This is a genomic window from Dactylosporangium sp. NPDC005572, from assembly GCF_040605515.1.
Taxonomy (GTDB): Bacteria; Actinomycetota; Actinomycetes; order Mycobacteriales; family Micromonosporaceae; genus Dactylosporangium.
Genome location: NZ_JBEXCY010000055.1, coordinates 1 through 56724 on the forward strand (window position 1 = coordinate 1; position 56724 = coordinate 56724).

The 56724-nt window shown below is 70.2% G+C and carries 53 protein-coding genes and 2 pseudogenes (1 of these 55 only partly in view); 28 read left to right on the forward strand and 27 right to left on the reverse strand.

The genetic code is table 11. From position 1 onward, the window contains the following. Positions 1 to 17: 17 nt before the first annotated feature. Positions 18 to 1016: a cupin domain-containing protein gene (locus ABZS66_RS25335; RefSeq protein WP_354761650.1), complete on the reverse strand. Its 999-nt coding sequence runs from the start codon at positions 1014 to 1016 to the stop codon at positions 18 to 20. A gap of 377 nt (positions 1017 to 1393) precedes the next feature. Next, positions 1394 to 2005, reverse strand: coding sequence for a CGNR zinc finger domain-containing protein (locus tag ABZS66_RS25340; RefSeq protein ID WP_354761652.1), 612 nt, complete (start codon positions 2003 to 2005; stop codon positions 1394 to 1396). Between the two features lie 97 nt (positions 2006 to 2102). Between ABZS66_RS25340 and ABZS66_RS25345 the strand changes: the two genes are divergently transcribed. The 5 genes from ABZS66_RS25345 to ABZS66_RS25365 all read left to right on the forward strand — a co-directional run bounded on the left by ABZS66_RS25345 (position 2103) and on the right by ABZS66_RS25365 (position 8001). Continuing rightward, on the forward strand, positions 2103 to 2555 hold the full coding sequence (locus ABZS66_RS25345) for a VOC family protein (protein ID WP_354761653.1): 453 nt from the start codon (positions 2103 to 2105) through the stop codon (positions 2553 to 2555). A gap of 27 nt (positions 2556 to 2582) precedes the next feature. Continuing rightward, a complete protein-coding gene (locus ABZS66_RS25350) occupies positions 2583 to 3494 on the forward strand; it encodes a pyridoxamine 5'-phosphate oxidase family protein (RefSeq protein ID WP_354761655.1) in 912 nt (303 codons plus the stop codon). Between the two features lie 17 nt (positions 3495 to 3511). Then, positions 3512 to 3667 carry a hypothetical protein gene (locus ABZS66_RS25355; RefSeq protein WP_354761657.1) on the forward strand — a complete coding sequence of 52 codons (156 nt, stop codon included), beginning with the start codon at positions 3512 to 3514 and terminating at the stop codon, positions 3665 to 3667. A 10-nt stretch (positions 3668 to 3677) separates the two neighbouring features. Further along, entirely contained in the window at positions 3678 to 5279 is a 1602-nt protein-coding gene (locus tag ABZS66_RS25360; RefSeq protein ID WP_354761659.1) for a family 20 glycosylhydrolase, read from the forward strand. A 61-nt stretch (positions 5280 to 5340) separates the two neighbouring features. Then, positions 5341 to 8001 (forward strand): glycoside hydrolase family 2 protein, encoded by a 2661-nt coding sequence (locus ABZS66_RS25365; protein WP_354761661.1) that lies wholly within the window; start codon positions 5341 to 5343, stop codon positions 7999 to 8001. Between the two features lie 52 nt (positions 8002 to 8053). Here ABZS66_RS25365 and ABZS66_RS25370 read toward each other — a convergent pair whose 3' ends face one another. Further along, the gene (locus ABZS66_RS25370) at positions 8054 to 9253 is read right to left on the reverse strand and encodes an ROK family transcriptional regulator (RefSeq protein WP_354761663.1); all 1200 of its coding nucleotides are present in this window, start codon (positions 9251 to 9253) and stop codon (positions 8054 to 8056) included. A 120-nt stretch (positions 9254 to 9373) separates the two neighbouring features. Here ABZS66_RS25370 and ABZS66_RS25375 point away from each other — a divergent pair, with 120 nt between their 5' ends. The 5 genes from ABZS66_RS25375 (at position 9374) to ABZS66_RS25395 (ending at position 13987) form a co-directional block, all read left to right on the forward strand. Then, entirely contained in the window at positions 9374 to 10450 is a 1077-nt protein-coding gene (locus tag ABZS66_RS25375) for a sugar ABC transporter substrate-binding protein (protein ID WP_354761665.1), read from the forward strand. Further along, positions 10450 to 11169, forward strand: coding sequence for an ATP-binding cassette domain-containing protein (locus ABZS66_RS25380; RefSeq protein WP_354761667.1), 720 nt, complete (start codon positions 10450 to 10452; stop codon positions 11167 to 11169). Before ABZS66_RS25375 ends, ABZS66_RS25380 begins: the two co-directional genes overlap by 1 nt. After that, positions 11166 to 12338 carry a sugar ABC transporter permease gene (locus tag ABZS66_RS25385; RefSeq protein WP_354761669.1) on the forward strand — a complete coding sequence of 391 codons (1173 nt, stop codon included), beginning with the start codon at positions 11166 to 11168 and terminating at the stop codon, positions 12336 to 12338. Before ABZS66_RS25380 ends, ABZS66_RS25385 begins: the two co-directional genes overlap by 4 nt. Beyond that, positions 12335 to 13216 (forward strand): ROK family protein, encoded by an 882-nt coding sequence (locus ABZS66_RS25390; RefSeq protein ID WP_354761671.1) that lies wholly within the window; start codon positions 12335 to 12337, stop codon positions 13214 to 13216. Before ABZS66_RS25385 ends, ABZS66_RS25390 begins: the two co-directional genes overlap by 4 nt. 105 nt (positions 13217 to 13321) lie before the next feature. Continuing rightward, positions 13322 to 13987 carry a hemerythrin domain-containing protein gene (locus ABZS66_RS25395; protein WP_354761673.1) on the forward strand — a complete coding sequence of 222 codons (666 nt, stop codon included), beginning with the start codon at positions 13322 to 13324 and terminating at the stop codon, positions 13985 to 13987. On the opposite strand, the gene ABZS66_RS25400 is transcribed toward ABZS66_RS25395, so the two are convergent. Beyond that, positions 13953 to 16343 (reverse strand): helix-turn-helix domain-containing protein, encoded by a 2391-nt coding sequence (locus ABZS66_RS25400; protein ID WP_354761675.1) that lies wholly within the window; start codon positions 16341 to 16343, stop codon positions 13953 to 13955. The two genes, ABZS66_RS25395 and ABZS66_RS25400, sit on opposite strands and share 35 nt — an antisense overlap. A gap of 147 nt (positions 16344 to 16490) precedes the next feature. Between ABZS66_RS25400 and ABZS66_RS25405 the strand changes: the two genes are divergently transcribed. The 3 genes from ABZS66_RS25405 (at position 16491) to ABZS66_RS25415 (ending at position 19116) form a co-directional block, all read left to right on the forward strand. Beyond that, the gene (locus tag ABZS66_RS25405) at positions 16491 to 16907 is read left to right on the forward strand and encodes a hypothetical protein (RefSeq protein ID WP_354761677.1); all 417 of its coding nucleotides are present in this window, start codon (positions 16491 to 16493) and stop codon (positions 16905 to 16907) included. A gap of 9 nt (positions 16908 to 16916) precedes the next feature. Continuing rightward, the gene (locus tag ABZS66_RS25410; RefSeq protein ID WP_354761678.1) at positions 16917 to 17642 is read left to right on the forward strand and encodes a uridine kinase; all 726 of its coding nucleotides are present in this window, start codon (positions 16917 to 16919) and stop codon (positions 17640 to 17642) included. A 67-nt stretch (positions 17643 to 17709) separates the two neighbouring features. Continuing rightward, positions 17710 to 19116: an MFS transporter gene (locus ABZS66_RS25415; protein ID WP_354761680.1), complete on the forward strand. Its 1407-nt coding sequence runs from the start codon at positions 17710 to 17712 to the stop codon at positions 19114 to 19116. 55 nt (positions 19117 to 19171) lie between these two features. Here the strand turns inward: ABZS66_RS25415 and ABZS66_RS25420 are convergent, their stop codons facing one another. Next, positions 19172 to 20014: a YwqG family protein gene (locus ABZS66_RS25420; protein ID WP_354761682.1), complete on the reverse strand. Its 843-nt coding sequence runs from the start codon at positions 20012 to 20014 to the stop codon at positions 19172 to 19174. Between the two features lie 182 nt (positions 20015 to 20196). Then, the gene (locus ABZS66_RS25425; RefSeq protein WP_354761684.1) at positions 20197 to 21687 is read right to left on the reverse strand and encodes a GNAT family N-acetyltransferase; all 1491 of its coding nucleotides are present in this window, start codon (positions 21685 to 21687) and stop codon (positions 20197 to 20199) included. A 409-nt stretch (positions 21688 to 22096) separates the two neighbouring features. Here ABZS66_RS25425 and ABZS66_RS25430 point away from each other — a divergent pair, with 409 nt between their 5' ends. Further along, positions 22097 to 22666 carry a ferredoxin gene (locus ABZS66_RS25430; protein WP_354761686.1) on the forward strand — a complete coding sequence of 190 codons (570 nt, stop codon included), beginning with the start codon at positions 22097 to 22099 and terminating at the stop codon, positions 22664 to 22666. 159 nt (positions 22667 to 22825) lie between these two features. On the opposite strand, the gene ABZS66_RS25435 is transcribed toward ABZS66_RS25430, so the two are convergent. Both ABZS66_RS25435 and ABZS66_RS25440 read right to left on the reverse strand, forming a co-directional pair. Further along, on the reverse strand, positions 22826 to 23257 hold the full coding sequence (locus ABZS66_RS25435) for a hypothetical protein (protein WP_354761688.1): 432 nt from the start codon (positions 23255 to 23257) through the stop codon (positions 22826 to 22828). A 682-nt stretch (positions 23258 to 23939) separates the two neighbouring features. Further along, on the reverse strand, positions 23940 to 24425 hold the full coding sequence (locus tag ABZS66_RS25440; protein ID WP_354761689.1) for an NADAR family protein: 486 nt from the start codon (positions 24423 to 24425) through the stop codon (positions 23940 to 23942). A gap of 143 nt (positions 24426 to 24568) precedes the next feature. On the opposite strand from ABZS66_RS25440, the gene ABZS66_RS25445 reads away from it, so the two are divergent. Continuing rightward, a complete protein-coding gene (locus tag ABZS66_RS25445; protein ID WP_354761691.1) occupies positions 24569 to 24850 on the forward strand; it encodes a hypothetical protein in 282 nt (93 codons plus the stop codon). 205 nt (positions 24851 to 25055) lie between these two features. Here the strand turns inward: ABZS66_RS25445 and ABZS66_RS25450 are convergent, their stop codons facing one another. Beyond that, positions 25056 to 26057 (reverse strand): WYL domain-containing protein, encoded by a 1002-nt coding sequence (locus ABZS66_RS25450; protein ID WP_354761692.1) that lies wholly within the window; start codon positions 26055 to 26057, stop codon positions 25056 to 25058. 107 nt (positions 26058 to 26164) lie between these two features. On the opposite strand from ABZS66_RS25450, the gene ABZS66_RS25455 reads away from it, so the two are divergent. Beyond that, a complete protein-coding gene (locus ABZS66_RS25455; protein WP_354761694.1) occupies positions 26165 to 27154 on the forward strand; it encodes an alpha/beta hydrolase in 990 nt (329 codons plus the stop codon). On the opposite strand, the pseudogene ABZS66_RS25460 reads toward ABZS66_RS25455, so the two are convergent. The 4 genes and pseudogenes from ABZS66_RS25460 to ABZS66_RS25475 form a co-directional block, all read right to left on the reverse strand. After that, positions 27104 to 27214: pseudogene (locus ABZS66_RS25460) on the reverse strand (IS5/IS1182 family transposase); the annotation flags it as partial. The gene ABZS66_RS25455 and the pseudogene ABZS66_RS25460 overlap by 51 nt on opposite strands. A 91-nt stretch (positions 27215 to 27305) precedes the next feature. Next, the gene (locus ABZS66_RS25465; RefSeq protein WP_354761696.1) at positions 27306 to 27980 is read right to left on the reverse strand and encodes a DUF6518 family protein; all 675 of its coding nucleotides are present in this window, start codon (positions 27978 to 27980) and stop codon (positions 27306 to 27308) included. Positions 27981 to 28135: 155 nt separating this feature from the next. Further along, positions 28136 to 29449: a condensation domain-containing protein gene (locus tag ABZS66_RS25470; protein WP_354761698.1), complete on the reverse strand. Its 1314-nt coding sequence runs from the start codon at positions 29447 to 29449 to the stop codon at positions 28136 to 28138. A gap of 404 nt (positions 29450 to 29853) precedes the next feature. Next, entirely contained in the window at positions 29854 to 30573 is a 720-nt protein-coding gene (locus ABZS66_RS25475) for a VOC family protein (RefSeq protein WP_354761700.1), read from the reverse strand. Positions 30574 to 30790: 217 nt separating this feature from the next. On the opposite strand from ABZS66_RS25475, the gene ABZS66_RS25480 reads away from it, so the two are divergent. The 3 genes from ABZS66_RS25480 to ABZS66_RS25490 all read left to right on the forward strand — a co-directional run bounded on the left by ABZS66_RS25480 (position 30791) and on the right by ABZS66_RS25490 (position 32734). Further along, positions 30791 to 30973, forward strand: a complete 183-nt coding sequence (locus ABZS66_RS25480) for a hypothetical protein (protein ID WP_354761702.1) — start codon at positions 30791 to 30793, stop codon at positions 30971 to 30973. Positions 30974 to 31181: 208 nt separating this feature from the next. Continuing rightward, positions 31182 to 31733, forward strand: a complete 552-nt coding sequence (locus ABZS66_RS25485) for a DUF4240 domain-containing protein (RefSeq protein ID WP_354761704.1) — start codon at positions 31182 to 31184, stop codon at positions 31731 to 31733. Between the two features lie 329 nt (positions 31734 to 32062). Further along, positions 32063 to 32734 carry a hypothetical protein gene (locus tag ABZS66_RS25490; protein WP_354761706.1) on the forward strand — a complete coding sequence of 224 codons (672 nt, stop codon included), beginning with the start codon at positions 32063 to 32065 and terminating at the stop codon, positions 32732 to 32734. 231 nt (positions 32735 to 32965) lie between these two features. Here the strand turns inward: ABZS66_RS25490 and ABZS66_RS25495 are convergent, their stop codons facing one another. Beyond that, positions 32966 to 33529: an ankyrin repeat domain-containing protein gene (locus ABZS66_RS25495; RefSeq protein WP_354761708.1), complete on the reverse strand. Its 564-nt coding sequence runs from the start codon at positions 33527 to 33529 to the stop codon at positions 32966 to 32968. 248 nt (positions 33530 to 33777) lie between these two features. Here ABZS66_RS25495 and ABZS66_RS25500 point away from each other — a divergent pair, with 248 nt between their 5' ends. Then, positions 33778 to 34224: a hypothetical protein gene (locus ABZS66_RS25500; protein WP_354761710.1), complete on the forward strand. Its 447-nt coding sequence runs from the start codon at positions 33778 to 33780 to the stop codon at positions 34222 to 34224. 93 nt (positions 34225 to 34317) lie between these two features. Next, a protein-coding gene (locus ABZS66_RS25505; RefSeq protein ID WP_354761750.1) for an IS5 family transposase occupies positions 34318 to 35114 on the forward strand; the annotation gives its coding sequence in 2 pieces (ribosomal slippage) (positions 34318 to 34660 and positions 34660 to 35114; 798 coding nt in all). A 70-nt stretch (positions 35115 to 35184) separates the two neighbouring features. Here the strand turns inward: ABZS66_RS25505 and ABZS66_RS25510 are convergent. The 3 genes and pseudogenes from ABZS66_RS25510 to ABZS66_RS25520 all read right to left on the reverse strand — a co-directional run. Next, on the reverse strand, positions 35185 to 35484 hold the full coding sequence (locus ABZS66_RS25510) for a hypothetical protein (protein ID WP_354761712.1): 300 nt from the start codon (positions 35482 to 35484) through the stop codon (positions 35185 to 35187). Positions 35485 to 35620: 136 nt separating this feature from the next. Further along, complete coding sequence (locus ABZS66_RS25515; RefSeq protein WP_354761714.1) at positions 35621 to 36535, reverse strand: hypothetical protein; 915 nt, start codon at positions 36533 to 36535, stop codon at positions 35621 to 35623. Positions 36536 to 36653: 118 nt separating this feature from the next. Continuing rightward, positions 36654 to 36827, reverse strand: a pseudogene (locus ABZS66_RS25520) (pentapeptide repeat-containing protein); the annotation flags it as partial. 274 nt (positions 36828 to 37101) lie between these two features. On the opposite strand from ABZS66_RS25520, the gene ABZS66_RS25525 reads away from it, so the two are divergent. Further along, positions 37102 to 37485 (forward strand): hypothetical protein, encoded by a 384-nt coding sequence (locus ABZS66_RS25525; RefSeq protein WP_354761716.1) that lies wholly within the window; start codon positions 37102 to 37104, stop codon positions 37483 to 37485. A 19-nt stretch (positions 37486 to 37504) separates the two neighbouring features. Here ABZS66_RS25525 and ABZS66_RS25530 read toward each other — a convergent pair whose 3' ends face one another. After that, positions 37505 to 38158, reverse strand: a complete 654-nt coding sequence (locus tag ABZS66_RS25530; protein ID WP_354761717.1) for a GNAT family N-acetyltransferase — start codon at positions 38156 to 38158, stop codon at positions 37505 to 37507. Between the two features lie 225 nt (positions 38159 to 38383). Between ABZS66_RS25530 and ABZS66_RS25535 the strand changes: the two genes are divergently transcribed. Together ABZS66_RS25535 and ABZS66_RS25540 are read left to right on the forward strand one after the other, a co-directional pair. Continuing rightward, positions 38384 to 39049: a Type 1 glutamine amidotransferase-like domain-containing protein gene (locus tag ABZS66_RS25535; protein WP_354761719.1), complete on the forward strand. Its 666-nt coding sequence runs from the start codon at positions 38384 to 38386 to the stop codon at positions 39047 to 39049. Between the two features lie 182 nt (positions 39050 to 39231). Further along, a complete protein-coding gene (locus ABZS66_RS25540) occupies positions 39232 to 39801 on the forward strand; it encodes a DUF1349 domain-containing protein (RefSeq protein ID WP_354761721.1) in 570 nt (189 codons plus the stop codon). Positions 39802 to 39862: 61 nt separating this feature from the next. Here ABZS66_RS25540 and ABZS66_RS25545 read toward each other — a convergent pair whose 3' ends face one another. Further along, positions 39863 to 40702 carry an aldo/keto reductase gene (locus ABZS66_RS25545; RefSeq protein WP_354761723.1) on the reverse strand — a complete coding sequence of 280 codons (840 nt, stop codon included), beginning with the start codon at positions 40700 to 40702 and terminating at the stop codon, positions 39863 to 39865. A gap of 285 nt (positions 40703 to 40987) precedes the next feature. On the opposite strand from ABZS66_RS25545, the gene ABZS66_RS25550 reads away from it, so the two are divergent. Continuing rightward, positions 40988 to 42004, forward strand: coding sequence for an endonuclease/exonuclease/phosphatase family protein (locus tag ABZS66_RS25550; protein WP_354761725.1), 1017 nt, complete (start codon positions 40988 to 40990; stop codon positions 42002 to 42004). Between the two features lie 90 nt (positions 42005 to 42094). Here the strand turns inward: ABZS66_RS25550 and ABZS66_RS25555 are convergent, their stop codons facing one another. The 3 genes from ABZS66_RS25555 to ABZS66_RS25565 all read right to left on the reverse strand — a co-directional run bounded on the left by ABZS66_RS25555 (position 42095) and on the right by ABZS66_RS25565 (position 45450). Next, on the reverse strand, positions 42095 to 42658 hold the full coding sequence (locus tag ABZS66_RS25555) for an aspartyl/asparaginyl beta-hydroxylase domain-containing protein (protein ID WP_354761727.1): 564 nt from the start codon (positions 42656 to 42658) through the stop codon (positions 42095 to 42097). A gap of 90 nt (positions 42659 to 42748) precedes the next feature. Continuing rightward, positions 42749 to 43174, reverse strand: a complete 426-nt coding sequence (locus ABZS66_RS25560) for an NUDIX hydrolase (protein WP_354761729.1) — start codon at positions 43172 to 43174, stop codon at positions 42749 to 42751. A 41-nt stretch (positions 43175 to 43215) separates the two neighbouring features. Then, on the reverse strand, positions 43216 to 45450 hold the full coding sequence (locus tag ABZS66_RS25565) for an Hsp70 family protein (RefSeq protein WP_354761731.1): 2235 nt from the start codon (positions 45448 to 45450) through the stop codon (positions 43216 to 43218). 232 nt (positions 45451 to 45682) lie between these two features. Between ABZS66_RS25565 and ABZS66_RS25570 the strand changes: the two genes are divergently transcribed. Continuing rightward, positions 45683 to 47215, forward strand: a complete 1533-nt coding sequence (locus tag ABZS66_RS25570) for a protein kinase (protein WP_354761733.1) — start codon at positions 45683 to 45685, stop codon at positions 47213 to 47215. Positions 47216 to 47227: 12 nt separating this feature from the next. Here the strand turns inward: ABZS66_RS25570 and ABZS66_RS25575 are convergent, their stop codons facing one another. Continuing rightward, positions 47228 to 47992, reverse strand: a complete 765-nt coding sequence (locus tag ABZS66_RS25575) for an FHA domain-containing protein (protein WP_354761734.1) — start codon at positions 47990 to 47992, stop codon at positions 47228 to 47230. Between the two features lie 143 nt (positions 47993 to 48135). After that, positions 48136 to 49134, reverse strand: a complete 999-nt coding sequence (locus ABZS66_RS25580) for a M23 family metallopeptidase (protein ID WP_354761736.1) — start codon at positions 49132 to 49134, stop codon at positions 48136 to 48138. Between the two features lie 353 nt (positions 49135 to 49487). On the opposite strand from ABZS66_RS25580, the gene ABZS66_RS25585 reads away from it, so the two are divergent. Together ABZS66_RS25585 and ABZS66_RS25590 are read left to right on the forward strand one after the other, a co-directional pair. Beyond that, complete coding sequence (locus tag ABZS66_RS25585; protein ID WP_354761738.1) at positions 49488 to 51962, forward strand: hypothetical protein; 2475 nt, start codon at positions 49488 to 49490, stop codon at positions 51960 to 51962. After that, positions 51959 to 54238, forward strand: coding sequence for a hypothetical protein (locus tag ABZS66_RS25590; protein WP_354761740.1), 2280 nt, complete (start codon positions 51959 to 51961; stop codon positions 54236 to 54238). The genes ABZS66_RS25585 and ABZS66_RS25590 overlap by 4 nt, the downstream gene beginning before the upstream one ends. 63 nt (positions 54239 to 54301) lie before the next feature. Here the strand turns inward: ABZS66_RS25590 and ABZS66_RS25595 are convergent, their stop codons facing one another. The 3 genes in view from ABZS66_RS25595 to ABZS66_RS25605 are tightly spaced (at most 22 nt apart) and all read right to left on the reverse strand, a layout consistent with a single transcriptional unit that may run on beyond the window. Then, positions 54302 to 55123 carry a carbohydrate ABC transporter permease gene (locus ABZS66_RS25595; protein ID WP_354761742.1) on the reverse strand — a complete coding sequence of 274 codons (822 nt, stop codon included), beginning with the start codon at positions 55121 to 55123 and terminating at the stop codon, positions 54302 to 54304. Further along, complete coding sequence (locus tag ABZS66_RS25600) at positions 55120 to 56019, reverse strand: sugar ABC transporter permease (protein ID WP_354761744.1); 900 nt, start codon at positions 56017 to 56019, stop codon at positions 55120 to 55122. Before ABZS66_RS25600 ends, ABZS66_RS25595 begins: the two co-directional genes overlap by 4 nt. A 22-nt stretch (positions 56020 to 56041) precedes the next feature. After that, a protein-coding gene (locus ABZS66_RS25605; protein ID WP_354761746.1) for an ABC transporter substrate-binding protein crosses the window boundary here: on the reverse strand, positions 56042 to 56724 show its final stretch. Its footprint extends 742 nt past the window's final position; 683 of the gene's 1425 nt are visible here — the last part of the coding sequence; the start codon falls outside the window, past its right edge; its stop codon occupies positions 56042 to 56044.

Sequence of the window (56724 nt, forward strand, 5' to 3'; positions counted from 1 at the left end):
GCGGCGCCGCGGGCCGCTCAGGCGGTCGGCGCCGAGGCCGGCTCGAAGTAGTGGACCGTGTCGTAGCCGAGGTGCTTGAAGACCCGGTTCTGCGCGTTGAACAGGCGCAGCGGGGTGCCGTCGGCGGCGAAGAGCTGGCAGACGTGGTTCTGCGGCACGTACAGGGTGTCGCCGCGGCGCACCTCGTACCGCGTGGGCTCCACGGCGATGCGCGCGTAGTACTTCTCGGCGATCTCCGCCTCGACCTCCCACTGCAACGCGTAGCCCCCGCCGTCGAGGACGTAGTAGACCTCGTCGGCCATCTTCCAGTACTTGCCGCTGTGCCCGCCGGCCGGAATGTCGAGCTCGAAGGCGTCGACGCTGAAGATGCGCGCGTCGACGCGGTCCGGTGCGGACATGACCCGGACCCGGCCCAGGGGAGTGTCCTGCCAGACGGTGTCCGCCGGCGAGATCACCTTCTTGCGGTCCAGGACGCCCGGCGTCCAGATCCGCGACCAGTCCTCCCGCGGGCCGAAGCGCTCCTCGCCCTCGACCGGGCCGGAGCGGCCCTGCTGGATCAGGCCCATGAACATCCAGGTGCACTTCGCCTTTACCACCAGGGCGACCGCGCGTTCCTGGTACGGGTTGAAGTGCCGGTGCACGGAGTCGGTGTGCACGAAGACGAGGTCGTCGGTGTTCCAGTCGTACCGCTGGTCGTCGTGGATCTCGTAGCCCCGGCCCTCGAGGATGTAGAAGGCGGCCTCGTTCTGGTGGCCGTGGCCGTGGTTGGACGACTCCGGGGGCAGCTCGACGAAGTGCACCTGGATCGTCTGGGTGAGGAAGTCCTCGTCGCCGGGGCCGATCCGCCACCACGTCCGGCTCTTCGCGCTGTCGCCGGAGTGCGCGACCTTGGCGTCGTCGACCACGACGCTGTCGTCGCGTACGCGATCGACCGCCAGTTGCTGGCGCCGGAACTCGCCGAGTCCGTATGTCTGCGACGTCAGTCCACGCACGAAGACGCGTCCGCTCTTGCCCATGGGTCCTCCGGGGTCAATCACACGTTTGGCAAATGGTATAACGTTTCTACCGATGGGGGCAAGTGTGGTCACGGCGTCGACCGGACCCGGCACGACCGGTGCCAGCGGGTGCTGACCTGGCGTTGACGTGGGGCGATGGTCAGCTCGGTTGTGCCGCCCGACCGCGCTTGGGTGATGGCGGTGTAACGCTGCGGACATCGATGACGCCCATAGGAATGGGTCTTGACAGTCGGCCTGCCGGGCCCGGCGGCTGCGCGACCCCCGGCGCCCCCGCGCACTCCCCAGTGTGTGCGGGGAGCGCCGGCCCATCGAGACCCATGGCGGTCTACATGCGATGGTCATCACGGGCGTCACGACCGGCGTCGGTACGGCTCAGGTCAGTGCGGCCGGCGGGTCTTGCTGTAGTGCCGTGCGGCCCGCGCCCGGTTGCCGCAGTCCGGTGTGCACCACTCGCGCCGGGTGCTGCCGCGCAGGAAGTACAGCACGCAGTTCGGGCCGGGGCAGATGCGCAGTTCGGGCCGGGCCGGGCCGGCGAACAGCTCGGCGGCCTCCTCGGCCAGCGTGGACAGCGCCGCGGCGACGGGCCGCGCGTGACTACGGATCTCAGTTCGCGGCGCACCGGTTCGTGGCTCGGCGTCGAAGCGCAACTCGCGCCAGCGCGGCGCCCGGCGCGCGTGGCCGTTGAGCGCGGCGACGGCGTCCGCGTCGGGTGCCCGCCCGTGCACGATGGCGTCGGCGACGGCCCGGATGGTGGTGCGCAGGTCGTGCGCCACGGCGAGGTCGTCGCCGGTGAGGCCGTCCAGATCCTCGTCGGTGAGCGCGACCGCCAGGCGGTGGTGCATGTCCCGCAGCCAGGCGGCGAGGTGGCCGGTCGTGTCCAGCCCTTCGCGCAACCGGCCGCGGATGGCGAAGGTGGTGTTGGCGAACTCGATGGGCGGCGGCTCGCCCAGCAGCGGCGCCCCGCCCGCGCTGAGGTGGATCGACTGCATGGTGCCCATAGTGACCCATTGACGGTACGCGATGAGCCATGTCATCGTATCTAACGGATATCGGAGCCATAACCATTAGATCCGGCGGAGGCAGCGCATGGCAACGCCCACCCTCGACACCGGTCACGTCGGGCTGAACGTCACCGACCTGGCCCGCTCGACCGCCTTCTACACCAGGGTCTTCGAGCTCGACGTCATCGCGGAGCCGGCGGCGGGCGAGCGGCGGTTCGCCTTCCTCGGTCGCGAGGGCCGGCCGGTGGTGACGCTGTGGCAGCAGAGCACGGGCGAGTTCCCGGCGGCGCTGCCGGGCCTGCACCACCTGGCGTTCCAGGCGCCGGACATCGAGGCGGTCCGGCGTGCCGAGGCCACGCTGCGGGAACTGGGCGCGACGCTGGTCTACGAGGGTGTGGTGCCGCACGGCGAGGGCGCCTCGTCCGGCGGCGTGTTCTTCACCGACCCCGACGGCATCCGGCTGGAGATCTATGCGCTGACCGGCGCCGACGGCACGGCGGCGCCGACCCCGGCCGCACCGACCTGCGGGTTCTTCTAACCCGCGCCGCGGGCGCCGGGAGGGACGATGGAGCACGCGGGTGAGCGCGCGGTTCGACTGCGGGCCGGCGCGGCCGTCGAGGCCCGCGAGGTCAGCGCGGCCGTCCCGGCGGTGGCCGCCCGGTTCCTCGCCGAGCAGCGGCTGGTCGTGATCGGCGCCGCGGACGGCGACGGCGCGGTCTGGGCCGGCCCGCTCACCGGCCCGCCCGGTTTCGTCGCCGCGGACGGCGAGCGCACCATCGTCGTCGGCCGGCTGCCCGGCGCCGGTGACCCGCTCGCCGGTCGGTTCGGCGCCGAGCGCGACATCGGCCTGCTCGTCATCGACCCGGCCACCCGCCGGCGGATGCGAGCCAACGGCCGGGCCCGCCGGACCGCCGACCGGCTGGTGATCGACACGGACCAGGTGTACGCCAACTGCCTCAAGTACCTGCAGACCAGGTACCCGCAAGGCGCGCCACCGGCCCCGACGGCCCGCGCAGCCCGGCGCACGGGGTCGCTCTCCGCCGCGCAGCAGCGCTGGATCGCCGCGGCCGACACGTTCTTCATCGCCAGCGCCGCCCCGGGCCTGGGCGCCGACGCGTCACACCGCGGCGGCAACCCCGGCTTCGTCACCGTCGCCGACGCGCGCCACCTGAGCTGGCCCGACTACGCCGGCAACGCGATGTTCTCGACGCTGGGCAACCTTGAGCTCGACGGGCGCTGCGGGCTGCTCTTCCTGGACTGGGAGCACGGCCACACCCTCCACCTGACCGGCCGGGCCCGCGTCGACTGGGACCCCGCCCGCGCCGCGACGACCCCCGGCGCCCAACGCTTCGTCGACTTCGGGGTCGAGCACGTCGTCGAGGTCACGGCCGGCCTCGGCCTGCGCTGGTCGTTCGGCGGGTACTCCCGGTTCAACCCGCCCCCGCGCGACTCCCCGGCCAATGACGTAGCAGGCTGACCGGCTGCAACGACCGCATGGTGGCGGCGGGTGATGCGTCGACGGGCGATGCATTTCTGTCAGGAAAGTTGCCATTCAATCCGGACGATGCGATCCTGACGGGACTGGGGATCGTCAACTTCAAATGCCTGACGGCGGGCACGGGCCCGCCGACGGGCTGGTGCGTTCTGTGAGAGGACCGCCATGATCGTCCCCCGCTGGCCCAGGCGACTCGGTGCGGCCCTCGCCGGCCTCGCCGTCGCCGCCGCCCTCCTGTCCGGCACCGCCGCTCCCGCCGCCGCCGCGACCGCGGTCGCGTTCACCTCCGTGGTGCCGGTCCCGGTCACCGCCGCCGCCACCCCCGGCGTCAGCTACGCCATCACCGCGGGCACCGCCATCTACGCCGCACCGGGTTCCGCGCCGGCGGCTGCGGTCGCCAACCAGCTCGCGACCCGGATGCGGGTCTCGACCGGGCTGCCGCTGCCGGTCGTCACCACCGTCGCAAGCCCGACCGACGGGATCGCCCTGCTGCTCACCGGTGCGCCGCCCGGCGTCGGTGCCGAGGGCTACCAGCTCGACATCACCGCGAGCGCGATCACCATCCGGGCGAACCAGCCCGCCGGGCTGTTCCGCGGCGTGCAGACGCTGCGGCAGCTGCTGCCCGTGACCGCGGACGCGGCGACACCGCAGTCCGGACCGTGGCCGGTGCCGGGCGGGCAGATCGTCGACCACCCGCGGTTCGCGCACCGCGGTGCGATGCTCGACGTGGCGCGGCACTTCTTCACCGTGGCCCAGGTCCAGCGGTACCTCGACCAGCTCGCGTTGTACAAGATCAACGTGCTGCACCTGCACCTGTCCGACGACCAGGGCTGGCGCATCGCCATCAACTCCTGGCCGAACCTGGCGACCTACGGCGGCGGCACGCAGGTGGGCGGGGGACCGGGCGGCTACTACACCCAGGCGGACTACACCGCGATCGTGAACTACGCGGCCGACCGGTACATCACGGTCATCCCCGAGATCGACATGCCCGGGCACACCAACGCCGCGCTCGCCTCGTACGCGCAGCTCAACTGCAACGGCGTGGCGCCGGCCCGGTACACGGGCACGCAGGTCGGCTTCAGCTCGCTGTGCGTGCCGCTGGAGCTGACGTACACGTTCATCGACCAGGTGATCGGGGAGATCGCCGCGCTGACCCCGGGGCCGTACGTGCACATCGGCGGCGACGAGGCCAGCTCCACCACCGCGGCCGACTACTCGTACTTCATCAACCGGGCACAGCAGATCGTCGCCGCGCACGGCAAGACCGTCGTCGGATGGCACGACGTGGCCAACGCGCCCCTGCAGTCCTCGACGGTGGCCCAGTTCTGGGGCACCACCACCAGCAACGCGCCGCTGGCCGCGGCGGCGGCGAACGGCACCAAGGTCGTCATGTCCCCGGCCAACAAGACCTACCTGGACATGAAGTACCGCAACAACACCAGGCTCGGGCAGAAGTGGGCCGGTCTCATCGACGTGAACACGGCGTACGAGTGGAACCCGGGCGCCTACCTCACCGGCGTCGGCGAGACCGCCGTGCTCGGCGTCGAGGCACCACTGTGGACGGAAACGCTCGTGACCACGGCCGACATCGACTACATGGCCTTCCCGCGGCTGCCCGCGATCGCCGAACTGGGCTGGTCGCCGTGGAGCACGCACAACCTCACCGCGTTCAAGCAGCGCCTCGGTGCGCAGGGACCGCGCTGGCGCGTCATGGGCATCAACTACTACCACTCGACCCAGGTCACCTGGCCGAGCGGCTCGTAACCCGCCGGCGGAGCCGCGACGCCACGGGCGTGCGGCTCCGCACACCCGTCGGAGGTGCAAAATGTCACGAAATCGGATGATGTATCGGCGGGCGCTGGCCGCGCTCCTGCTCACTGTGACCTCGGTGCTGACCATCGGTGCGCTCGGCCCCGGCGACGCCTCGGCCGCCACCGTGGGCTCCACCGAGCTGACGTCGGGCTGGGCCCTGCGCTCCGCCACCGGCCTGGCCGCCACCGGCGCCACGATCTCCCAGGTCGGCTACCCGACCGCCGGCTGGAGCCCGGTCACCCTGCCCTCCACCGTGCTGGCCGGGCTGGTGGCGAACAACGTCTACACCAACATCTACGCCGGCACGAACCTGCAGTCGGTGCCGGACCTGACCGGCCAGGACTGGTGGTACCGCGGCCAGTTCACCGCCGCGGCCGCGAGCCCCGGGCAGGTCTACTGGCTGCGGCTGCAGGGCCTGAGCTACCGCGCCCAGGTCTGGCTCAACGGCACGCAGCTCGACGCGAACGCGGTCGGCACGTTCGTCGCGCACGAGTACAACGTCACCGGCGCCATCGTGCCCGGCGCGTCGAACGCCGTCGCGATCCGGGTGACCCCGCCCCGGCACGGCTGCGCCGACCTGTCGGTGTGCACCGTCGACTGGAACCCCGAGGCGCCCGACATGAACGCCGGTATCTGGGGCCGCACCTTCGTCGACACGACGGGTCCGGTCGCCGTCCGTGACCCGTACGTCAGGACCGTCCTGCCGCTGCCCGCCACCAACACGGCCGACCTCACCGTCTACGCCGACGCGATCAACGCGACGGCGGCGCCGGTCACCACGACCGTCACCGCCACTATCAGCAAGCCGGGCCAGCCGACGATCACGGCCAGCCAGACCGTGACGCTGGCGGCGGGGGAGCGCCGCGAGCTCGTCTTCGACCCCGCCGGCTACCCGCAGCTGCACGTCGTCAACCCCGTGCTGTGGTGGCCGTACCAGTTCGGCAGCCCCGAGCTGTACCAGGTCACGACGGCGGCCAGCGTGTCCGGGGCGGCGTCGGACAGCAAGACGGTCAACTTCGGTGTCCGGCAGTTCACCGACTACCGCACGACGGTGCAGGGCACCTCCTTCGTGGGGTACAAGGTCAACGGCCAGCCGATCCTGTTCCGCGGCGGCGGGTACGTCTGGGACCTGCTGCAACGGTGGGACACCAGGACGAACAGGGCACACGTCGACTACGTGAAGGGCATGGGCCTCAACACGATCCGCCTCGAAGGGACGCTGGGCAACCAGGAGCTCTATGACCTCGCCGACGCGGCCGGCATCATGATCATGCCGGGATTCGTCTGCTGCAGCGCCTGGGAGAACGACAGCGGCTGGACGGCGGAGCAGACCACCGTCGCCCAGGCGTCGCTCAACACCCAGATGCGGGCCCTGCGGGCGCACGCCAGCACGTTCATGTGGAACTACGGCAGCGACATGCCGCCGACGGCGGCGCACCTGAGCGCGTACAAGAGCATCGCCGCCGCCCTGCACTGGCAGAACCCGACGGTGGACAACGTCGCGACCTGGTCCAACGCGAACGCGGGCATGAAGATGGACGGTCCCTACAAGTGGGAGCCGCCGGTGCTGTGGTGGGATCTCAGCCGCCAGGGCTCGGCGTTCGGCACCACGGGTGAGGAGGGTACCGAGGCGCCGCCGCCGCTGGAGAGCCTCTCGCGGTTCCTCACCCCGGCGCAGACCTGGCCGGTCGGCAACGCGGCCTGGAACTACCACGTCGGCCGGGGCGGCAGCGTCTTCGACAACACCGACGTCTACACCAACGCGCTCAACAAGCGCTACGGGACCACGACGAGCGCCGCCGACTACTCGAAGAAGTCCGAGGTGATGAACTACGAGAACACCCGGTCGTTCTTCGAGGCGTGGAGCGCCCGGCAGCACACCCAGTCGTTCGGCAGCATCTGGTGGATGCAGAACAACGCCTGGCCGGCGCTGCACTGGAACCTCTACGACTACTACTTCAAGCCGGGCGGATCGTTCTACGGCACCAGGAAGGCGACCGAGCCGGTCCACATCGCCTACGACCACTTCAGCCGCAACGCCTACGTGGTGAACTCCACCCTCACCGCCCGGGCCGGGCTGACGGCCACCGCCACGGTGTACAACATCCCCGACCTGACCCAGAAGTACAGCACCAGCGTCCCGGTCACCGCGCCCGCGAACGCGTCCGCGCCGATCCTGACCCTGCCGGCGGTCACGGGCCTGACGTCGACGTACTTCGTCCGCCTCCAGTTGAAGGACTCCAGCGGCACGACCGTCAGCAACAACCTCTACTGGTACTCCACGACGCCCGACGCGCTGGGCAACAAGAAGAACTGGTACTCCACCAGCGTCAAGACCTACGCCAACCTCACCGGGCTGAACAGTCTCGCCACCAACACCGGCGTCACCGCGGGTGTGTCCCGATCGGTCGCCGGCGGGCAGGAGACGGTCACGATCACGGTGACCAACACGAGCCCGACCAACATCGCGTTCTTCGTACGCCCGGAGGTGACCGCCGGCAACGGCGGCAACGAGGTCGTGCCGGTCGCCTACACCGACAACTACGTCTCGCTCTTCCCGGGCGAGTCGACCCAGGTCACGGCGACCTACGCCACCGCCGACCTGGGCGGGTTGCCCGCCCATCTGCGGGTGCGCGGGTACAACGTCCCGGCCGTCTCGGTGCCGGTGCCCTGATCCGCAGCCCGGGGCGGTGGGTCAGCGGGCCCGCCGCCCCCGGGCGTCGTCGTCAGCGGGTGGGTGCCGTCCGGTCGAGGACCAGGTCGCGTGCGTCGGTCAGGCCGACGGCGAGCGCGCCGAGCAGGACGGCGTCCGTACCGAGCGTGGAGACCTCGATGCGCGGCGGGCGCAGCGCGACGAGATCGCGCAGCCGCTCGGCGACCGGACCGGTGAGCAGGTCGCCGGGCTGACTGCCGACGCCGCCGCCGAGGACGACGAGTTCCGGGTCGAGCACCGCCGTGATCCCGGCGAGGGCGTGGCTGACGTGGTCGACCACGCGCGACACGGCCAGCCGGGCGGTCTCGTCGCCGGCGCGGGCGCGGTCGAAGACGTCCTTCGCCGTCGCCGCGTCGTGCAGGCCCAGCCGCTGCGCCAGCGCGACCACGCCGTCGGCCGAGGCCACCGACTCGAACATGCCGCGGCGCCGCGCGGCGGGCTGCTCCAGCAGGGGGTCGCCCTCGCCGACCGGCAGGTAGCCGATCTCGCCGGCCGCGCCGCGGAACCCGCGGTACAGCTTGCCGTCGATCATGATGCCCATGCCGGTGCCGGTGCCGATGGACACGTACACGAAATGCCGCACACCGCGGCCGAGTCCGTAGGTGGCCTCCCCGACGGCTGCGAGGTCGACGTCGTTCTCCACCACGTACGTCGAGCCGGCGATGCCCGCCAGCCGTTCGACGCTGCCGCGCCGGTCCCAGCCGGGCAGGTTCGGTGCCAGGTGCAGGGCGCCGGTCGCCTTGTCGTGGATGCCGGGGGTACCGAACACGGCGAGCGTGATGTCGTCGCGCGTGATGCCGGCCGTGGCGGCCAGTTCCTCGGCGATGCGGGTGAGCTGCGCGACGAGGTCGCGGGCGCGGGTGCCGCGGGAGGGTTCGTCCTTGCGCGCGACGATCGTGCCGACCAGGTCGGCCAGCCCGACGCGGACGTACGAGCGGCCGACGTCGACCGCGAAGACCCAGCCCGCCTCCGGGCGCACCTCGTACAGCACCGCGGACCGTCCGGCGGCGCCCGCGCGCGTCCCGACCTGGCGCAGGAGCCCGGCGCGTTCGAGGTTGGTGAGCGCGACGGCCACCGTGGGCTTGGACAGCCCGGTCTGCTGGGCCAGCTCAGGGCGAGACACCGTCCCCAGCCGGAAGGTCTCGGCGAAGACGGCCCGCTCGTTCATCACCCGCAGCACGCTGGTCGTGCTGGCGGTACCGGTGGTCTGCACGGGAACAGGGTCCCACACGCATTAGGAAAGGTCATTTATCAATTTTGTAAAGGACCTTGCCATGAGCCCGCCGGGTGGCCCAACATGCTCGCAGAACCCTCCGAGGAAAGGTGTCCCTCCGTGAGAGCCAGATGGTTCGTCGCAGTCGTGGCCGTCGCGGCCACCGTCGTCAGCGGGTGTGGCGGCAGCACCGGGGACAAGCAGGCCGGCGGGGATGCGCCGACGATCGCGTTGTTCCTGCCGGAGTCCAAGACGACCCGCTACGAGGCGTTCGACCGGCCGCTGTTCGAGGCCAAGGTGAAGGCGCTGTGCGCCGACTGCAAGCTGCTCTACGCCAACGCCGACCAGGACGCCGCCAAGCAACAGCAGCAGGTGGAGGCCGCCCTCGCCCAGGGCGCCGACGTGCTGGTCCTCGACGCCGTCGACGCCAGCGCGGTCGCGTCGCTGGTGAACCAGGCCAAACAGAAGAAGGTCCCGGTCATCGCCTACGACCGGCTCATCTCCGAGATCACCTACGAGTACTACGTCTCCTTCAACAACGTCCGGGTCGGCGAGATGCAGGGCCAGGCCCTGCTGGACGCGCTCACCAAGGCCGGGACGGCCGACAAGGGCAAGATCGTCATGATCAACGGCGCGCCGACCGACCCCAGCTCGGCCGACTACAAGACCGGCGCGCACAAGGTCCTCGACGGCAAGGTCCAGATCGGCCGCGAGTTCGACACGCCCGACTGGAGCCCGGACAAGGCCCAGCAGGAGATGGAGCAGGCCATCACCGCGCTCGGCCGGGACACCATCGTCGGCGTGCTGTCCGCCAACGACGGCATGGCCGGCGGTGCGATCGCGGCGATGAAGCGCGCCGGCTACCCGACCCTGCCGCCGATCACCGGGCAGGACGCGGAGCTCGCGGCGGTACAACGGATCCTGACCGGAGAGCAGTACATGACCATCTACCTCGACATCCGTCAGGAGGCGGAGAAGTCGGCCGAACTGGCCGTCGCGCTCGCCAAGGGCGAGAAGCCGGCCGCGCCGACGAAGGTCGCCAACGGCACCGGGGACATCCCCGCGTTCCTGCTCGACCCGATCGCGGTCACCGCGGACCGGATCAAGGACACCATCGTCAAGGACGGCTTCTACAAGGCATCCGACATCTGCACCGGCCCGGTCGTCCCGGCGTGCACCAAGGCGGGAATCCAGTAGTGCTCGCCGCCTCCAACATCAGCAAACGCTACGGTGCGGTCCAGGCTCTCGACGGGGTGAGCCTGGACCTGCCGGACGGCGAGGTGGTCGCCCTGGTGGGCGACAACGGCGCCGGCAAGTCGACCCTCGTCAAGGTCCTGTCCGGCGTCGTCACCGCGGACGACGGGATGATCGAGCAGGACGGCCGCCCGGTCCGGATCGCGAGCCCGCACGAGGCGCAGCAGCTCGGCGTGTCGACCGTCCACCAGGACCTCGCGCTCTGCGAGAACCTCGACGTCGTCGGCAACCTGTTCCTCGGCGCCGAACGCCGCCGCTGGACGGTGCTCAACCACATCCGGATGGAGCGCTCGGCCCGGGACCTGCTGTCCTCGCTGGACGTGCGAATCCGTGACATCCGGGTGCCCGTCGCGATGCTGTCCGGCGGCCAGCGGCAGTCCGTGGCCATCGCCCGGGCGCTCATCGGCGAGCCGCGGGTCGTGATCCTCGACGAGCCGACCGCCGCGCTCGGCGTCGAACAGACCGCCCAGGTGCTCGACCTGATCCGCCGCCTGCGCGACCGGGGGCTGGCGGTGCTCGTCATCTCCCACAACCTGGCCGACGTGCGAGCGGTGAGCGACCGGATCGTGGTGCTCCGACTGGGCCGCAACGCCGGCGAGTTCAGTACCGCGGAATCCACCCCGGAGGCCGTCGTCGCCGCCATCACCGGAGGCGCCGCATGACCACGACGCTCGTCAAGCCGCTGCAACCGTTGCGTGCGGCGACGCGTACCGACCTCGGCGCGTGGCCGGTCGTCGGCGGGCTGATCCTGATCGCGGTCGTGTTCGGATCCCTCAACGAGCACTTCCTGTCGGCGGAGAACCTCACCAACCTGGCCCTGCAGATGGCGGCCACCGGCACCATCTCACTCGGCATCATCATGGTGATCCTGCTGGGCGAGATCGACCTGTCGGCCGGCTCGGTCAGCGGCCTGTGCGCGGTGGTCATGACGATCCTGTACGTGCGCCACGACTGGAACCCGCTCGTCGCGGTCGCTGCGGCGCTCGGCTGCGCCGTACTGGTCGGCCTGCTGCACGGCTGGATGTTCACCAAGCTGCGGATGCCCTCGTTCGTCGTCACGCTCGCCGGGCTGATCGGCTGGCAGGGCCTGATGCTGTACCTGCTGGGCCGCGGCGGGACCATCAACCTGCCGTTCGAGGGGCTCCTCGCCCGGCTGAGCGACACCTGGCTGCCCGCGTGGGCCGGCTGGCTGGTGGCCGCGCTCATCGTCGCCGGCTGGAGCGCCGGCACGCTGGTCAACCGGCGGTTGCGCCGCGCGGCCGACCTGCCGGTCACCTCCGGCCTCTGGCTGGCCCTGCGGCTGGCCGGCCTCGCCGGCGTCCTCGCGGTGGTGGTGCTGGTGCTGTCGGCCGACCGCGGGGTACCGATGCTGCTCGTCATCTTCGGCACCCTGGTCGTGTGCCTCGACCTGACGCTGCGGCACACCGTCTTCGGCCGCCACATGTACGCGGTCGGCGGCAACGCCGAGGCGGCCCGCCGGGCCGGTATCAACATCACCCGGATCCGGGTCCTCGCGTTCGTCGCCGGGTCCACCCTGGCCGCGTTCGGCGGGATCCTCGCGGCCAGCCGGCTCGCCGCGGTCAACCAGAGCTCCGGCGGCAGCGACACCCTGCTCATGGCGATCGCCGCGGCGGTCATCGGCGGCACGTCGCTGTTCGGCGGCCGGGGCCGGGCCTACGCCGCGCTGCTGGGGATCCTGGTGATCCAGTCGATCACCAACGGCATGCTGCTGCTCAACGTCGACTCCTCGGTGCGGTACATGGTCACCGCCGCGGTCCTCGCCGTCGCCGTGGCGATCGACTCGCTCGCCCGGCGGGGACAGCCCAGGTGACGCGGCACGTACTGGCGATCGACTTCGGTGGCACCAAGGTCGCGCTGGGAACGGCGGCCGTCGACGCGCTCGACGGCCGCCCGCACACCATGATGCGCCTGCGCACCCTGGGCGCCGGGGGAGCGCTGCAGGTCGTCGAGCGCACCCTGACAGCCGCGCGGGAACTGCTCAGCACCCCGGCGGCGGTGGGGGTCTCGACCTTCGGCGTGGTCCGCGACGACGTGATCCGCCTGGCCCCGAACGTGCCCGGCTGGGACGGCATGGCACTGCCCCGGCTCCTGCGGGCCGAGTTCGGCGACACCCCCGTCGCGATCGACAACGACGTCAACGCCGGCGCCGCCGCCGAGCTGCGCTGGGGAGCCCTCCGCGGCGTCGACACCGGCCTGTACGTCAACCTGGGTACCGGTCTGGCCGCCGCGCTGGTGGCCGGCGGCAGGGTCCTGCCCGGTGCCCACGGCGCCGCGGGCGAGATCGGCTACCTGCGCGACTCCGCCTCCGCCTCGGCCTTCGCCGACGGCCACGCCCCGCTGGAGGAGGCGGTCTCCGGCAGCGCCCTGGCCCGCCGCGGCTCGGCCCTGCTCGGCCGGGAGGTGACCGCCGCCGAACTGTTCGACCTGCACGCCGAACCCGGCGTCGGCGAACTGCTGGACGAGGCACTGGACACCCTGTCCCGCACGATCGCCAACCTCTGCATCACCCTGGACCCGCAACGCGTCGTCATCGGCGGCGGCCTGATGGGTGCCGCCCCGCACATCCTCCCGCGGGTGGCGACAGCCATCACCCGCTCGGTGCCCTTCCCGCCACAGCTGACGACCGCCACCTTCGTCGACGACGCCCCGCTCGTCGGCGCCCTGGCCCTGGCCCTGGCGCTGGCGTGATCCGATCGGAGGTGTGGGGCGAGTGTGTGGGCGCTGTGGGTGGGGTGGGACGGCATCGGTCAGGAGGCTGGACGTACCAGTTCCGTCCAGCCACGAGGAGTCATCGTGACCGCCCTGACCCGCACCGACCGGCGTCCCGACGTCCACGAGATGGTGGTCGTCCACCGCGCCTTCCGGCGAGAGTTCGGCGCCGCCGCCGACCTTGTCCGCCGCACCCCCGCAGGCGACACCCGCCGCGCGACGATCGTCGCGAACCACCTGCGCCTCTGTACTGCCGGCCTCGAGATGCACCACACCGGCGAGGACATCGTGCTCTGGCCGCTGCTGCTCGAGCGGTCCGCGCCGTCGACCGGGCTCGTCGAGACGATGCAGGCCCAGCATCACAGCATCGACGGGTACGTCGAGGCCATCACCCCCGCGCTCGCCGCCTGGGAGGCCGCCCCGACCGAAGCCGCAGGCGAGCACCTTGCGACGCTCTGTGAGCGCTTCACGGCAGCCCTGCTCGAGCACCTCGACCTGGAGGAGCGCGAGGTACTGCCGCTGGCCGCGCGCCACGTCACCGCCGCCGAGTGGAACCAGATGGGAGCGCACGGCAAGGACACGATGACCCCCAGCCAGCTGCCGATCATGTTCGGCCTCGTACTCCAGGACGCCGACGACGAAGAACGCACCCGCATGCTCGGCAACCTCCCGCTACCGATCCGGTTCCTGCTGAAGACCGTCGGCGCCTGGCAGTTCAAGCGCTACGTCCGCCGCCTGCGCGCGTCGTGACCACCGCGGCACGGGCCTGGATCTCGGTATCGCTCGCGGCGCGCCCGGCGTCCCACTCGCGGGTGAACGCCAGTTCCCCTAGGGCGGCTCGGGTGGCGTCGAGCCCGCGGTCGGACAGCGCCCGCGAGACCGGGAAGGTGGGGTCGACGGCATCGGCCGCCGAGATCGAGGCGCCCGCCCCGAAGAGCCAGGCCGCGGACACCGGGTCACCCACCCGTTGCGCAAGGCTCGCCAGGGCGGGCAGCGCGTAGCCGAGGGTCCAGCTCATCCGGACGGCGAGCGACAGGGCCACCGCTTCACCGAGCAGCGCGGCGGTCGCCGGCTCGTCGCCGAGCAGCTCGGTGAGCGTGGCGTGCACGTTGAGCGCGGTGGCCAGGGTGAAGGCGTTGCCGACCTCGCGGGCCGCCCGCACCGCCTCCGGCAGGATCAGCCCGGCCGTCGCGAGATCGTCTGCGACGAGGGCGAGCTGGCCCTGCGCGAGCCGGGTGTGCACGGCCACCCAACGACGACCGGCGGCCTCCGCCTGCACCAGCGCGCGGGCCAGCAGCTCCTCGGCGTCGTCGAGGGCACCCGCGAAGACCGCCGCCTGGCCGGCCAAGGTAAGGATCTCGCACGTCACGGCCGGCTCGGCCACCCGACCGGCCAACGCCACCGCGACGTCGGCGTCCCTGAGCATCGAGACGTTGTCGCCGGCCAGCAACTGCAGCCCGAGCCGGCCGGCGAGGGCGCGGCAGCGCGCGACGTCGGAGGCCCCGGGTCCGATCCGCTCCAGCCACGCGAGTCCCTCGCGGGCGTGACCGCGCAGCGCGAGGTACAGCCAGATACTCCCGGCGAGCTCGGCGGCATCCCCGTCCCGATCGAGCTCGAGCAGACGCAGGTAGGCCGAGCGCAGGTTGGCGTGGTCGGCATCGAGCCGGTCGAGCACGGCTACGAGGTCCGGCCCCTCGAGCAGTGCGGCGGACGCCGTGGCCCGCGCGTGGAAGTGCGCGGCGTGCCGGTCCGCGGTCGCGGTGGCCCGCCCCGACGCGTGAAGCCGCTGCATGGCGAACTGCCGCACCGGTTCGAGCAGCCGGAAGCGTGGCTGCCGGTCGGGCGATGGCACACGAAGTACCAGAGACTGGTCGACGAGGGCACCGAGGGCAGGCAGCACGTCGGCACCCGCTGCGGTGACGGCCTCGACCGAGTCGAGGGAGAACCCGCCGCTGACGACCGCCAGACGCTCGAAGAGGGCGATCTCCTCGGGCTCGAGGAGATCCATGCTCCACTCGAGTACCGCAGCCATCGTGCGGTGCCGCTCGGGCAGGTCGCGCAGGCCCGCACCGAGGCCCGGCTGCTCCAGCCGGGTGAGGAGGGCCCACGGGGAGAGCAGCCGCAGGCCGGGCGCCGCAAGCTCGACCGCGAGGGGGAGCCCGTCGAGCCGCCGGACGATCGCGGCCAGGGCGGGAGCGTCGGCGTCGGTGACGACCGTGGGGGACCCGGCCGCCGCGGCCCGGTCGAGCAGCAGGGCAACGGCGGGCGAGCAGGACACCGCGTCCACGTCGTCGTCGGCGGGTGTGGTGAGCGGCGCCAGCACGAACTCGTGCTCGGCGCGTACCCGCAGTGGCGCACGACTGGTCGCCACCACGACGAGATCAGGGCAGCGCGCCACGAGACCGGCGAGCACCGGCGCCGCCTTGGTCAGCTGCTCCAGGTTGTCGAGCACCAGCAACACCCGCAGACCGACCAGGTGGGGGACGAGCGCGTCGAGGGGCTCGACGCCGACCGCGTCGGGCAGCCCGAGCGCCGCGGCGATCGTCGGCACGACGAGCTTCGGCTCCCGCACCGCCGAGAGGTCGACGCCCTGGGCGCCGCCGGGGAAGTCCGGCGCCGCGAGCTGCAGCACCTCCATCGCGAGTCGTGTCTTGCCCACCCCGCCGGGGCCGGTGATCGTCACCAGCCGGCGGGTGCCCGAACTGACGAGGGCCAGCAGTTCGGCAAGCTCGCCGTCGCGGCCGATGAGTGGTGTCATCGGGCCTGCCGGGGCGTGGCGGGATGCGGTGCCCTGGGTGGCTGACGGCGGGGCCGGGCCGCTCAACGTGGGTGCGGCGGGTGGGGTCGGCCCGACCCGCGGCGCGGCGTCCCGGCCGGGGACCGCGGCGACGAGGGCCGCCCGGTCGTCGTCGCCGAGGGCGAGTGCGTCGGCGAGCGAGCGCACCGTGTGCGGGTAGGGCCGGCGCCGTTCGCCGCGCTCGAGGGCGCCGATCGCCTTCGCCGTGAGGCCGGCCCGCTCGGCGAGCTCCTCCTGGGTCAGCGACCGCGACTCGCGCAGGCGGCGCAGCACGACGGCGAAGTCGCCGGATGCCGCTCCCGCCTCCACGGGTCAGATGCTAGCCCGGGCGGTTCCCTGCGCAGCAGCTGTGGTGCCGGTGTGGACCTGCTGTGGGTGGGATGGCGCCCGCCGCGGCCCGAGGCTGGGCATCGACGGCATCCCGCCGTCACGACGAGAGGACAGACCATGACCACCATGACCACCCCCCACGTCACCACCAGTGACAGGCGCACGGCGTCGTACGGCCGGCACATGTCGAACGTGCTCATCGCCGCCTTCACCCTGTCGGCGGGACATACCGTCTACGCGAGGGTCGAGGGCATCGAGGACCCGACGTTCACCGTGACCACCCCGCTCGCGTGGGCGTTCTACGCCGTGGGGTTCGGGTCGGCGGTGCTGGCCAGGCGGAGCGGGCGCGTGGCGCAGGTGTCGGTGCTCGCCTACCTCGCGACGCTGTTGGTGATCTCCATCTTCTACTACCCGACGACGTTCGGGCCGCAGCAGCAGACGACGTTCGGCTGGTTCGAGAACGACGTCTACGTCGGGCTGCTCGTCACGGCGACGTACCTCGGGGTACAGCGACTGCGGCGCACGACGCTCACACCGCAGTGACGTCGCGGGTTGTGGTACCCCACGCGTCGTCCGTCGGTCTGCAATGCTCACTTCGTGATCCCCTCGGCAGAGCGGCGCCAGGTCATTGAGCGGGTAGCGGGCTGCATACCCGCGCCGGACGGCGGTACCTGCGTCCGCGTCGCGATCGACGGCCCGGACGCATCCGGCAAGACAACATTCGCCGATGAGCTGGCCGAGGACGTTCGCGCGCTCGGTCGCCCCGTCGCGCGGGTCTCCCTCGACGACTTCCACAACCTGCGAGCGGTCCGATACCAGCAGGGACGTGAGTCGCCCGAAGGTTTCTGGCGACACGCCTTCAACTACGCGCGGTTCCGCAGCGACGTGCTGGACCCGTTCGGCCCCGGCGGCACCCGGCAGTACCGGCCGGCTGCGCACGACCTGGCCACCGACACGGAGCTCGACCCGGAGCCGCTGACCGCTCCCGCCGGCGCCGTCCTCGTCGTCGACGGGCTCTTCCTGCATCGGGATGAGCTCGTCGGCGTCTGGAACCTGTCGGTGTTCCTGGACGTTCCCTTCACCGAGACAGCGAAGCGCATGGCGGTCCGCGACGGAACGGATCCCGACCCCGAGCACCCGTCGGTCCGCCGCTACATGGACGCCCAACGCATCTACTTCAATGCCTGCGCTCCGCACCAGCGCGCCGACATCCACATCGACAATCGGGACGTGAGCGCACCACGCATCATCCGGGCGCCACACGCGCAACCGCTGTGAGCGCCGGTCTGGCCGTGTCGAATGTGGCGGCGAAGGGACGAGTCGGAGGTGGAAGGTGCCGTTGCGGGTGACGAACAAATGGGCAGGACTGGCTGCGCTGCTCGCAGGGTTCTTCGTCATTCTCCTTGACACGACGATCGTCGCGGTCGCGAGCCCGCGTATCCAGCAGGACCTGCACGCTGGCATCTCGGGGCTGTTCTGGGTGACAGCCGGGTATCTGTTGGCGTTCTCGGTTCCGTTGCTCGTCGCCGGGCGGCTCGGCGACCGCTACGACCCCAAACGGGTGTTCCTGGCCGGGATCGGGAGTTTCGCAGTGGCGTCGGCGCTGTGTGGCCTGGCACCGTCGGTGGGCTGGCTCGTGCTGTTCCGGGTGGTCCAGGGGCTGGCGGCGGCCGCGATGGCACCCCAGGCACTCACCCTCATTCGCCGGCTGTTCGTCGCCGACGAGCGCGGGCGCGCGCTCGGTTTGTGGGGCACGGTCGCGTCGGCGGGCGCGCTGCTGGGTCCGCTCCTCGGGGGCCTGCTGACCGCGGCACTCGACTGGCGATGGATCTTCCTGGTCAACGTTCCGATCTGCTTCGCCGCGCTCCTGATGGGGCTGCGCTGGATTCCCGGCAGCCGGGGCCACACCGCAGGCCTTGACCTGCTGGGAGCGTTGCTCAGCACGGCGGGTCTCGGGGTTCTTGTCTGGGCGCTGCTCGCGTGGCGCGACACCCCGGCGTCCGCGATCGCCGCCGCTGGGGCGATCGCCGTCGCGCTGTTGGCCGGTTTCGTCGTCCGGCAGCGCCGGATCGGTGCAGCAGCGCTGGCCCCTCCGACCGTCTTCGGCTCGGCCGGGTTCCTCGCGGCGAGCGCCGCGGTGGCGGCCCTGGGTACGGTCGTCATCGCGATGGCGTTGCCGACGATGCTGTACCTGCAGGATGTGCGGGGCCTGGGACCGCTGGAGGCCGCTCTGGTGATGACCCCGGACGCCGTCGTTGCGGCCCTGTTGTCACCTGCGGCCGGCCGATGGGTCGACCGCGTGGGACCACGCCGTCCGGCGATACTGGGGATGGTCCTCCTCGCCGCGAGCCTGATGCTCATCGGGCTCGTCGTCGTGCTGGGCATTGATCCTTGGTGGGCAGCGCCCGGAGCCGTGGTGCTCGGCCTCGCGAACGCCGTGGCTTGGTCGCCGCTGTCGGTCGCCGCCATGGCGTCGGTGAACGCCGCGGACGCCGGTGCGGCCTCAGGAGTGTTCAGCACGATCCGGCAGGTCGCGGCTGTCACCGGCGTGGCGGTCACCGGCGCGATTCTGGCCGGATTGCGGTCGTCTCCGACCTTGGCATTCAGCGTCGTGTTCGCGCTCATGACACTGATCGCGATCGCCGGCGTCGTCGCCGCGATCCGGTTGCCGAGGCCGTCGCCAGACGGCGGTCGTGGAAGCGAGGATGCAGTGGTAGCGCAAAGCCACCACGAATCACCAGAACCAGCGTGAACCTGCGGGTTTGGCGTTGCCGCTCGAAACCAGGAGTTGACCAAGACGTTCTGTCTCAGCCTTGCAGGATGACCGAGACCCGGTCGAAGCGGCCGACGGCAAGATCCTCACTGCGGATCCAGAAGTACAGCATGCCCATGTCGCCCCACATCCACCCAAGCCCGCGCTCGTCGGTGTCCACCTGCCACAGCAACTGCCAGCCCGCAGCGTCGGCCTGCAGGCCCGGGACGCGCGGGTCGCTGTAGCCGCCTGGCGCCATGAGATCGACGCCGTTGGAGACCAGTTGGCAGTCCAGGTGCATCGGTGACTGCTGCGGTTCGGGCCATCCGAAGATGCGGTGAACGGGACCGGGTGCATCGTCGAGCCGGAGGCGTTGGTAGGCCCAGGCCTCCGCGCTGTGTTCGGCCCAGACAGCCGTGATCACTGGCTCCCACACGTCCGGCATGGTCAGTACCCGGCGTCCCGCTGTCGATCTGGCGGGGAAGGTGACCGCGCGGTCGGGGGGCTGTGCAGAGGTGGCGGTGGCCGCGTCGGTGGTGGTGACCCGCCAGAGCGGCGCGTCGTGCGGAGTGAGGCCCCAGCCGGCCTGCTCGTCGACGTCGAAGAAGAAGCACAGCAGGGTCCCGTCGGGCAGGACTGTCTCACCGATCCACTGGTTCACCTCGTCGCAGAGCCACTGCCCGACCAGGCAGAGCGGCTGCCCGTCCTCCGTATGCGGCCAGGCGAAGTCCGCACCAACGAGGGGCACGCCCCCGAACCGCGTCACCGCAGCGTCCGGCTCGCACTCGTGGGTCGCTTGCAGCCGCACCGATGGCAACTCGAAGCCCGCCACGGTCGCCGCGACGTCTGCATCGAGCGTGGCGTACAGCTTCGCCAACCCGGCCGCGTCAAGCTCCACAAATCCGTCCTTTCGGCGCGGTGAGCACAGATCTCCAGTGGCCGTTCCGTACGCCTGACATGGCGGCGAGAGGAGCGCCGTCCATCACCCGAGCATAGATCCACTGTGAGTCCACGGATATGCCACGCGGGGTTCTGGAAGAAGGGCGTCTCAACCGTCCGGTCAACAGCGTCATGGGCGCCTCATGTGCGCTGGCGCTGGATGGAGACGATCTCGACGCCGCAGGGATAGCCGTCGTGGTGGATGAGGACGTAGTCGCAATCGTGTTCGAGCGTGAGTCCATCTGCCATGGTGATGCGGTCGCCAGCTTGCCAGCCAACGTACTTCGCTCCCTGCAACCGCCAACCTTCGTCGGTGTCTCGCAGCCGGTACCGGTAACCGGGGACAAGGCGGATGGGCCTCCCGTGTTCACTCACCAACTGGTGGGCGACATGGGCGTGATCGGGTCCTGACCCCTGGGCCGGCCGTACGTCGTCCGCGTTGACCTCAACCGACTGGGTGGGCAGCAGGACCGGGGGCGGTTCCTCAGTGATCCGCACGACGGTGTCGTTCGGCGCTGCGTGGCGTAGGAACAGGGTGCGCGAGGTGGCAGGCGGGCCGGCCACCGTCCACAGCTCGCGGAAGCCGTGCCGGCGCAGGTAGGCGTGCAGGCGCGGCATGCGCGGCCAGGCGACAAAACGCAGGAAGAAGCTGCCGTGGCGGTAAGCGTGTACGCACGCCCAGTCCAGCAGCTTGGCGCCGACCCCCTGATCATGGAGGTCGGGTCGCACCGCGAGCCGGGACAGGTAGGTCGCGGCGACCTCACGATCATCTTCGTTCCACAGCCCAGGACCTGGGTCACCGGTGCTGAGGGTGGCGGTGGCGGCGACGTCTCCAGCTGCGGTGCGGAGCAGCCACACCTCCCCACGGCCAATCGACGAAGCGATCGTGTCCCGAATGTCCGGCCAGGTCAGCCAGTCGGGCACACCCTGGTTGTGCAGCCATGTGGCGGTCGTGTCGAGCAGTTCGAGCACGCTGCGAAGATCAGCGGGTCCGGCCCGGCACACGGTCAGGGGACCCGCGACAGCGGTGATCAGCGTGCCGGCCACAGCGCGGCGTTCATCAAGCGACCTGTTCGCGGCCGCCCGATCGTTACGGGCGTTATCCGGGTCGGTAGGCGCCTTGCCTTCAGCTTCGCGTGCCACTCGGTCGAGGAATCTCAGGAGCACACGGATGTTCGCCAGGCGATCGCGCGGGTCGTCATAGTCCGCCGCGCCATCCGCGATGCTTTCAGCCGAGTCGTACCGGTGTGCCTCATCCGTCAGCTCCCACAGGGCATCGCCGCAGGCCTTGAACAACTCCAGAGCCAGCGGCCCGGCGTAGGGCTGAACAGCGTCGCCGTCCTCAAGGCCGGGATACGTCAGTTCCGTGAACTCCCGGTCGAGGAGCTTGGCCGCATCCTGCGGCTGCCCTCCCGCCGCCGCTTCGGCGGTCATCGCGACAATGCCGTCCACGATCCGGTCGTACGCCTCGGGTAGGCCGTCTTCGTGGTACAGGCGCCTGTACTCCGCCATGAAGTACGCGAGGCAGCGCAGATACGCGTCAGGCGGCAGCGCCAACAGCCGCGAGCCGAGCTGCGTCCATAGCTCGTCTGGGTCGAGCTTCGCCAGCTCGGCGTCCGGCCGTTCGGCCATCCAAGATCCTTCCAATCCTGCATCGCGGTGGTAACGGTGTCAGTCTTCGTCATCGGGTTCCTGCACCCGTGGGACACCTGCGTCGTCGACATCATCGCGGCTCTGAACCTTGATCAGGCTCCGCCCGGTCGGTGCCTACACCGACTGAGCGTCCCGTGACATTGTGGCGTGATGACGATGGTTGCGGGAGCGGTCGAGTTGTCCGCCCCCGTCGCCACACCGGACGTAGGCGCCGATGGCACCGGAGGAGCAGGAGACGATCAGGCCGAACGGCATGTGCTAAGCGGTGCCGGTTCCACAGAGGCGCTGCCCGAAGCAGGTCCAGCCCGCTGAGCTCTCGTGCCGATGAGCGGATATCCGGCAAACGCGGGCTGGTCAGTTAGCGTGTGGGGTCGTGTACTGGGATCCAATGCCGACGGTCGCCGCTTCCGCCGTCCTGCAGGTGGCGAACTATCCCGAGGGAGGACGATGGCTAGGGCCGCCGGAGGCGTATCTCCGTGGCCAATGGGGTGACCGCGATTGGCGGAACGTGCCGGGTCCGTTCTACGGTGCGCGGACCGATTCGTGCTGGATGGGCCGCGAGATTGCGCCCCACCATGTGGTCTACGAGGACGAGTTTGGCAGCGAGATCGTGTACCGGCAGCCAAAGAACGCAGGTGAGGTTCATCTCGTGCTGACGGCAGCTTGGAACGACCCGTTCGGCGGCTACGCCGCCGACGGTTACGAGCATTGGACGCTCGAGCTTGTGCGAGAGTGGTGGGCCGACCGCGGCCGGTTGACCGCCTGGATTGCCGGCGTGCAGCGCCGGTGGTCTTCCAGCGAACGGGCTGACGAGCAGGACAACGCGGTCGGGCTACGGGATTTCGCCCACTACCTGGACAACGGGCTCGAAGCGGATCTCCGCGACTATGGATTCTGGCTGGACAACCGACGGCCACCCCAGGCACACGAGACGCTTCCTCGCCTGGACCGGCCTTAGGAACCACCCCGGCCAGCGTCCGTACACGCCGCAATCCGATCGCTACGCCGGCGTGGCAGCCGGTAGTGATGGCCCCGGCGCGGGGACATGCCGATGAGTGAGCACGTGGTCTTCATCGGGTCGGCCAGGTACGCGAGGACACTCCAGGTGCTACCGCTATCAGAGGGTCAGACCGAACTGCGTTGGGCCGCCACTGGAGGGATCGATGGTCAAGTCCACGTCCTTCCAGGCGGGGAGGGTCTTCATGTAGGCCAGGGCCGTCTCGCACAGGTCCGCTGCCTCGTGATGGCCGCCGCGGTCCGCGCTGATCAGGGCGAGGAGCACACCGAACACCACGTCGTCGGCGTCCACGTGCTCGCCGGGAAGCGGTTCAGGGCGGCCGTGCAGCAACGACCAGAAACAGTGCTGCATGACGTCGGCGTACCACAGCTCCGGTGGGGTGTGCGGCCAGTTGGCGGCTGTGGCGGCGAGGTCGTGCAGGAACTCGCGCACGTTGATCTGCCGGCCGTCGCCGATGTCGCAGTCGGTGTTCGACACCTTGTCCAGTGCGTGCTCGGCCGCCCGCATGAATTCGAGCGCTGAGTCCAGCATGGGCTCAGTCTGACAGCTCAGAGAACGACCGACCGCTTCACCACGGCGGCTGGCTCCTGAACGTCCGCTGCTGCCGCCGCGAGCGCTCTGGTGTTCAGCTTCGCTGGTGACGCACGGTGATGCATGGCCGCCTTTCCTGTCTCCGGCGCCGACGTTGCGCCCCCTGTGGGCTGGTGCTGCGCGCGGCGATGGCCGACCACCGCGTGCTACGGGTCCGTGGCAAGGGCGGCAAAGTCGTCCTCGTCCCGCTGCCACCCGCCGTCGCCCGAGCAATCGAACGCGCTGTCGACGGCCGCACCGCCGGACCGATCCTGCGCAGCACCCTCGGTGCCCGCATGGACTGCGACGCCGCAAGCCGCCGACTCAAGCACCTGGCGGCCGGCGTCCGGATGCCGAGGATGTACCCGCACACGCCGCGACACACCTCGTCACCACCATGCTCGACGTCGGCGTTAGCCTCCGCGACGTCCAGATCGTCGCCCGCTACGCCGACCCACGCACGACGATGCGCTGCGACCGCGCCCGCAACAACCTCGACCGGCACTCCAACTACATCCTGCCGCGTACATGGATCCGGCACGTAGCCACACAGCTCACGACATCCGCTGGAGAGGGCGCCCCGCCCTCGAGACCGTGGCCTGAGCCGTCCTACACATGCGGCACATCGCACACATGTCCCGGATCACCGCCTCGGGCGGTGGCCATCGCTGTCGAGAGCTTCGGCGAGTTCGGCGCGCAACTGGCTACGGGTGCGCATCAGAATCCGCCCGAGCATGTTCTTGCCGTTCCCGGTCCTGCCCCGACCCCAGTAGTGATCGGTGGTGGTGGTGTCCTCGACGATCTCTTCGTCACCGGTGGACAACAGAATGTCACGGATATCGGCATGTGCGCGGAACTTGGTTGCCACCGCATGGCGCATCACGTCGTCCTTGACCCGTTCCCAGTCCCTCCGCAGAGGTCTTGACGAGTCACGGCCCAGCTCCGCTGCCCGCAGCGGTGTGCGAGCACGCCGGACGAGATCCGCGTGACGAGTGCCCTTGAATTTCTGCGCCTGGAAGTAGTGCTCCGAGGTCGGCCACCAGACCCCGTCGAGGTCGAAGCCGTGATCGGAGAAGTTCGAGAAGCATCCATAAGGGACTTCCCCGGCGCCATAGAAGTAAATCGTCACGGCAACCTCACGGGTGTTACGGAAACCCGCACCGTCTCAGGCATGCCCCAGCCCCCGCAACCAGTCTTTCTTCGCCAGGCCCGGCCTTTCAACGCGCCAACGACCCGGTGAACCTTCCCGGTCAGAGCACTAGAGTCACGGGCGTGCTCATCGAGGTCATCGGCAATCGCTCGTTGCCCGACGACGTTGATCGCGACGACGTCGAGGATCTGCTCACGTCTGTGCTCGGACGGGACGGTGAGGTGACCGGCGCTGGAGTCGGCATGGGCGGGTGGCATCTCGATGTCGAGGTGTCGGCCGACCCGGAGCAGATCGAGCGGCTGATTCAGGGGCTGGCGATCGCCTTGGTCGGTCAAGACCTTGGCTGGGTGGTGCTCCGGCCGGAATACGAGGAAACCGGCGAACCGGCGCAGGATCTGGTCTGAACCCTAACGATCCGCCCAACTCCCCAGCGTGCGGGCTCACAGCGTCAGGGATCGGATGCGCGCTCATGGTTCCCCTCTATGGCGTGTTTGGGAAGTGGGGTCAGCGCCATTTGTTGATCGCTGCCGTTCGGCGGACCGGGGTCCGCTGTTCTCCCGTGCTTCTCGAGCTCGCGGGCGAACCCGTCGGTGAGCACTCGTGCCGGTCTCAGCCGTATCGCTCGACGAGCGCGTTGCCGATCGAGGCCAGGTGGTCTCGCACACCCGGAGGGCCGGTCACCTCGACCCATTCGATCAGCCCGGCAAGCTCGCCGGCGAGCGCGTACTCGTTGTAGCCGCGGATCACGACCTCGATGCGGCCGTCGGTCGTGGAACCTCCCACCTCGAGCCGACTGCCGAACCCCATCCGGAGCACGCCTATCCCCTGGGGCGCGCACGCCGCCTGGGCCTCGAGGGGTGTTCGCTTGCGTTCGACCTCGTCGGCGATCTCCCGCCAGCTCTCGGCGAGGTCGAAGTCGTCGGGTCGGTGCACGGGATCGTCGGTCGGGTCGGCGGACGACACGCGGTCGATCCGGAAGGTCCGCCGGCCGGCCTCGGTGTTGGAGACGAGGTACCACGACGGGCCTTTGGCGACGATGCCCAGCGGGTGGACGGTTCTCTCGGTTTCGGCACCGTTGCCGTCGACGTAGCCGAGCCGCACCTGGACGCCGCGGATCACCGCGTCCTGGAGTTCGTCGAGGAAGCGCGGTGGTCGGGGCTCGACCCGACTCGACCCCCATCGTTGCGGGTCCATGACCAACGACGACGCTGCCGCCTCGGCCTGCGCCCGGAAGGGCTCCGGCAGGGCATGGACGAGCTTGCGCAGAGCTGCTTTCACGGCCGGCGTCGCAGCCGAGGCCGGGCCGGCGACCAGGAACAGGGCGCGGGCCTCACTCGCGGTCAACCCGGACAGGTCGGTGCGGGCGCCGCCGACGAGGCGCCAGCCGCCGCCTCGGCCCTGCATGGAATACACGGGTACCCCGGCCATGGCCAGGGCGTCGAGGTCGCGGCGGGCGGTGCGCTCGGAGACCTCCAGCTCTCGGGCGACCTCTGTTGCGGTCACCTGCTCGCGTTGTTGCAGCAGGAGGAGGATGGCCACCAGCCGGTCGGTTCGCATGCCGGCAACATTTTCAGATAAACCGGTCACGGGGTGACCGGTTTTGGTCGGCAAGATGGCGACATGACCTCACCGACGAGCCCCACTATCCACGACCGTATCGGCCCTCGGCCGGGCACCTTCGTCGCCTGATCACCCCGAAATAGCTGAAGAGGAAGACGATGTTTGATCCAGCCGATTTTCCCGAGCCCACCATCATTTCCGTCAACGGCGTGGAGCTCGAAGTCTTCGAAGCAGGCCGGCAAAATGCAGGAAAACCCATCGTGCTCTGTCACGGCTGGCCGGAGCATGCATTTTCCTGGCGCCATCAGATGCCCGCCCTCGCCGCAGCGGGATACCATGTCATCGTCCCGAACCAGCGGGGTTATGGCAACTCGTCCCGGCCGGCCGAAGTGACCGAGTACGACATCGAACACTTGTCGGGCGATCTCGTCGCACTGCTCGATCACTACGGATACGAAGATGCCACCTTCGTCGGTCACGATTGGGGTGCAATGGTCGTCTGGGGACTGACCTTGCTGCATCCACACCGTGTGAATGCAGTGATCAACCTGAGCCTGCCGTACCAGGAGCGCGGAGAAAGGCCCTGGATCGAGTTCATGGAAGAGGTACTCGGCGGCGACTTCTATTTCGTCCACTTCAATCGGCAGCCGGGCGTCGCGGACGCCGTGTTGGAGGAGAATACGTTCCGGTTCCTTCGCAACATGTACCGAAAGAACGTGCCGCTCGGCGAGCCGCCGCCGGGGATGGTGATGATCAATCTCGCCAACGCCGAAACACCACTGGGTGAGCCCTTGATGAGCGACAGCGAACTGGCTGTTTTCGTCTCCGCCTTTGAGGCATCAGGGTTCACGGGCAGTATCAACTGGTACCGGAACCTCGACCGCAACTGGCGCTTGCTGGCGGACGTGAACCCGATCATCCAACAGCCCGCACTCATGATCTACGGCGACCGGGATGCGGTCCAGAGGTCTGCAAGACTGACCGAGTTCGTGCCCAATGTGGAAGTGGTCACCCTGGATTGCGGTCATTGGATCCAGCAGGAAAAGCCGGAAGAAACCAACCAGGCGATTCTCAAGTGGCTGGACCAGCGGGATGCCACCGCGGTGGCGTTTGAGGCGGGCGATGCCGTTCTCGACGGCGTGTCGTAGCCGGTAGAGCTGCGGGTCGAACTTCGGGGGACGCCCACCGTGGGAGCCTTTGGCCTTGCGGTGGGCGTCCTGGTCGCTCTTGCTGGGATACACGCTTTGATCCCGTTGCGACGCGGGCGGCCTGCTTATCGTGGACGCCCGGAGCTGACGATCAGAGGCTCATCCGTACGGTCAGGAGCACGTACCAGAGGATCACGTTGACGACGACGGACGCGGCGGCGGCGAGTACGACGAGCCACCATATGGTCGGCCGGTCGCGTATGCGGGTCAGGACGGCGACCGTGGCGACGGTGAGGATCAGTTGTGTCAGCGACGGGACGAGCCTGGTCGGGCTGAACGTGTTCCAGGCGTTGTAGACGAGCGGGATGCTGATCGCTTCCCCGGACAGCAGGCCGAGGGTCGTGCCGATCGCGGCCGAGCCCGGTGATGCCGGCGCGTGGCGGACGAGGTGGCCCAGCCATCCCAGCGTGCCGCCACCGATGAGCGCACCGGCGGTCCAGAACACGACCGACCGGCCGACCGATCGCAGCCCGGCCATCGACGCCATCCCGTCCGCGCTGCTCAACGCGTCGACGTACCAGCGTTGACCGGCGACGATGAGCAAGTAGTAGACGAACACGGCGACCGTGAGCGCTGCCGCACCGGCCACGATCGAGGACCTCGGCCGCCGCCTCGCGTACCCGGCGACGAGGGCGACGAGCCCCCAGGCGAATCCCGAGCTGAACAGCGGGTTGGCGTAGGGCGCTACCGAGTCGTCCAGCAGATCGGGGAGGTACGCGGCGACGCCGAGGCATGCGCCGAGCGCCACGGGCAGCCGGGCGTTCACGCAGCGCCCTCAGCGTTCTTTGCCCCGGGCGTGACCGGCCGGCGCCGCGGCGCGTCGCGCAACTCCACGCCGTGGACCCTACCGACACCTGACACGGGCCAGGCTCGGGCAGCCAAGATCCGTTCCGACCCGGACGGCCAAGCGACTTACGATAATTAGGGGGCGGTTGCCTCGTTGATCGCCGTCTCCTCCATGCCGTACAGCAGGGCCTCCGCGGCCGAAGGCGGGACGAAGTGGGTGTCGATCTCGATGTGCAGGAGGATCTCGCCGGTTGAGCCGAACGCCGTGCCGTCGTCGATGTTGAGGAACATCCGGGGGTACACCTCGTCGCGCTTGATCGGCCAGCGCATCTCCGTGCGCGACAGCGCGGCTTGGATCTCGGCGGGGTCGACGGCCTCGGGGCGGGTCGGGCCGCGGCGGTCGTTGTAGAAGCAGTCGAGGTCGAACTCGGGCCCCCGGTCGCGGATCACCTCGGCGACGACCTCCTCCAGCCGGGCGCGGTCGTAGTACCCGTACTTGTGCGCGGTCATCGCGGCCCGCCGCACACGGTCCAGCGCCTCGGCGAACGGTACCCCGGCCACGTCCATGCTGCACAGGCTGGTCTGCGACACCGGCCCGACGACCTCGGCGAGCCCGGGGCGGAACCGGTTGCTGGTGATGAGCCGGGTCGCGACCGGGTTCACGCCGCCGACGCGGGCCATCGTCACCGCGTAGATGGTCTGCATGATCGCGGCCGCGTCTACCTGGGTGCGGGCGGTGAGCGCGCGCAGGGCGAGCTCAAGGGCGGCGGAGGTGAGCTCGCCACGCCAGTACCGCGGCTTCTGTGGGTCGCCGTCGCCCGCGAACCGGCGCAGCGGGATGGCCCGCATCGTGGCCTCCCAGTGCCGGATCGCGGACCCGCTCGTCCGCTGCCCGGCCGGGGAGCGCTGCCACCGCACCTGCTCCAGGGCCTGCATGGCGCTGACGGGGGCGGCCTCGTTGCGCTCGCTCTCGGCCAGCATCACCGCCGAGCCGCCGCCATCCATGACGAGGTGGGTCATGATGGCGACCAGGTGCGTCAGTGTGCCGCCCCGCTCGATGACTGCCATCCGCACCGGCCACTCGGCGGCGAAATCGAGCTCGGTCTCCTCGTAGCGGCGCTGGACGGCCCGCCCGACCTCGTAAGGGTCGGCGTCACCGGCGTCGACGATCTCCAGCCCGATCGTGCCGGCGGCGTGCACCATCTGGCGGGGCGTGCCGTCGGCCGCGAACGTCAGCCGGGTGCGCATCGATTGATAGCGGGACATGAGGTACCGCAGCCGCTCGATGGCGTCGTCCAGCGTGTGCCCATCGGGCAGCGGCAGCGTCCCGCCGATCGGCATCCAGGTCTTCTGCTCGACGAAGGCCTGCCAGATCTCCCGCTGCCCCCAGGACAGCTCGTCCTCGCCGGAACCCGTTCCCGCGAAATCGACGGGAATCACACGCCTCATCGACCGATGGTAAGGCCCCTTTCAGAGGTCGCGTAATAGTGCCTCTCGCTTCCGCCCTATCGGGCGATGACCTTCCCGCGATCAGCCCATGGACTTCCGGCCGTCGATCGACTCGCCGATGATGTCCGCACGGCTGGCGTGCTCGGCACTGTCGGCGATGCAATGCCAAAACGCCCCGCGAGCAGCTCCACTGGGCGCCCGGACGCAACCACGGCGCCGACGGCAGTTCGTGCCCGTCGTCCGACCTTGGCCAGGTCCGGACGAGTTGGTCAGTGTGGGGGCGGGGGTCGCGGCTGGGCTGTGCCTCGGTCATGACGACCCGCACCGCCCTCACCCAAGATCCTCAGCAAGGGCGTCAATCGGCATCCGCTCATAGCCGAGATGAGAGAGGCGTTCGTGGTGAGTCACCGCAGTGCTGCTGCGATGTCGGCGGCGTTGTCGAACGCGGGTGCCGCCCTTTCGGATTCGTCTTCCGTGAGCGTGACGGACTGGGCGCGGGCCAGCATCTCGGCCGCAGTCTTTGGATCGTGCAGCACCATCGCGAGTTCGGCGCGGTAGACCAGGATCTCTACCTGCTCGACCGGGTCGTCGTCGGCGTGCGGGCGGGCCAACGCGCTGTCGAGGATCCGAACGGCCTGTCCGACGCTTCCCCTGGAATCGGCCTGCACGACAGCATTCGCCAGGGCCTTGGCCAGCCGCCCGGTAGGGGTGGTGGCCGGCATGGGCGCGGTGGCGGCGTTCCGAAAGACGCGGATCCAGTTGCCGCCCGGGTCGATGACGCTGAATCCGCCCACCCCGTCGGCGTTCTTCCGCGCCCTGGGCCGGGTCATCCGCGGCGTTCCGGATACCAGTACCTTGCCGTACGCGGCGCGCATGCCGGCTGCGAATGCCCGGTGTAGTCCCTCGATGTCCGCGGTGAGTACGAGACAGGAGCCATAGGACTGCTCCGGGTCAAATCCGGCGATCTCGAAGAACTGTAGATGCAGGTCTTCCCGCTGCACCCCCACACACGCGTTGGGCTTGCGTTGCTTGTACGTGGTGCGGAAACCGAGAACTCCGTAGAAGGCTTCGATGTCGTCAATGGATGCGCACGGCAGCAGAGGAACGGTCACCTCGTTGGTCATGCCTCCTTCCTAAGCGTCGCAGGGTGTCCGTCGCACATGGAAATAGCCGATCATCGCCTTCGGTCATCCGATCGGCTGATGATCCTGAACGCAACGCCGCCGAACCGAGCCATCGGCGGTGCCTTCCTGCCTGCCATACGGATCGCCAAGATCAGGCGCCCGGATCTGCCGCGATCCGATCGCTACGTGGCGTGACAGCCGCACCGGCGGCGCTCACTTGGACGAGGTCAAGGAACTTCTCGGCGAGCTCTGTCAGATCTCGGGTGAGCGGGGTGTCTCCTTCGTCGTCGAGTTCGCGGCGGAGGTGATCGGAGCGGTCGATGAGGGGCGCTTGGACCAGTCACTCGCAGTCGGCTTGATCGGCGAGTGGGAGCGCGTCTTGGACGAGCGAGACCGGTAGGTTCCACCCTGTACGACCTTCGGATCCGCAATTGCCGCGCTGCGCCGGTGATTCATCGCGACTGGTGACGCACTGTGATCCTGAGCCGCCTTCCCTGCCCGGCTCCCGTGCCTCGACAGCGACGGCCTCCTGAAACTAACCAACGCCTGGACTCGACCTCTCCGTGCATCGAGCTGTCGGAACGCGGGCGTGTGCCATGATCAGGCATATGGCGATCATGGATCGGGACGAGTTCTGGGCGATCGTCGAGCGCGCCCGAGCCGGCGTCGACACGCGGACGGGCGAAGGGGCCGCGGCGGTAGCGGAGCGGATCGCGTCGCACCTGGTCGAGCTGGGCCGGGACGCGGCCGTAGCGTTCGACCTCCGCTACGACCTGCTCGCCGCGGAGTCCTACGACTGGGACCTGTGGGGTGCTGCCTACCTGATGAAGGGCGGTTGCTCCGACGACGCGTTCGACTACTTCCGCGCCTGGCTCGTGACACAGGGCCGCAACGCTTGGGAGCGGGCGTTGCGGGATCCGGACACGCTCGCCGAACTTGGCGTCGATCCCGACGATGACTTCCTCGAGTGCGAGGACCTGCTGAGCGTCGGCGCAGCAGCCTTCGACAGCCACGACGACTTCTTCGCCGCGACAATGGCGGCAAGGGCCGAACTGCCCGCCGACACGTTCGCCATCGCATTGCGCGGAGACGACTTCGATCACGAGGACGACGACGAGGTCCGCGCCCACTATCCGCGGCTCGCCGCGATCTACGACTGACAGACGGACCACCCGATCGCCCCGAGACATCGCGGTGGCGTAGCAGCCCGCGTTCCATGATCGGCCGAGCGCTCATGCCGCTGTCCGATGCTTGGCGAGCGACTCCCCGTCCGGCTGCCTGCTCGTCGTGGTTGCTCCATGGATGCTCGGATGCTCATCAAGTGGTATGGACAGATCAGCACGACGGTGCTCGATCTTGCAGATCGCGGCCCCCGTGACCGGCCCGGCGCGGGGAGCGGCAGCCGAGCGATCGGGACGGCGCGCCGGAGCTCGGGTGGCGGTGCGACAGTGTTCCTGGGCGGCGCGGCCGGACCGTAGGATGCGGCGCTGTGCAGTTCTACGTCACCGTCTTTCTGCCGCCGACGCCCCCGGCAGACGTCGCGGCTGCCGTCGCTGCGGCTCTCGCCCCGTACGACCGCGACGACTACACCCACGGCCCGTTCGACCCGTCGGCCACCTGGGACCGCTGGGAGCCGGCCCGCGCCGCCGCCGCATTCCCGCTGCTGCCGCGTGGCCTCGACCGCTTGCGCCTCGGCCGGCGGCGGGTCGCCTTCGCGGTCCCCAAGGCAGCGATCGACTTCGCGGCGGTGCGGGACCGCGCGGTGCGGCACGCGGCCGGCGAATTCGACGCGTGGGCGAAACTGACCGCGGCCCACCCCGGCACCCGACCCCTGTCGGACTTCGACGGCCAGGGTGACTGGCTGGCCCAGCCCGCGGTCCAGGCGGTCGCCATCGCAGCAGCGACCCAGCGCCACCCGTACTTCACCTTCTCGTTCCTGCTCGCCGACCCGGTCGCCGCCCTCGCCGAGGGCCGTGACGCCTATCTGGCCCGTGCCGCCGCCCAGGCCCTGTCCACCTACGTCTACATCACCCTCACCGGCGACTGGCTCAGCGAGGAGACCGGCAACCGCGGCGCCGACGAGCACGCACTGGCACTGAGCTCCTACCTCGAATCGGTCCCACCCGACACAATCCTGGCCCGGGTGCGCTGTCGTGCCTGAGCGGCAAAGACGCACCCGGGGCAACCAACCGGCCACGTTCGTGAAGACCTCGGCGGCAGACGCTCGGCCGCGCCCCGCTTGATCACCTACGCACACATGCCGCTTTCCGTGCGTGCTGGCCGCTGGGCAAGCGTGTCACGCGGTGTAGCCGGAGCGCCTGCGCCGCCACCGTCCCGATGCCGGTGAATGCGCATCGAGTGGCTGCGTTCCACCGGTCTGAAACCGAGCCGTCTACTGGCCGTGTTGCTCCAGCAGTACCACCCCCTCAGCCCACTCGATCCGGTACTTCTTCATTTGATGTAGTCCCCGGGCGGCGTCGATCGGCCGGCCTTGCTTGCCGCGCGCCGCGATGCTGGGATCAGCGCCTCGATCCAGCAGGTGCTGCAGGACGCGGAAGCGAGTGATCTGCTGCTCAGGCGTCCACGGCGTGGTGCCGGTTCCCGCTGCGTACCACAGCGCGGTGCGTCCGGCGGTGTCGACCGCGTTGAGCGGACAGCCGGCATCGAGGAGCCTGTCGATAATCTCCAGTCGAGCGTCGGCAGCGCCGACGAGACCATGGGCCACCCGATGCAGTGGCGTGTCTTGGAACACCGTCAAGGCCCCGGCGTCCGCGCCCGCGTCCAGCAGCATCGCAACGACCTCCGCGGCCGCCATACCGGCGGCGATGTGCAACGGCGTGTACATACGGAAGTCGCCTGCGTCTACCACGACACCCTCGGCGATCAACCGAGCTACCTGCTGCGCATCGCCCGCCTGGGCAGCGTTGTGCAGCGGGCCCTCTCGCGGCTTGTCCATCCCCGCACACTAGCTTGATCGACACTCGTGGGATCTGAGGTCGGGCGGTCGACGGCACTCCCGGCGTAGCGGTGCGCCGCTATCGTTGCGTTCGTCCTCGACGCCCGTCGACCTGCGATTCGCGCGCAACGTAGCGTGATGGCCGGTACCGGTGACTCGGCGCGCGGACAAGAAGCCGATGACCGTGCGGTGGACAGGCCTCGCCGTACCGTCTAGGTTCCCTGGAAGATCAAATCGGGGAGGCGGTCATGGGCGCATCGGGATGGGACTACTACGTCCCGTATCAACCGGACCTTCAGGCGGCTCTGCATGAGCTGCGGCAGCGCGTCTTCGAGACCGGCGACTACTGGTGGGCCGTGCCCTACGAGTTCGGCAAGTCGGCAGCCGACTTCCCGGACCGGCCGCGGACCGAGGCTGAGCTGTGGGCCGAGGAGATCGTGCAGGAGTCCGGCACGCACTCGATTCTCGACATGTCGCGGGTGGTGGCCGAGGGTGCGGCGCCTGACTTCGGGACGGTCCAGCTGGTCACCGAGGTCGAGGCAGTTGAGCGGCTGGGCGTTGCCAAGCTGACCCGCGCCCACGTCGACGCGCTCCAGCCGCTGGCCACGCAGCGCTGGTTCGGCCGTTGCGCAGTCCTGCACGACGCCATCGGCGAACCCATCGAGATCTACTTCTGGGGCTTCTCCGGCGACTAAGAGTTCCTAACAAAGATGGTCTATGGGCTGGCGTCCTTTGTGGACGTTGATCTAGCATGTTGAGCTGTGCGGCGAGGCGAGCAGCCGCCATGGATCGTGCCCGACGGGTTGTGGCAACGCATTGAACCGTTGCTGCCCAAGCCCGTGCCACGCGATCCACGGCGCCCGGGGCGGAACCGGATCCCGGATCGGCAGGTGTTGTCCGGGATCCTGTTCGTGCTGCACACCGGCATCCAATGGGAGTTCCTGCCGCAGGAACTCGGGTTCGGGTCCGGAATGACCTGCTGGCGGCGCCTCGAGGAGTGGAACGCCGCCGGGCTCTGGCAGCAGTTGCACGAACTCCTCCTGGCCGAACTGCATGCCGCCGGGAAACTGGACTGGTCCCGGGCGGTTATCGACTCCTCCCACGTCCGCGCCGCCCGCCGCGGCCCAAAAGCGGACCGAGCCCGGTCGACCGCGCCCGAGCGGGCTCGAAGCACCACGTCCTGACCGAGGGCGCCGGCATCCCCCTGTGCGCCTCGCTGACCGGCGGCAACCGCAACGACATCACCCAGCTGCTGCCACTCATCGACAAGATCCCGCCCGTGCGGGGCCGTCGTGGCCGCCCACGACAACGACCCGACCAGGTGTTCGCCGACCGTGCCTACGACCACGACAAGTACCGCCGCGCCGTGCGCGCCAAAGGCATCCGCCCACGCATCGCCCGCCGCGGCACACCCCACGGCTCCGGCCTCGGCGTCTACCGCTGGGTCGTGGAACGCACCATCGCCTGGTACCACGGCATGAAACGACTCCGCATCCGCTGGGAACGCCGCGACGACATCCACGAGGCCTTCCTCAGCCTCGCCACCTGCATCATCACGTACCGACACGCTGTCCGACTTTGTTAGGAACTCTAAGAAGACCTGGTTGTCGCGGCCGGATGGTGGACCTGGAGGACATCGCTACCGCGCTTGTGGCTCAGTCGTCCTCGATGTACCCGGTGGTGGGGTCAACAAGGGCCAGGAAGTTGCGGATGTTCTCCATGTGCTCGTCGAGCGACAGGTTCGGGGTCGGGCTCACGCCGAATCCATAGCCGGGGTTCGGCCCGCTCAGCCACGCGTAGTCGGTACCGCCGAACTCGTTCGGGCTGACGGCGAACCTCTCTCCATCGACTTCGAGCATCAGTGACCTGGCGTCGGCCACACCTTCGGTTTCGGGGCGCACACCGGGCACGGCCTCCGGGTCGCCATCGCCGCTGTCTGGGTAGATCGCTCTCACACAACCATCTTCGTCGGTTTGCCCGCTGGCGTCGTTGGCGTGCGAGGGCCGGACGCAGTTCGTCACCTGCCGTCTGTTCCCGGTGGGCTGGCGGCGGCCGCTCAGTTCGGCAGTGAGCAGCCGCCGCGCACCCCGGTCACTGCGGGAAGTCGCCGGGGTCGACCGAGTCGGTGTCGGCGTTGCCGCCGACGCTGGCCTTGAGGGTGATCTCCCAGGTCGTGTACTGATTGTTCGTGGTCTTGAAGTCGAAGGTGTCGTCGAACTTCTCGAACTGGCAGGAACGGGTGAAGCCGGCGACGCCCGGGTCCCAGTCGACGCCGGTGGCCAGGTACACCTGATAGGTGCCGTCCTTGACCCGCTTGACCTTGTACGTCTTGCCGGCCGAGACGTAGACCGTCCAGGCCGCGACCTTGGCGCCGTTCGGGACGAGGCTCACGACGACGTCGGTCTCGCTGCCACTGTTGTTGACCGTGAACTCGCCCGAGCCGTTGAGGGTCCCCTTCTTCACCATCGTGCCGTTCGCCAGCGTGCGGCTCTGCTGAGCGACCGGTGCCGGCAGCCACGCACCGAACGTGAAGGCGGACCCGAAGGCCTTGACCGCCTCCCGCAGATACGTCGCCGACTGCGACCCGCTCACCTGGGCGACCACCGAGGAACCGGCGCAGACCTTGCCCGACTTCACCGACCCGGCCAGCGCGCTGAAGTCGCTGCTCAACGACTCGAACGCCCGCTTGATCTGCTCGTGGCCGGCCGCCGCCTCCTTCGGCGGGGTGACGTCCGCGAACCTGGGCCCGCTCGTCTTGACCGCCTCGGCCAACGCCTGCGCGGCCTCGGCCGTTGACGTCTGGTTCTTCGCCGCGGCGACCTTCTGCCACGCCGGCCCCATCAGCCCGTCGACCTCGGTCAGCAGCGTCTGATACGCGGTGGCGGTCAACGGCTCCGGCGCCTTGCCCGGCGATGAGCCGCCGGGCGCACCCTGGGAAGTCGGGTTCTGCTCGTCACCGCCGACGAAGGCCGCGACCCCACCGACACCGCACAGCAGCAGGAGCACGACGGCGACGACACCGACGACCAGCTTGCCCCTCGACCGCTTGGGTGTGACCTGGTCACCGGTCGGCCACCCTGGGCCCGGGCCGCCGAGGACAGCACCGGTGGCTGGCGCGCTCCAGCTAGGAGGGGTGGCGGGCGGCGGCCCGTACGCGGGCATGCCGGAGGTCGGTGGCCCGTATGCGGGCGTGCCCGAGGTCGGCGGCCCGTATGCGGGCATTCCCGAGGTCGGTGGCCCGTATGCGGGCATGCCGGAGGTCGGCGGCCCGTACGCAGGGATGCCGGAGGTCGGCGGCCCGGAGGTAGGCATGCCGGGGGACGGCGGGTTCGGTCCAGGGACGTCAGGCCTGCTCCACGCAGGAAAGTCCGGATTCGGGCCGGCGGGGGAGGGCGGCGTTGTCACGCGAGCACGGTACAGGTCGAAATGCATGTGCATGAGCCCGTGACCGGTATCTGGTCCGGAAAGTGGCCGCCGCCACGAATGCGAACTCGATCGGTCGCACGCTCATGCCGCGTTCCGGGCACTACAAATCGTGACGGCCCAGCTGGCGGCTGGCGACACTGAAGCCAATGTATACGCGGCATATCACGGCGTGGTGGCCGGGAATCGCCGCCGTGTGCGGGTGGCAGCAGGACGCCTCAGGTGGCTGGTCGGATTATCGGATGGCGATGCTGGATGTCTGGTTGAAGCTGCCGGAGTTCGGCCAGGAAGTTGTCAAAGTAATGTTCGCCGGCTTGCTCGTTCTCGACACGGGCGGCGAGAAACTCCACGAGCCTGGTATCTGCGCAGGCAGCGGCCGCGAACGCCGCCGCCTCCAACGGCCCCGTGCCCTGTGGCAACACCGGCCGGAACCGGCCCCACCATTCAGGGTGCCCATGGCCGAGGTGGATGTCGCGATCCGCGCGCTACGCGGCGTGACGACTGCCACGGACCTTGGCGAACTGAGCCGATGAGCGGACACCGGGAGGGTGCCTAAGTCCTCGCCAGGCGTTCGGACAGGTGCGCCTTCGCCGCGGGCCATTCGGTTCGGAGCATGGTGTAGACCAGCAGGCTCGGCTCGCCGATGACCTGCGGTTCGCGGCCGTCGAGGTTGGCGCCGATGCGGGTGATCGCTTCTTGGGAGCGGACGTTCTGCGGGCTGATGCGCCATACGACGGCTGCGTAGCCAAGCGTGTCGAAGGCATAGGTCATCGTCAGGAGCTTCGTTTCGGTATTCGCTGCGGTACGCCACCATTTCCTGCCGAACCACGTGCCGCCGATCTCGATGCGCCCGTCGGCGCGATGCCAGCTGTGCAGATTCGTGGCGCCGATCGCTGTTCCCTCGTCACGAGCCAGCACGGCGAACGCGACTCGCTTCCCGTCGTCCACGTCCTTGATGCGTCTGGACACGATCTGCCGAAGTTCCGCTTCGGTACCCGGAGTAGGTGCGCTCAGCCAGCGCCACACTTCGTCGTCCCGGCCGCCTGCGCCGAACAGGGCGGGCACGTGGGACTCGGCAAGCGGCTCAAGACGTACATAGCGGCCTTCAAGGACTGTCGAACTGGGCGCTACAGGCATGGCGGGGACGCTACCCAGCATCCCGCTCATGCCGCCGACCGCGAGCGCAAGGTCGGCAAGCTCCGTCACGCCGCGTGACGAACGTTCGGCGCCGGCCGGGAGCGGTCGTCGCGACAGGAGCATCCGGCGCGTCTCGGTCAGGTTGCATGTGCTGTTCGAGATAGAACCGGATGCGGCATTCGCCGCGGCGGTCTCGTGGACCTCCGGAGGGCAGGCGCCCGTCTTACGATGGGTCCGGGTTCGGTCCCTGCCCGTTGGGCGCAGCTACCTTCCGCTCACGATCTTGGAGATGCCTTGAATCTTTTGCTTACGTCCGGCGGTGTGACGAACCCGAGCATCCACTCGGCGCTCTTGCAGCTTCTCGGTAAGCCGGTCTCCGAATGCCACGCTCTTTGCGTCCCGACAGCACAATGGGGTCACCCGATGTGCGGACCGGCATCGGTGCGTGGCTTCGTGGCCGCCGACCCCGCGCCCGATTGGCAGTACCTGTCCGGCCTGGGCTGGGCTTCGCTCGGTGTCCTCGAGCTCACGGCGCTACCCAGCATCGGCGCAGAGCGATGGGTTCCGTGGGTCCGGGAGACCGATGTGCTGCTGGTCGACGGCGGCGACGCGACGTACCTGTGTCACTGGATGCGAGAGTCCGGGCTGGCCGATCTGCTGCCCTCGCTGCCCGACACCGTCTGGGTGGGGGTGAGCGCGGGAAGCATGGTGATGACGCCCCGGATCGGTGCGCACTTCGTCGAATGGCCGTCGGCGCCCGACGACCGAGCTTTGGGAGTTGTCGACTTCTCGATCTTCCCGCACCTGAACCTCTTCCCCACGAACACCTTGGCCGACGCCGAGCGGTGGGCGGCCGACATCGGCGTCCCGGCTTACGCCATCGACGAACAGACGGCCATCAAGGTCGTCGACGGCTCCGTCGAAGTGGTTTCTGAAGGGCAGTGGACGAAGTTCGGGTGACTGTCACGTCGGCGGCCATCTGGATCCGCCGCGAAGCGCTCGCCACCCATCGTCACGGCGATCCACGCCTGCCGGCGCGCGACTCCGGCCGATGACCGGATGTGCCGTGCTGAGCGTCCTTCGAGATCGGACGGCGTCGTAAGGGTCTGCGCGGGGGCCGCCCGGCGATTACGCTCTGCGCCGTGCTGAAGAACATGTCGTGGTTGAACGAGCCGCGTGACTGGTCGCTGGAGGACGGCGTCCTGCGCGCAGTCACGGAACTGAGGACCGACTTTTGGCGCGAGACGTTCTACGGCTGGACCACCGACAACGGGCACTTCTTCTACCAGCCGACGACTGGTGACTTCACTGCCGAGGTCATCGTGTCTGCCACGCATACGACACGGTTCGACCAGGCCGGCATGATGATCCGAGCCGACGAGCGCAACTGGCTGAAGACCGGCCTGGAGGTCACGTCGGGCGCTGTGCAGATCAGCACAGTCTTCACACGTCAGTTCTCAGACGTGTCGATGGCGCCGATCGCGGGGGTTCCCAGCGAGGTCTCGATGCGAGTCACCCGCTTCGGCGCCGCAGTGACCGTGCACTGCCGCAGCGGCGACGGTCCCTGGCAGTTGTTGCGCCTTGGTTATCTCGACCTTCCCGCCACTGTGGACGTCGGCATCATGTGCTGCTCGCCAGAGCGTGCCGGTCTGCAAGCTACATTCCGGGATCTTCGCATCGGGCCGCCGATCTCCCGGGAAAACCTCGAGTAATTCGCCACGCGCGTGACGTCAGAAGCGAGATGGGCGTCGTCCTGGAACCGGGACAAGAGCCCTACGCCGACTTGTGCAACTGCTCCAAGCGGGCGCAGTGGGCTCGGGTCAGATGGAAACGTTCCGCAGCGAGATTCTCCTCCAGGTGACTCACCCGGGCAGTGCCGGGGATCGGGAGCATGACCGGCGATCGACTCAGGAGCCAGGCGAGCGCAACCTGTGTGGGAGTGGCACCGAGCTCAGCCGCCACGGCGGCGATTTCGGCCTTCGCCCCCGACGCTCCTGCCGCGACAGGACGCCATGGCAGAAACGCGATCCCCGCCCGCTCGCAGGCCGTGAGGACGGGTTCATGCTCGCGGTCAAGCACGTTGTAACGGTTCTGCACGCTCGCCACGTCAACGATCTTTCGTGCCTGGTCGAGTTCGGCGACGGTGATCTCGGACAGCCCGATCCGACCGACTTTGCCCTCGGTCCGGAGGTCCCGCAGCGCGCCGAGCTGGTCGGCGAGCGGCGTCTCCGGATCGACACGGTGCAGCTGAAGCAACTCGATCCGCTCGACGCGCAGTCGGCGCAGCGCCTGCTCGACTTGCGCGCGCAGGACAGCTGGCCGCCCGTCGAGCCTCCACTCGCCTGACGGGCCTGATCGCGCAACGCCGACCTTGGTGGTGATGAGCAGCCCATCCGGGTAGGGGTACAGGGCCTCGGCGAGGAGTTCCTCATTGGTTCCCCCGCCATACAAGTAGGCGGTGTCGATCAGCGTGACGCCCAGCTCGACGGCTCGCCGGACCAGCGCGAGAGAGGACTCGCGGGCCGGGACCGGCTCGGTGGGCAAGTGCATGGCCCCGAACCCGAGCCGCCGTACCTCCAGATCCCCGCCGATACGAAACGCGGTCGATGTCATCCGCTCTCCCCCCGCTGAAGGGACAACGCTAACAGCGCAGTCTGGCCACGTCTGTCCGGAGTTGGAACCGGAGCCCCGCCATGAGCCGACAAGTAACGGCCAGTTCCCCGGTTCCGTCCGCACTGCACGTGGTGAGTGCTGCGGCGCACTCTTCTGCCGCTGACTGCGCGTTCTGGCCGGTACCGAGGAATCGTACGACAGGCCCCGCTGACCGCTGCAGGGCTGGCAACTGAGCGGGTGGCGGGTCGTCGCGGCCGATTTGCCCATTCCCCTACCCTTGACGGGATGATCAGCACCGAGGAATCCCTGCCGCTCGCGTCGCCTGCCGTCGACCCCCGGCGGCGCCGGTGGCTGACCGTGCTGCTGTGGGTGCTCATCGCGCCGTTCGCGGTGTGGGCGGCGGCGCGGGTGTTCGGCCTGGAGCGCGGCTACCCGACCATCCAGCTCATCGCCTTCACCCCGTATGTCGCGGTGGTCTCGGTGGTGCCGCTGGCGCTCGCGGTGCTGACGAAACGGATCTGGCCGGCGGTCGCGGCGGCGGTGGTGGCGGTCGCGTTCGCCGCGTGCATCCTGCCGCGCTGGGTCGCCGATACCGACGCCGGGGGTCCGGCAGGGCCGACGCTGCGGGTGATGACCGTCAACATGCTCTACGGCCAGGCCGACCCCGGCCAGATCGTGCGCCTCGTCCGCGACGGCGCCGTCGACCTGCTCGCCGTCCAGGAGTACACCGAGGAAGGGCGCACCGCACTGCGCGCGGCCGGGCTGGAGGAGACACTGCCCGACGCGGTCACCTATCCGCGGGCCGATGCGGGCGGCTCGGCCGTCTACAGCCGCTTCCCGCTCGCGGACAAGGGATACCGGCAGCTCGCCGGCGGCTTCGTGCAGGCACACGCCAGAGTGCAGGTGCCAGGAGCCCAGGAGGTGTACGTCGAGTCGGCGCACCCGTGCGCCCCGATGGGCCGCGCGTCGGACGCCTGTTGGCTGGCCGATCTCGCGGCGCAGCCGGCGGCCACCCCGAGCGGGCCGGTCAACCTGCTCATGGGCGACTTCAACTCGAGCCTCGACCACAAGGCGTTCCGCCGGGTGCTGGCGAAGGGGTACCACGACGCCGCCGACGTCGCCGGTGCCGGACTCTCCCCGTCGTGGCCGTACGACAACCGGTGGTACTTCCCGAGCGTGACGCTCGACCACATCCTCGCCGACGAGCGCGTCGGGGTGCGGAAGGTCGTGCTCCATCGGGTCGCGGGGAGCGACCACAGAGCCGTGTTCGCCGAACTGGTGCTCCCGAAGGCCGTCGGCTGAACCGTCCGGAAGACTGCGGGGTGACGTCTCGATCTCGCTCGGCCCCGACGAGGTACTCGAGAACGTTCGCGTTGCCTTGGGCTTGGGCTGCTAATTCTGGTCTCGGGTTCGGCGCCGCACAGCGGCTGCCACCTCCGGCGGCAGTTCGTCGACTTCGTCCATGGTCCGCCCGGGTCGGAGGAAATCGAACAGCAGCACCGTGCGCGTGCTCGCGGAGTAGTTCCACGCCTCATGATCGACGGTGTCGTCGAAGACGAACAGGCCTCCTTCGCGCCAGGGCCGGGTCTGCGAGCCGACCCGCAATGCGCAGTCGCCGTCCGGCACCACCAAGCCCAGGTGAGCGCGGTAGACAGTCGTGACCCAGCCCTGATGGGGCTTGATGTGCGTCCCGGCAACCATGCGGGAGAAGCCCGCGGTCGTGAGGCCCGGGATCTGACTCAACGCGTCTGCGGTGCGCGGGCAGTTCGCCAGCGCCGCGTCGATGCGGGTGCCGAACGCGACGAGTCCGTAGACGCTCCAGCCGGTTCCGTACATCTCGCGTTGTACCCAGGGCTCGAACGATTCGTCGCCCAGCGTCAAACACTCCGCCCGGATGTCTCGCCATGCTCGGCGAAGATCGGCCAGGAACGGGAACTGGTCACCGTCAATGAACACGCCGAACCTCCACCGACCGGTGTCAGACGCCACCACTCATGCGCTGGACAGTACCGCACCGTACAGACGTTTCTGGGCCATGAGTCGCGGTCAGGCCCGGTGCTCGGCAAGGACCCTGCGGAACATCGCAAGGTAGCTGTCATGGGCCAAGGACAAATCTCCGAGTGCGTCTTCCGTGAACCACGCGATGGCATCGTGTTCGTCTGGCGCGACGTTGACCGGAGACCCCGTCCACGCTTCGATCAGCCAGATCTGCATGTCGAACGTGTCGCCATGAACTTCTTGCACGGGCGGACCCAACGGCGCCGCGATGTCGATGCCCAATTCCTCTCGGAGCTCTCGAGCAAGTGCCAAGCCAGGAAGTTCCCCGGGCTCCACGTGGCCACCGGGCAGATCCCAGACGTCGGGATACCAACGGCGCTGGGGAGATCGGTGACACAGCAGTACTCGGTCGCCGTCCCGCAGCAACGCCGTGACGATGCGAGCCTTGGGAGCGTCTTCCACGGAGATCGACACGGGTGCATTGTGCCGTGCCGAACGGCGGCCGTGCTCGGGGGCTAGCTCGCGATCCGCCAGATCCGGCCGGTTACCGCGCCGACCGCCAGCAGGGACCCGTCGGGCGAGAACGAGACCGACGTGACGCGCTCCCGCGTCGTGATCGACATGAGGCGCTCGCCCGTCGCCGGGTCCCAGACGGTGGCCACGCCGTCGTCGGTCGCGATGGCGAGCCACCGTCCGTCCGGGCTGAACGCCCCGCGCTCGACGATCCCGCGCCGGTCGGCGGCGTCGCGGTGCCGTAGTTCGACGACCGGCTCGCCGGAGTGGGCGTCGAGCACCACCGATCCGAAGTGCGGCCAGTGCAGCGAGACGATCCGGTCGCCGGCGGGGCTGAACAGCAGCCGGCGGGCCAGGTACCGCTTGAACCGCCGCAGCAGGTGGCCGGTCTGCAGGTCCCACACGGACACCCCGTCGATGTCGGCGGTGGCGAGCTCACGCCCGTCCGGGCCGAACGCGACCGACCGGACCTGGCCGCGGTGGCGCAGCGTGTGCCGCTTCCGGCCCGTCGCCGCGTCCCAGACGACCGCCCGGTCGTCCCCGCCGGCGGTCGCCATCCACCGCTCGTCGGGGCTGATGGCGGCGTCGAAGACGATGCCCTTGTGCGGCAGCGTCAGCAGGCGCTGCCCGGTGGCGACGTCCCACAGGCGGGCCGTCGTGCCGCCCGCCGTGACCAGCCGGTGCCCGTCGGCGGTGAACCGCGCCTCCATGAGGAACGTGGTGTGCCCGGCCAGCTCCCGCAGGGCCCGGCCGGTCCCCGCCTCGCGCAGGACCACGCCGGTCGCCGTGGCCGTGACCAGGTGGGTGCCGGCCGGGGTGAACGCCGCCAGGTAAGCACCGCCGAGCCCGGGGAGCTCGGTGACCAGCTGCGGCTCGTCGAGCAGGTAGCGCACGCCGGGGGCCGGCCCGGTCGCGGCCAGCCACTGCCCGGCGGCGACGGGCCGGTCCGGGCCGGTCGCCCAGCCGGTGAGTACCCCGTCGTACGGCGGTGCCAGCAGACGCCACCGGGTGCCGGTGCCGTCGCGGGCCACGGCCAGCGAGGCCGCCGGCGCGAACCGCTGGCCCGCGGCGGCGAGGGTCCGGACCAGCCGGCCCCCGCCGGGCAGGGCCCACCGCAGCTCGTCCCGTCCGGGGACCTTGACCTCCGGGTCGAGGCCGGCGGGTGCGTCCCGGCCGGCCAGGACGGCGGCGCCCTCGACGACGGCCAGGTCCGGGTCCTCGGGCCGGCGGACCGGCCGCCCGAACGCCGCCCCGACGGCGTCGGCGACCGCCGGCATTCGAGAGGTACCGCCGACGACGAGCACGGCGGTCAGCTCGGCCGGCCGCACTCCGCAGCGCCCCAGCAGCTCCCGGCAGCAGTCGACCGTACGGGCCAGCACGCCGGCGGTCAGCGACTCCAGCTCGGCCCGCCGCAGCAGCAGCGCAGGAGCGACCGCGGTCACGTGGTCCTCGACCTCGGTGTCGTCGGTGAGCTGGTGCTTGGCGGCGCGGACGAAGTCGCCGAGCTGCATCGCCAGCCGCATCCGGGTGAGCCGGTCGCCTTCGGCCGGCACCAGGCTGGCCGACAGGTCCGGCCCGCCGATGGCGAGCACGTGGGCGGACAGCAGCGCGTCGATGTCCCGGCCGCCGGCGTCGTCGAGGGCGGCGTGCCCGGCGACGGCGAAGCCCTGCGCGCCGAACCGGACGAGGGCGGTGTCGAACGTACCGCCGCCGAAGTCGTACACGAGCACCAGGTCGCCGGGGCCGAAGCCGGCGCCGGCGACGGGGGCGAGGCTCGCGGCGACCGGCTCGGCGAGCAGCTCGACCTCCTCGAACCCGGCCAGCGCCCCGGCCTCGAGCATCACCGCCCGGCGCGGGTCGCCGTCGCCGTAGGACGCCGGCACGGTGAGCAGCAGCCGGTCGACCGGCCCGCCGTGCAGGTCGGCGGCGTGCCGGGCGAAGGCCGCCAACATGGCGGCGACGAGGTCCCGCACGGCGAACAGCTGCTCGCCCAGCGGTACCGGCGCGCTCTGCCCGAGGTCACGCTTGAACTCCGCCCGGTAGCCGGGCGGGTCGGCCCGCTTGCGGCGCTCGGCGGCGGTGCCGACGAGCAGTTGCCCGTCGCGGAGGCTGACCGCCGACGGCCAGGAGTAGGAGCCGCTGCCGGACTCCTTCAGCAGCCGCACGCCGCGGTCGGACACCAGCGCTGCCGCCGACGTCGAGGTGCCGAAGTCCACCACCAGGATCGGGCCGTCCACCATGCCAGGTTAGAGCGGCACCGGTCCGCGAAAAGTTCCGGGCCGCGGGGAGCGCCGGTGGCCGAAGCGGGACGTGCCGAGTCCTCCTGGCCGATGGACATCAACGACGAACGATCACCGAATCCGCGCCAGAGCGGACGAAAGATCCCACCCATTGACCCGGCGCGCCGGCATCGTGTAAAGGTCCCATCGATGAACGGCATTCTCCCGATGTCCTTGGGGCGGAGGACCGATGACCGAAGCGCGTTGGACGGTGCGGGTGCCGGATGGTTACCGCGTCGGTTCGTGGCGGGTGACCCGGGGGCTGGCCAGCGGCAGCTGGAGCGCCGTGTACGCCGCCGTGCGCGACACCGGTGAGCAGGCGGCGCTCAAGTTCATCCCGACCGGGACGCTCACCTCACGCCAGCTGTCCCACCTGGCCGACATGGCTGGTCGCGAACTGGCCGTGCACCGCCGGCTCAGCCATCCGAACCTCGTCAAGCTCCTCGACAGCCTGGTCGTCGACGACCCGGCGGAGCCCGAGCTCGACGGCGCGACCGTGATTGTGCTGGAGCTCGCGGAGCGCACTGCGGCCACGGCGCTCGCCGCGACCGGCGGCGGGCTGCCGGCGGCGAGCCGGTTGATCACCGAGGTGTGCGCCGGCCTCGCCTGCCTGCACAAGGCCGGCTGGGTGCACGGTGACCTCAAGCCGAGCAACATCCTGCTGATGGCCGATGGCTCCGTCCGGCTTGCCGACTTCGGCCTTGCCGCGGAGCTGGACGGTACGCACGCCTACCTGCCGCCCGGCGGTACCGCGGACTACGTTCCGCCGGAGCGTTGGGCCGAGGGGCTCCGGCCGGGTGGTGTCGCGGTCCGGCAGACCGCCGACATCTGGGCTCTCGGGGTCACCGCGTGCCAGCTGCTCACCGGGCAGCTGCCGTTCGCCGGCGTCACGTCCCGGGCCCGTACTGCGGCCGCCCGCCAGTTCGCCGAGGGTCGCGCCGCGCTCGCACTGCCGGACGGCCTGACGCCGCAGTGGCGGGCGTTCATCGTCGACTGCCTTGCGCCGGATCACCGCACACGGCTGCGGCACACGGCCGAGAGCCTGCGGCGCCGCGCGGGTGACGCGGTGGCGAAGGCCGGCGTGCCGGCGCGCCGGCCCTGGCAACCCGCCCGCCCCCTGGCGCTGGCCGGCATCGCCGCGGTGATGGTTGCGGGCGGCGCGACGTACGCCAGCCGCGACCAGGCGGCCGGCGCGCCGGACCGGGTGGCCGGGTCGGCCGGTCCGACCGCGATCGGTTACGAGCGGTACTTCCGCACCGACGCGGACATCCCGCGGCAGTACTACGACCTGATCATCGAGGCGGGCACGAAGTGCCCGAACGAGCCGGCGGTCACGCCCTATCTCGTCGCCGCGATCCTCAAGGCGGAGAGCAACTTCGACCCGGACCTGAGCGACCCGGTGCAGAACGAGTACGGCATTGCGCGTTGGACGCCGAATGTCCTGCAGTACTACCTGCCGCCCGCGCAGCGGGAGACCGAGCCGAAGCCGCCGTTCCCGCCGGAGATGTCCATCCCGCCGATGGGCGACTACCTCTGCCGCTTTGCGCCGCTCCTGCACGACGTGCCCGGCGACCCGATGATCAATCTGGTCGCGGCGTGGCGGACCTCGGAAGCCAAGGTGCACGAAGCGGGTGGTGTGCCGGATCGGCCGGCCCTGCGCGAGTACATGCCCCGCCTGCAGGCGGCCCTCGACACGTACCGCCCGGTACCCCGGCCGTCCTGACCAGCCTGCCAGTCAGGACGGCGGCAGCAGCGTGAGGTGCTCCTCGCGCACCAGGTCGAACTGCAGCGCGAGCGACACGAGTGCCGCGCGCTGCCAGTCGGCCTTGTCCGGCTCGTTGGCGGCCACCGCCTCGGCGGCGGACGCCCTGACCCGCAGCTTGGTGCGGGCCAGGTAGTCGATGTGGAAGTTGACCGCCGATCGGGACAGCCCGGCCCCGCCGAGCCGCTTGAGGATCTCCGGTACCGTGCGGATCACCGGCGAGGACGGGTCACGCAGCCGCGGTTCGCACAGCGCGACGAGCACCTTGAAGTACTTCGCGGTCTCGTCCAGCGGGAAGGCCATGCGGGTCGAGTCGGCCGGACCGTCGGGCTGCGCCTGGTGGTCGGCGTAGAGGTGCTGCGGGGCGAACACGTAGAAGGCGGACGGCCGGCCGGTGCTGGGCACGACGACCCGCGCGAACTCGAACGGGACCGGCATGTCGAGCCGGCGCGGGGCGACCTTGACGAACTCCCCGCCGCCTTCCGGGTTCTGGATCACGAAGGTGGTGCGCTGGCTGAGGTTGCTGATCAGCCAGTAGTCCTCCACGGCGGTGATTCGGCCGGCGAGGCGGGAGACGGCCGCGTCGGGCAGCACCAGGTCGACCTGGGTGTCCCGGCTGCCGCGACCGAAGGTCGCGGACGTTCCGGGCGCGAGATTGAGCACCGTCGGCGGATCGTCGGCGCTCTGCACGACGATGCCCCGCCCGGACTCACCCGGTGCTGCGCGGTTGCGCTCCATGCCGCGATCGTAGGTGGGCCATCCTGTACCGTGCGAACGCGGCGCCGTGACCTGGCAGTTTGGGGGTGAACTACCGGACTGCGGCGGTCGCGGAGGGGGCGCCGCGCTCCGGAGGCGCGGCGCCCAGTGTCACCGGGGTCAGGTCAGCAGCTCGGGATGGAGACGCCGTTGTCGGCGAACCCCTCGTCGTTACCCCAGTTGCTCAGGAAGTAGGCGGAGACGTACTGGTTCTGCCACGACGACCCGCTGTCCAGGTCGGTCTTGAGCCACCAGTGGTTGTAGCTGCTGCCGCTGCGGATCTCGCGTCCCCAGACCTTGCAGTAGACGTAGTTGCTGCCGCCGTAGAGCCATCCGGACAGCGTGGTGGACCACGCCGAGGAGAAGCCGGGCGCGTCGCCGTACGTCGTCACCCAGTACTGCTGCACCGGCTTGGCACCGCCGGAGCAGGTGGGGATCGTGACGCCGTTGTCGGTCAGGGCCTCGTCGTTGCCCCAGTTGCTCAGGTAGTAGGCGGAGACGTACTGGTTCTGCCACGGCGACCCACTGTCAAGGTCGGTCTTGAGCCACCAGTGGTTGTACGAGGTGCTGTTGCCGACATTGCGGCCCCAGTACTTGCAGTAGACGTAGTTCGTACCGGCGTTGAGCGTGCCGGTCTGGGTGGTGCTGGTCGCCGACGCGTAGCCGGGCGCGTTGGCGTAGGTGGTGACGTTGTACGGTCCGCCGCTCGGCGGAGGGGTGGTCGGCGGCGGGCTGCCGCTGGCGAGGTTGACCCCACGGGCCGACATGAACGTCATCGGGTCGGTCGTGTTGTACTCGCTCATCGACGTCCCGACGTGCGTCTGGAAGTGCAGGTGCGGTGCCCCCGAGTTGCCCGTCGAGCCCACCCGGCCGATCACCTGCCCCGTGCTGACGCTCTGACCGACGGACACCAGCGGCTGCGAGACCATGTGGCAGTAGAGGGTGCCCTCGTTGGTGGAGTGGCGAATCCCGACGTACCAGCCGCACCCGTTGTCCCACTGGGCCTGCTCCACGACGCCGCCCGAGGCCGCCCGGATGTCCGTGTTCGTCGGTGCCATGATGTCGACGCCGTTGTGGCCGGGCTGCGGCCCCGTGTATCCACCGCTGGTGGTGTAGTTCGCCAACGGCCTCACCCAGCCCGCCGCTTGAGCCGGGCCGGCCAACGTGACCTGTACTGCTGCCACGGACGTGGTCATCAGGACCGCCGCGACCGCGAGTCGTCTCACCTTCCTTGCCCATTGGGACGGTGCCGACGTGCGTGCTTCCATGAGTTCCCCGATCGTTCGCCTGAGTGACTGCACCTACGTCCCTCCACTGTGGATTCCGCAGGACCGGCCCGGCACCGGGATCTCCTATCCATCGGGGAGGGTGGACAGGCCCACGTCTGTGGGCGACACACAGTGTGTCGAGGGGTGCTGCGCCGCAGTACCTGGAACCTTACGGGTGCCGGAAAAGCGGCAGAAGCTACTCTTGTCGCATGCCCGCTCACGGCGTGCGCCGCCTGTGCGTCGCAGTCGACATCGAGAAGTACAGCCATCGGGGCGCGCCCCGGCACGCCGCCGCGCAGGGCCGGCTTCTGCGGGTGCTGGGCGTCGCCGCGGCGGCGGGCAACGTACCGCGATCACTGTGGATCAGGCAGCCGAGCGGTGACGGTGAGCTGAGCGTCCTGCCGGCGGGCATCGACGAGCCGCGGTTCGTCCGGGGCTTCGTGGCGGCACTGCGTGACGAGCTGGCCGCCCCGGGTGGCGCGGCCGGCGCGGGCCTCGAACCGCTGCGCCTGCGCGTGGCCATCCACGAGGGACCCGTCGACGAGGCCGACAACGGCTTCGCCGGCGACACCGTCATCGACGTCTGCCGCATGTGTGACGCCGCGCACCTGCGCAAGGCGCTCGAGCGCCACGCCGGATCGGGCTTCGTCCTCGCCCTGTCCGATCCGGTCTACCGCGGCGTCATCACGCCCCGCTACGGCGGGCTTGCCCCCGAGGACTTCTGGCCCGCGACGCTCGTCACCAAGGACCGGTCGCTCTCCGTGCACCTGCACGTCCCTGATCCGGCGGTACGCACGGAGCCCCAACCGGTCCCGTCGGTCCTGCGGGAAGCGGGCCGGTACGCCGTCGTGGCCGCCCCGGTCACGTTTGACGGCACGCGCCCCGACGTGCGGGCGGCAGGTGAGATCGCCGGCTCCCTCGGGGGTGTCCTGAGCGTCCTCGGGTACGAGCTTCCGCAGGGTGTCCTGGTCGAGCCCGACGCAGGGCAACTGTCGCAGGCGTTCGGTCTGGCCGCCGCCGCGGCGCGGGAGCAGGCGGCCGTCGTTGTGGGCGTGATCAGCCACGCCGAGGCCGGCCGCAGCGGGCGGACGCGCATCGCCCCGTCGGGCGGCAGCCCCTCATACGATGTGGATGCCTGGCTGGACGACGTCGAGGACGCCGACGTGGCCGCGCCGACCCTGCTGGTGCTCGACGCCTGCCACACCGACCATCTCATCGTCAGCCGTACGCAGCTCGCCGGCGACCGGCGCACGTGGATCATCTCGGCCCTGGGCGGCGGGGAGGTGTGCGCGGGGCGGCTGACCCGCGCGCTCACGTCGGTCCTGTGGGACCTGGCCGACGGCGAGCTCGACCTCGACGAGACGGTACGTCACGTGCCGCCGCAGCGGATCCGTCGTGAGATTCAGCGGGTCCTCGACGCCGCCGGGGAACAGCCGCCGCTGCGGGTCGTCGGCGTCGACGGTGTGGGCGAACCGCCGTTCTTCCCGAACCCCGCACACGCACGTGACCGGCCCGGCCCGCTGTCGGCCGCCGCCGGGGACTTTGCCGCTCACCTGGGCGACCTCGCCCTGCTCGGCGGGGTGCGTGCCCGCGACGGCGCGCTCGGCCTCCTCGGCGAATGGCTGCACGAACGAGCGCAACCGCCGCTGCTGTTCATCACGGGCCGCGCCGGCGCCGGCAAGTCGGCGCTGCTGAGCGTCGCGGCCGGACTCACGGACGAGGGGCTGCGCGCCGGGGCGCCCGGCGTCTTCGGCGCGCTGCCGGGCGGCTGCGGCCCGTTGGCGGCCGAGCACCCGCATGCGCTGGTCCAGCTGCGCGGCCGGTCGGTGGACGAGCTGACGGTGCAGGTCCGCCGCGCGATCGACCCCGGCGCCGTCGACGCGCTCGACGACATCGAGGGGCTGCTGTCGGCGTTCGGGCGGCTGAGCGTCGCACCCGTGCTCGTCGTGGACGGCCTCGACGAGGCGGCCGATCCGGGCGCGGTCGAGGCGACCCTGCTGCGCCCGCTGCTCACCACCGCCGGCTGGGACGGCCGGCCGCTGTGCCGCATGCTGGTGTCCGCGCGGCCCGACGAGCGCTGGCGGTGGCTGCGCGCGCTGCCCAGGTACATCGAACGGGACCTCGACACCGCCGTCGAAACATCCCTCGGGGCGCAGCTCGCCGCGCTCGCGGCCCGGATCGTGCGCGCCGAGGGCGGCTGGGCCGAGCCGTGCGCCGACACGTTCGGGCAGGCTGTCGCGGTCCGGCTGACGACGGAGCAGCCGGAGGTCGGCGAGTTCCTGCTCGCCCGCGCCTACGCCGAGCAGGCCTCCGCGGTGCGCCCGATGCTGTCCGACGCCGCCGCAGCCGAAGGCCTCGGGTCGGCCGTCCCGACCGGCATCACCACCATGCTGCGGCTGGATCTGCTGCGGGTCGGGACGTCCCGCTGGCTCGGGCCGCTGCTGGCCGGCTTCGCGCAGGCCCGCGGTGACGGTATGCCGGCCGAGATCGCGGCGTTGATCGCCGAGCGGCTGGCCGGGGAGCCGGCGGCGCCGGACGACCTGGGCCGGGCCGCCGCGCAGGCGGGCTTCTACCTGCGCCGCGCGGTGGACACCGACGGTACGCCCCTGTTCCGGCTCTACCACCAGAGCCTCGTCGACGCCCTGCGCCAGGATCCGCAGCTGCTGCTGGAGGTGGCCCGATGACGACTGAGCTGGCCGTGCGAGCGTGCCTCGACGCCCTGACCGGCGCGGTCCGGCCCGACGACGACGGCCCGGCACGGTGGGAGACCGCGTCGCCCTACGTGCTGCGCCATATCCTCGAGTACGCCCGCGAGCTCGGTGAGGTCGACGCCCTCGTCACCGACGCCGGGCTGCTGACCCACGCCGACCCGTCGGCGGTGCTCGCCGCGTTGGCGGCGGTGTCCACCCGAGCGGCGCGGTCGGCGGCGGCCGTCTACCGCACCTCGGCTCACCAGCACACCGCCCTGCCGCCGCAGGAGCGCCGCCGCCTGCTGCAGCTCGACGCGGTACGCCTCGGCGACCTGGCGCTCGCCGGGGCGCTGGCGGACGGCAGCGGACCGCGGTGGCGGACACGGTGGGCCAGCGGGTCGTCGACCAGCCCCGACCAGCTCCGCGTCCTGCGGGCGGCGACGTTCACGGCGTGGACGGCGCTGTGCGTGCTCGACCTCGCCGGCCGCCCGACGGCCGTGGTGTCCGGCGACGACGGCCAGCTGCGCCGGTTCGACCTCGCCACCGGGCGGCAGGCCGGCCCGCTGATCCCCACCGGCGCGGCGCAGGACGTCCTCGCCGGCGCGGTCGGCCCCGACGGCCGGCCCCGGATCCTGGCCGCGCGCGGCGGTGTCACGCAGAGCTTCGACGCACTGACCGGCATGGCGGTGGCCGCGCCGATGCACTTCGCCGCCGGCGGGTTCACCAGCGTGCTCGGGCCGCTGTGGCTGCACGGCCGGCTGCCGGTGGTCCTCGGCGGCACCCAGCGGCTGGAGGTGCGCCACCTGCTGACCGGCGAGCTGCTGGCGGCGACCGAACCCGTTGCGCGCTGGGTCTACAGCCTGCTCGTCCTCGACGGCGCTGTCCCGGTCGCCGTCACGGGCGGCGGGGACGGCGCCGTGCGTACCTGGGATGTCGTCACGATGCGGGAGACCGGCGAGCCGCTCGTGAGCCACGAACAGCCGGTGACCGCCCTGGCGTCGCTCGTGGTCGACGGGCGGACGCTGCTGGTCAGCGGCAGCGACGACGGCACGGTGCGCACCTGGGACCTGGGCCGCCGTGAGCTGGTGAGCGTCACGCCACGGCTCGGGCTGCGCGTGCCCGCCCTGACCGTCGCGTCGCGGGCCGGGCGGCCCGTCGTCCTGGCCGGACACGTCGAACCGCGGGAGATCGACGTGCTCACCGGTACGCCGCTGCCCGCGCGGCTGCCCGGCCACGAGGGCAACCTGGTGGGCTCCGCGGTCGTCGCGGTCGACGGCGCGCCAGCGGTCGTGACGGCGAGCCGCGACGGCACGGTACGCCTGTGGCGCGTCCCGGAGCCCGGCAGCGCGCCGCCGGCGGCCGGTGAGGTTCCCGGACCCGGCGTCGTGTTCTCCGTGGACGGTCGGGTCGAGGTGCTCTCCGCCGACCGGGAAGGACTGGTCCGGTGGCATGTCGCCGATCCCGGTGGCGCGCGGCGGATCTGGCGCGCACACGAGTCCCGTGTCCTGTGCGTGGCCGGCGGCTACGCGTTCGCCCAGTCGCAGGCGGCGCTGTGGCGCGTCGACCTTACCACCGGGGAGGTCCAACGGCTCGGCAGCCTCGCCGGGACGCACGCCGTCGTATCGGTACGCCATGGCCGCCCGGTCGTGCTTGCCGACGACGTGCGCCGCGGCATCGCCATGTGGGACGCCGCGACAGGTGAACCGGTCGAGCACGGCCTCCAGCCGTTCTCACAGAGCTTCCAGGCCGTCCACTCCGGGCACACAGGGCTGGTCTCCGCACTGGCCGTGTGGTCCGCGGCGGACGGCTACCGGCTGGCGGCCGTCGAGCGGGGCGGCCCGCTGCGGCGGTGGCGGCTCGACACGGGCACAGCCGTCGACCCGCCGCTCCCCGTCCCCGTCACCGGAGGACTGCAGCAGCTGCTGCCCTTCCGCTGGGACGAGCGCCAGTACGCCCTGCTCGCCGCCTCGGACCAGCGGGCCGTCCACGTCATCGACCTCGACACGTGGACGGTCGAGGAGCCGACCGTCGTGCCCGGACCTGTGACGGCGTGCGACGTGGGGCGACTCGGCGATCGCCCGGTCGCGGCCGTCGCCACCGCCGACGGTGCCGTGCACCTTGTCGACCTGCGCCTGCGGCGGGTGCTCGACCGCATGATCCTGCCTGGACCGGCGCGGGCGCTGACGATCCTGCCCGGCGGGCTGGCTGCGGCGTTCGCGGCTGACACCGCCGTGCTCGACCACCCGGAGCTGTCTCCCGACGACCGCTGACGTTCGCTGCTGGGCTCGGCCGCGGACCGGCTCGCGACCGTGGTGCGGCGGCTGGCAGCCGAGTCAACCTTTGACTCCCGTCAGCGTGACACCCTGCACGAAGGCGCGCTGGGCGAAGAAGAACACCACCACCACAGGGATTATCGTCAATATGGTCGCCGCACTGACGAGGTTCCACTGCACGTGATGCAGGGTCCGGAACGACGCGAGGCCCAGCGAGAGCGTCCAGTTGTGTTCATTCTCGCTGGTGTACAGCAGGGGACCGTAGTAGTCGTTCCAGGCGTAGAAGAACTGGAACAGCGCCGCGGCGGCGATCCCGGGGCGGGCCATCGGCAGCACGACGCGCAGCAGCGTGCGCCACTCGCCGCAGCCGTCGACCCGGGCCGCGTCGAGGTACTCGCCGGGGATGGTGAGCAGGAACTGGCGGAGCAGGAAGATGGAGAACGCGTCGCCGAACAGCATCGGCAGCACCAGCGGCCAGAGCGTGCCGGTGAGGCCCGCGTTCGCCCACATGAGGTACAGGGGGATCGTCGTGACCTGTGGCGGGATCATCATCATGCAGACGATGACGACGAGCACCGCACCCTGCCCGCGCCAGCGCAGCTTGGCCAGGGCGTAGGCGGCCGGCACGCTCGACAACAGCATGAACAGCGTGGCGACGAGCGAGTACAGCACCGTGTTGAGCAGGTACCGCGGCATCGGCGTACGCGCAAAGACCTCGGCGTAGTTCGACGGGTGCCACGAGGACGGCCAGTACGACGACGTCAGCGCCTGCGCGTCGCTCATGAACGAGGTCAGCAGCAGAAACCCGACCGGCGCGACGAACATGACGCACAACGCGATCGCAAGGCTGTGCCGGGCGACGAACACCAAGGTGCGGTTCACGAGGCACGCTCCGGGTTGATGGTGCGGCGCAGCAACAGCAGCGACACCGCGAACGCGACGACGAACAGCACCACGGCGAGCGCGTTGGCGTAGCCGAGGGCGCCGTACCGGAAGCCGACGACGTACAGCCACAGCGGGTACGTGAAGGTCGACCCCTCCGGGTAGCCGAACGTCGAGGAGATGCCGGCGCCGGTCGTCGCCTGGCCGCTCGCCGCCGACGCCGCGACGGCCGCCTGGGTGAAGTACTGCAGCGTCGTGATGACCCCGATGACCGCGGTGAACACGACGACGGGCGAGATGTGCGGCAGCGTCACGTGGCGGAACCGCTGCCACGCGTTCGCGCCGTCCAGCGCCGCCGCCTCGTGCTGCGCGGCCGGCACGTCCAGGAGCGCGGCGAGGTACAGCACCATGACATCCCCGACGCCCCACAGTCCCAGCAGGACCAGCGACGGCTTCGACCAGTCCGGTGAGTTGAACCACAGCGGACCATCGATGCCGACGTGCCCCAGCAGCGTGTTCACCGGCCCGACGCCGGGCTTGAGCAGATAGACGAACGCCAGGGTGGCAGCGACCGGCGGGGCGAGCGCGGGCAGGTAGAAGATCGTGCGGTACACCCCGCTGCCGCGCTTCAGGGTGGTCAGCAGCAGCGCGCTGCCCAGCCCGCCGAGCATCCGCGCCGGCACCATGAAGACGACGAACCACAGCGTGTTCTTCGCCGCGATGTTGAGGAACGCGTCGTCGAACAGGTGCCGGTAGTTGCGCAGCCCGACCCACTCCGGTACGGAGACCAGGTCGAACTTCGTGAAGGAGAAGTAGACCGCGGAGCCCAGCGGGTACAGGAAGAAGACCACGATGCCGACCGTCGCCGGCGCCATGAACGAGGCGACGGTCAGCATGTGACGCAGCTTCGGGTGCACGCTACCCGCCCAGTTGCAGCAGCGAGTTGACCTGCTTGTCGACGCCCGCGAGCCCGGCGTTCAGGTCGGACGCGCCACCGCTCTGCCAGCTGTCGCAGAAGTTCTGGAACGTCTCCTGGTAGGCCGGCCCGGCCGAGGAGGGCGGCGTCGTGGTGGTCTTCGGGTGGTTGAAGATGTCGACGAACGTCTTGAACTCGGCGTCCATCTTCAGGTCGGGCGAGGCGAGGGCATCCTTTGTGGACGGGATGTTCTTCAAGCTGTTGGACAGCTTGACGATCGCCTTGGTGTCGGTGGTGAGATACCGGATGAGCTCCCACGCCGCCTCGGGGTTCTTCGCGGTACGCGAAATGCCGATGACGTTGCCCGTGACGTATCCGGCGCCGTAGCGGTCCGCGGTGGACGCCGGCATCGGGGCGACCCCGAACTGCAGCTCCGGCGCCTGGTCCTTGGCGAACGCGATGCGGTACTCGCCGTCGATCGCCATCGCGACCTGACCCTTCTGGAAGGCGTTGGCGTCGGAGTACTCGTCGCCGAGCGACGCGCGGAACGCCTCGAGCTTGTCGTAGCCGAACCAGTCCACGAGATCCTTCTGCCACTTCAGCAGCTGCGGCCAGCCCGGGTCGGCGCCGATCGCCGACGAGCCGTCGCCCTTGAGCCACTGCGCGCCGACCATCGGGCCCAGGT

Bases quoted from the DNA above. Each gene is read 5' to 3' on its own strand.
- ABZS66_RS25335 (WP_354761650.1), bottom strand. From the start codon at position 1,016: ATGGGCAAGAGCGGACGCGTCTTCGTGCGTGGACTGACGTCGCAGACA.
- ABZS66_RS25340 (WP_354761652.1), bottom strand. From the start codon at position 2,005: ATGCAGTCGATCCACCTCAGCGCGGGCGGGGCGCCGCTGCTGGGCGAG.
- ABZS66_RS25345 (WP_354761653.1), top strand. From the start codon at position 2,103: ATGGCAACGCCCACCCTCGACACCGGTCACGTCGGGCTGAACGTCACC.
- ABZS66_RS25350 (WP_354761655.1), top strand. From the start codon at position 2,583: ATGGAGCACGCGGGTGAGCGCGCGGTTCGACTGCGGGCCGGCGCGGCC.
- ABZS66_RS25355 (WP_354761657.1), top strand. From the start codon at position 3,512: ATGGTGGCGGCGGGTGATGCGTCGACGGGCGATGCATTTCTGTCAGGA.
- ABZS66_RS25360 (WP_354761659.1), top strand. From the start codon at position 3,678: ATGATCGTCCCCCGCTGGCCCAGGCGACTCGGTGCGGCCCTCGCCGGC.
- ABZS66_RS25365 (WP_354761661.1), top strand. From the start codon at position 5,341: ATGTCACGAAATCGGATGATGTATCGGCGGGCGCTGGCCGCGCTCCTG.
- ABZS66_RS25385 (WP_354761669.1), top strand. From the start codon at position 11,166: ATGACCACGACGCTCGTCAAGCCGCTGCAACCGTTGCGTGCGGCGACG.
- ABZS66_RS25405 (WP_354761677.1), top strand. From the start codon at position 16,491: ATGACCACCCCCCACGTCACCACCAGTGACAGGCGCACGGCGTCGTAC.
- ABZS66_RS25425 (WP_354761684.1), bottom strand. From the start codon at position 21,687: ATGGCCGAACGGCCGGACGCCGAGCTGGCGAAGCTCGACCCAGACGAG.
- ABZS66_RS25430 (WP_354761686.1), top strand. From the start codon at position 22,097: ATGCCGACGGTCGCCGCTTCCGCCGTCCTGCAGGTGGCGAACTATCCC.
- ABZS66_RS25435 (WP_354761688.1), bottom strand. From the start codon at position 23,257: ATGCTGGACTCAGCGCTCGAATTCATGCGGGCGGCCGAGCACGCACTG.
- ABZS66_RS25455 (WP_354761694.1), top strand. From the start codon at position 26,165: ATGTTTGATCCAGCCGATTTTCCCGAGCCCACCATCATTTCCGTCAAC.
- ABZS66_RS25470 (WP_354761698.1), bottom strand. From the start codon at position 29,449: ATGAGGCGTGTGATTCCCGTCGATTTCGCGGGAACGGGTTCCGGCGAG.
- ABZS66_RS25475 (WP_354761700.1), bottom strand. From the start codon at position 30,573: ATGACCAACGAGGTGACCGTTCCTCTGCTGCCGTGCGCATCCATTGAC.
- ABZS66_RS25485 (WP_354761704.1), top strand. From the start codon at position 31,182: ATGGCGATCATGGATCGGGACGAGTTCTGGGCGATCGTCGAGCGCGCC.
- ABZS66_RS25495 (WP_354761708.1), bottom strand. From the start codon at position 33,529: ATGGACAAGCCGCGAGAGGGCCCGCTGCACAACGCTGCCCAGGCGGGC.
- ABZS66_RS25500 (WP_354761710.1), top strand. From the start codon at position 33,778: ATGGGCGCATCGGGATGGGACTACTACGTCCCGTATCAACCGGACCTT.
- ABZS66_RS25525 (WP_354761716.1), top strand. From the start codon at position 37,102: ATGTATACGCGGCATATCACGGCGTGGTGGCCGGGAATCGCCGCCGTG.
- ABZS66_RS25545 (WP_354761723.1), bottom strand. From the start codon at position 40,702: ATGACATCGACCGCGTTTCGTATCGGCGGGGATCTGGAGGTACGGCGG.
- ABZS66_RS25550 (WP_354761725.1), top strand. From the start codon at position 40,988: ATGATCAGCACCGAGGAATCCCTGCCGCTCGCGTCGCCTGCCGTCGAC.
- ABZS66_RS25570 (WP_354761733.1), top strand. From the start codon at position 45,683: ATGACCGAAGCGCGTTGGACGGTGCGGGTGCCGGATGGTTACCGCGTC.
- ABZS66_RS25575 (WP_354761734.1), bottom strand. From the start codon at position 47,992: ATGGAGCGCAACCGCGCAGCACCGGGTGAGTCCGGGCGGGGCATCGTC.
- ABZS66_RS25585 (WP_354761738.1), top strand. From the start codon at position 49,488: ATGCCCGCTCACGGCGTGCGCCGCCTGTGCGTCGCAGTCGACATCGAG.
- ABZS66_RS25590 (WP_354761740.1), top strand. From the start codon at position 51,959: ATGACGACTGAGCTGGCCGTGCGAGCGTGCCTCGACGCCCTGACCGGC.
- ABZS66_RS25600 (WP_354761744.1), bottom strand. From the start codon at position 56,019: ATGCTGACCGTCGCCTCGTTCATGGCGCCGGCGACGGTCGGCATCGTG.